At 38.4% G+C, this 57,671-nt stretch carries 54 protein-coding genes (2 of these 54 running past the window's edge); 30 read left to right on the forward strand and 24 right to left on the reverse strand.

Translation table 11 applies throughout. The features are described 5' to 3' along the window. A protein-coding gene (locus BMW39_RS18600) for an ATP-dependent helicase (RefSeq protein ID WP_034979109.1) crosses the window boundary here: on the reverse strand, positions 1-59 show its start. The gene continues 2,269 nt to the left of window position 1, outside the view; 59 of the gene's 2,328 nt are visible here — the first part of the coding sequence; its start codon is at positions 57-59; the stop codon falls past the left edge of the window. A gap of 148 nt (positions 60-207) precedes the next feature. Here BMW39_RS18600 and BMW39_RS18605 point away from each other — a divergent pair, with 148 nt between their 5' ends. Continuing rightward, positions 208-1,293, forward strand: coding sequence for an FUSC family protein (locus BMW39_RS18605; protein WP_034979106.1), 1,086 nt, complete (start codon positions 208-210; stop codon positions 1,291-1,293). A gap of 3 nt (positions 1,294-1,296) precedes the next feature. On the opposite strand, the gene BMW39_RS18610 is transcribed toward BMW39_RS18605, so the two are convergent. From BMW39_RS18610 to BMW39_RS18630, 5 genes are all read right to left on the reverse strand, one after another. Continuing rightward, a complete protein-coding gene (locus BMW39_RS18610; protein ID WP_034979103.1) occupies positions 1,297-1,650 on the reverse strand; it encodes a hypothetical protein in 354 nt (117 codons plus the stop codon). A gap of 1 nt (position 1,651) precedes the next feature. Continuing rightward, a complete protein-coding gene (locus BMW39_RS18615) occupies positions 1,652-1,834 on the reverse strand; it encodes a hypothetical protein (RefSeq protein WP_034979100.1) in 183 nt (60 codons plus the stop codon). Positions 1,835-1,848: 14 nt separating this feature from the next. Further along, positions 1,849-2,892, reverse strand: a complete 1,044-nt coding sequence (locus BMW39_RS18620; RefSeq protein ID WP_034979097.1) for a hypothetical protein — start codon at positions 2,890-2,892, stop codon at positions 1,849-1,851. Further along, positions 2,889-3,800 (reverse strand): glycosyltransferase family 2 protein, encoded by a 912-nt coding sequence (locus tag BMW39_RS18625; protein WP_034979096.1) that lies wholly within the window; start codon positions 3,798-3,800, stop codon positions 2,889-2,891. Before BMW39_RS18625 ends, BMW39_RS18620 begins: the two co-directional genes overlap by 4 nt. A gap of 65 nt (positions 3,801-3,865) precedes the next feature. Further along, positions 3,866-4,666, reverse strand: coding sequence for a class I SAM-dependent methyltransferase (locus BMW39_RS18630; protein ID WP_034979093.1), 801 nt, complete (start codon positions 4,664-4,666; stop codon positions 3,866-3,868). A gap of 180 nt (positions 4,667-4,846) precedes the next feature. Between BMW39_RS18630 and BMW39_RS18635 the strand changes: the two genes are divergently transcribed. The 3 genes from BMW39_RS18635 to BMW39_RS18645 all read left to right on the forward strand — a co-directional run bounded on the left by BMW39_RS18635 (position 4,847) and on the right by BMW39_RS18645 (position 9,811). Further along, positions 4,847-6,031 carry an MFS transporter gene (locus tag BMW39_RS18635; protein ID WP_034979089.1) on the forward strand — a complete coding sequence of 395 codons (1,185 nt, stop codon included), beginning with the start codon at positions 4,847-4,849 and terminating at the stop codon, positions 6,029-6,031. Positions 6,032-6,076: 45 nt separating this feature from the next. After that, positions 6,077-7,603, forward strand: a complete 1,527-nt coding sequence (locus tag BMW39_RS18640) for a SulP family inorganic anion transporter (protein ID WP_034979086.1) — start codon at positions 6,077-6,079, stop codon at positions 7,601-7,603. 612 nt (positions 7,604-8,215) lie between these two features. Beyond that, on the forward strand, positions 8,216-9,811 hold the full coding sequence (locus BMW39_RS18645) for a peptide chain release factor 3 (RefSeq protein WP_034979085.1): 1,596 nt from the start codon (positions 8,216-8,218) through the stop codon (positions 9,809-9,811). A 59-nt stretch (positions 9,812-9,870) separates the two neighbouring features. Here the strand turns inward: BMW39_RS18645 and BMW39_RS18650 are convergent, their stop codons facing one another. From BMW39_RS18650 to BMW39_RS18660, 3 genes are read right to left on the reverse strand one after another with little or no spacing between them, the layout of a single operon-like run. Then, on the reverse strand, positions 9,871-10,677 hold the full coding sequence (locus BMW39_RS18650; RefSeq protein ID WP_034979083.1) for a hypothetical protein: 807 nt from the start codon (positions 10,675-10,677) through the stop codon (positions 9,871-9,873). A gap of 12 nt (positions 10,678-10,689) precedes the next feature. Further along, entirely contained in the window at positions 10,690-12,513 is a 1,824-nt protein-coding gene (locus BMW39_RS18655) for a hypothetical protein (RefSeq protein ID WP_051880082.1), read from the reverse strand. Continuing rightward, a complete protein-coding gene (locus BMW39_RS18660; RefSeq protein ID WP_034979081.1) occupies positions 12,514-13,506 on the reverse strand; it encodes a hypothetical protein in 993 nt (330 codons plus the stop codon). It abuts the gene before it with no gap. Between the two features lie 62 nt (positions 13,507-13,568). Between BMW39_RS18660 and BMW39_RS18665 the strand changes: the two genes are divergently transcribed. Continuing rightward, complete coding sequence (locus tag BMW39_RS18665; RefSeq protein WP_165569374.1) at positions 13,569-14,126, forward strand: DUF4956 domain-containing protein; 558 nt, start codon at positions 13,569-13,571, stop codon at positions 14,124-14,126. On the opposite strand, the gene BMW39_RS18670 is transcribed toward BMW39_RS18665, so the two are convergent. After that, positions 14,123-16,012 (reverse strand): PEP/pyruvate-binding domain-containing protein, encoded by a 1,890-nt coding sequence (locus BMW39_RS18670; RefSeq protein WP_034979079.1) that lies wholly within the window; start codon positions 16,010-16,012, stop codon positions 14,123-14,125. The two genes, BMW39_RS18665 and BMW39_RS18670, sit on opposite strands and share 4 nt — an antisense overlap. 212 nt (positions 16,013-16,224) lie before the next feature. Here BMW39_RS18670 and BMW39_RS18675 point away from each other — a divergent pair, with 212 nt between their 5' ends. After that, a complete protein-coding gene (locus BMW39_RS18675) occupies positions 16,225-17,163 on the forward strand; it encodes a DUF4349 domain-containing protein (protein WP_034979077.1) in 939 nt (312 codons plus the stop codon). Positions 17,164-17,217: 54 nt separating this feature from the next. Here BMW39_RS18675 and BMW39_RS18680 read toward each other — a convergent pair whose 3' ends face one another. Next, entirely contained in the window at positions 17,218-17,760 is a 543-nt protein-coding gene (locus tag BMW39_RS18680) for a hypothetical protein (protein ID WP_051880088.1), read from the reverse strand. A gap of 214 nt (positions 17,761-17,974) precedes the next feature. Here BMW39_RS18680 and BMW39_RS18685 point away from each other — a divergent pair, with 214 nt between their 5' ends. From BMW39_RS18685 to BMW39_RS18715, 7 genes are all read left to right on the forward strand, one after another. Next, a complete protein-coding gene (locus BMW39_RS18685) occupies positions 17,975-18,649 on the forward strand; it encodes a MarR family winged helix-turn-helix transcriptional regulator (protein ID WP_034979075.1) in 675 nt (224 codons plus the stop codon). 3 nt (positions 18,650-18,652) lie between these two features. Next, positions 18,653-20,119 carry a phytoene desaturase family protein gene (locus tag BMW39_RS18690; protein ID WP_034979072.1) on the forward strand — a complete coding sequence of 489 codons (1,467 nt, stop codon included), beginning with the start codon at positions 18,653-18,655 and terminating at the stop codon, positions 20,117-20,119. Between the two features lie 11 nt (positions 20,120-20,130). Then, positions 20,131-20,967, forward strand: coding sequence for a phytoene/squalene synthase family protein (locus BMW39_RS18695; protein ID WP_034979070.1), 837 nt, complete (start codon positions 20,131-20,133; stop codon positions 20,965-20,967). 43 nt (positions 20,968-21,010) lie between these two features. Next, positions 21,011-21,484, forward strand: coding sequence for an SRPBCC family protein (locus BMW39_RS18700; RefSeq protein ID WP_034979069.1), 474 nt, complete (start codon positions 21,011-21,013; stop codon positions 21,482-21,484). Then, positions 21,481-21,939, forward strand: coding sequence for a sterol desaturase family protein (locus BMW39_RS18705; protein WP_034979068.1), 459 nt, complete (start codon positions 21,481-21,483; stop codon positions 21,937-21,939). Before BMW39_RS18700 ends, BMW39_RS18705 begins: the two co-directional genes overlap by 4 nt. Then, positions 21,939-22,646, forward strand: coding sequence for a lycopene cyclase domain-containing protein (locus tag BMW39_RS18710; protein ID WP_034979067.1), 708 nt, complete (start codon positions 21,939-21,941; stop codon positions 22,644-22,646). Before BMW39_RS18705 ends, BMW39_RS18710 begins: the two co-directional genes overlap by 1 nt. 426 nt (positions 22,647-23,072) lie before the next feature. Beyond that, positions 23,073-23,939, forward strand: a complete 867-nt coding sequence (locus BMW39_RS18715; RefSeq protein WP_034979066.1) for a lamin tail domain-containing protein — start codon at positions 23,073-23,075, stop codon at positions 23,937-23,939. 175 nt (positions 23,940-24,114) lie between these two features. Here the strand turns inward: BMW39_RS18715 and BMW39_RS18720 are convergent, their stop codons facing one another. The 3 genes from BMW39_RS18720 to BMW39_RS18730 form a co-directional block, all read right to left on the reverse strand. Continuing rightward, positions 24,115-24,678, reverse strand: a complete 564-nt coding sequence (locus BMW39_RS18720) for a YciE/YciF ferroxidase family protein (protein ID WP_034979065.1) — start codon at positions 24,676-24,678, stop codon at positions 24,115-24,117. A 99-nt stretch (positions 24,679-24,777) separates the two neighbouring features. Next, positions 24,778-25,380, reverse strand: coding sequence for a Crp/Fnr family transcriptional regulator (locus BMW39_RS18725; RefSeq protein ID WP_051880079.1), 603 nt, complete (start codon positions 25,378-25,380; stop codon positions 24,778-24,780). A 408-nt stretch (positions 25,381-25,788) separates the two neighbouring features. Further along, positions 25,789-26,019 (reverse strand): hypothetical protein, encoded by a 231-nt coding sequence (locus BMW39_RS18730; protein ID WP_034979063.1) that lies wholly within the window; start codon positions 26,017-26,019, stop codon positions 25,789-25,791. 219 nt (positions 26,020-26,238) lie between these two features. Between BMW39_RS18730 and BMW39_RS18735 the strand changes: the two genes are divergently transcribed. Then, positions 26,239-26,832: a Crp/Fnr family transcriptional regulator gene (locus BMW39_RS18735; RefSeq protein ID WP_034979061.1), complete on the forward strand. Its 594-nt coding sequence runs from the start codon at positions 26,239-26,241 to the stop codon at positions 26,830-26,832. A gap of 113 nt (positions 26,833-26,945) precedes the next feature. Here BMW39_RS18735 and BMW39_RS19240 read toward each other — a convergent pair whose 3' ends face one another. The 3 genes from BMW39_RS19240 to BMW39_RS18745 are packed head-to-tail and all read right to left on the reverse strand — an operon-like array spanning position 26,946 to position 30,483. Beyond that, complete coding sequence (locus BMW39_RS19240; RefSeq protein WP_034979060.1) at positions 26,946-27,116, reverse strand: lmo0937 family membrane protein; 171 nt, start codon at positions 27,114-27,116, stop codon at positions 26,946-26,948. Positions 27,117-27,144: 28 nt separating this feature from the next. Next, on the reverse strand, positions 27,145-28,311 hold the full coding sequence (locus BMW39_RS18740) for a zinc-dependent alcohol dehydrogenase (RefSeq protein ID WP_034979058.1): 1,167 nt from the start codon (positions 28,309-28,311) through the stop codon (positions 27,145-27,147). A gap of 30 nt (positions 28,312-28,341) precedes the next feature. Then, the gene (locus BMW39_RS18745) at positions 28,342-30,483 is read right to left on the reverse strand and encodes a catalase (RefSeq protein WP_034979056.1); all 2,142 of its coding nucleotides are present in this window, start codon (positions 30,481-30,483) and stop codon (positions 28,342-28,344) included. 343 nt (positions 30,484-30,826) lie between these two features. On the opposite strand from BMW39_RS18745, the gene BMW39_RS18750 reads away from it, so the two are divergent. The 4 genes from BMW39_RS18750 (at position 30,827) to BMW39_RS18765 (ending at position 36,009) form a co-directional block, all read left to right on the forward strand. Continuing rightward, on the forward strand, positions 30,827-31,927 hold the full coding sequence (locus BMW39_RS18750) for a glycosyltransferase family 1 protein (protein ID WP_034979053.1): 1,101 nt from the start codon (positions 30,827-30,829) through the stop codon (positions 31,925-31,927). Continuing rightward, entirely contained in the window at positions 31,920-33,026 is a 1,107-nt protein-coding gene (gene glf / locus BMW39_RS18755; protein ID WP_034979400.1) for a UDP-galactopyranose mutase, read from the forward strand. Before BMW39_RS18750 ends, glf begins: the two co-directional genes overlap by 8 nt. Next, entirely contained in the window at positions 33,010-34,170 is a 1,161-nt protein-coding gene (locus BMW39_RS18760) for a hypothetical protein (RefSeq protein WP_034979051.1), read from the forward strand. The genes glf and BMW39_RS18760 overlap by 17 nt, the downstream gene beginning before the upstream one ends. A gap of 129 nt (positions 34,171-34,299) precedes the next feature. Then, entirely contained in the window at positions 34,300-36,009 is a 1,710-nt protein-coding gene (locus BMW39_RS18765; RefSeq protein ID WP_051880078.1) for an FAD/NAD(P)-binding protein, read from the forward strand. A gap of 98 nt (positions 36,010-36,107) precedes the next feature. On the opposite strand, the gene BMW39_RS18770 is transcribed toward BMW39_RS18765, so the two are convergent. From BMW39_RS18770 to BMW39_RS18795, 6 genes are all read right to left on the reverse strand, one after another. Beyond that, positions 36,108-38,345 (reverse strand): xanthine dehydrogenase family protein molybdopterin-binding subunit, encoded by a 2,238-nt coding sequence (locus BMW39_RS18770; RefSeq protein WP_034979049.1) that lies wholly within the window; start codon positions 38,343-38,345, stop codon positions 36,108-36,110. 28 nt (positions 38,346-38,373) lie between these two features. Further along, on the reverse strand, positions 38,374-39,393 hold the full coding sequence (locus BMW39_RS18775; protein ID WP_034979047.1) for an FAD binding domain-containing protein: 1,020 nt from the start codon (positions 39,391-39,393) through the stop codon (positions 38,374-38,376). Continuing rightward, a complete protein-coding gene (locus BMW39_RS18780; RefSeq protein WP_034979045.1) occupies positions 39,386-39,871 on the reverse strand; it encodes a (2Fe-2S)-binding protein in 486 nt (161 codons plus the stop codon). Before BMW39_RS18780 ends, BMW39_RS18775 begins: the two co-directional genes overlap by 8 nt. A gap of 143 nt (positions 39,872-40,014) precedes the next feature. Then, positions 40,015-42,243, reverse strand: a complete 2,229-nt coding sequence (locus BMW39_RS18785; protein WP_051880077.1) for a xanthine dehydrogenase family protein molybdopterin-binding subunit — start codon at positions 42,241-42,243, stop codon at positions 40,015-40,017. A 30-nt stretch (positions 42,244-42,273) separates the two neighbouring features. Further along, positions 42,274-43,251, reverse strand: coding sequence for an FAD binding domain-containing protein (locus BMW39_RS18790; protein ID WP_034979043.1), 978 nt, complete (start codon positions 43,249-43,251; stop codon positions 42,274-42,276). Beyond that, positions 43,248-43,841: a (2Fe-2S)-binding protein gene (locus BMW39_RS18795; RefSeq protein ID WP_034979041.1), complete on the reverse strand. Its 594-nt coding sequence runs from the start codon at positions 43,839-43,841 to the stop codon at positions 43,248-43,250. Before BMW39_RS18795 ends, BMW39_RS18790 begins: the two co-directional genes overlap by 4 nt. Positions 43,842-44,117: 276 nt before the next feature. Between BMW39_RS18795 and BMW39_RS18800 the strand changes: the two genes are divergently transcribed. Genes BMW39_RS18800 through moaCB form a run of 10 tightly spaced genes read left to right on the forward strand, consistent with a single transcriptional unit; the run spans position 44,118 to position 51,927 of the window. Further along, a complete protein-coding gene (locus BMW39_RS18800; protein WP_034979039.1) occupies positions 44,118-45,236 on the forward strand; it encodes an XdhC family protein in 1,119 nt (372 codons plus the stop codon). An 11-nt stretch (positions 45,237-45,247) separates the two neighbouring features. Then, on the forward strand, positions 45,248-46,228 hold the full coding sequence (gene moaA, locus BMW39_RS18805) for a GTP 3',8-cyclase MoaA (protein WP_034979036.1): 981 nt from the start codon (positions 45,248-45,250) through the stop codon (positions 46,226-46,228). After that, the gene (locus BMW39_RS18810) at positions 46,229-46,825 is read left to right on the forward strand and encodes a nucleotidyltransferase family protein (RefSeq protein ID WP_034979034.1); all 597 of its coding nucleotides are present in this window, start codon (positions 46,229-46,231) and stop codon (positions 46,823-46,825) included. After that, a complete protein-coding gene (locus BMW39_RS18815) occupies positions 46,822-48,000 on the forward strand; it encodes a molybdopterin molybdotransferase MoeA (RefSeq protein ID WP_034979032.1) in 1,179 nt (392 codons plus the stop codon). Before BMW39_RS18810 ends, BMW39_RS18815 begins: the two co-directional genes overlap by 4 nt. A 10-nt stretch (positions 48,001-48,010) precedes the next feature. Then, positions 48,011-48,745, forward strand: a complete 735-nt coding sequence (locus tag BMW39_RS18820; protein WP_034979030.1) for a sulfite exporter TauE/SafE family protein — start codon at positions 48,011-48,013, stop codon at positions 48,743-48,745. Positions 48,746-48,755: 10 nt separating this feature from the next. Continuing rightward, positions 48,756-49,241 (forward strand): hypothetical protein, encoded by a 486-nt coding sequence (locus BMW39_RS18825; protein ID WP_034979028.1) that lies wholly within the window; start codon positions 48,756-48,758, stop codon positions 49,239-49,241. Further along, positions 49,241-49,471, forward strand: a complete 231-nt coding sequence (locus BMW39_RS18830; RefSeq protein WP_051880076.1) for a MoaD/ThiS family protein — start codon at positions 49,241-49,243, stop codon at positions 49,469-49,471. The genes BMW39_RS18825 and BMW39_RS18830 overlap by 1 nt, the downstream gene beginning before the upstream one ends. A gap of 1 nt (position 49,472) precedes the next feature. Further along, positions 49,473-50,585: a HesA/MoeB/ThiF family protein gene (moeB, locus tag BMW39_RS18835; protein ID WP_034979026.1), complete on the forward strand. Its 1,113-nt coding sequence runs from the start codon at positions 49,473-49,475 to the stop codon at positions 50,583-50,585. Then, positions 50,578-51,015, forward strand: coding sequence for a molybdenum cofactor biosynthesis protein MoaE (locus BMW39_RS18840; protein WP_034979025.1), 438 nt, complete (start codon positions 50,578-50,580; stop codon positions 51,013-51,015). The genes moeB and BMW39_RS18840 overlap by 8 nt, the downstream gene beginning before the upstream one ends. A 3-nt stretch (positions 51,016-51,018) precedes the next feature. After that, positions 51,019-51,927, forward strand: coding sequence for a bifunctional molybdenum cofactor biosynthesis protein MoaC/MoaB (gene moaCB / locus BMW39_RS18845; protein ID WP_034979024.1), 909 nt, complete (start codon positions 51,019-51,021; stop codon positions 51,925-51,927). Here the strand turns inward: moaCB and BMW39_RS18850 are convergent. Then, positions 51,924-53,063, reverse strand: coding sequence for a cysteine desulfurase family protein (locus tag BMW39_RS18850; RefSeq protein ID WP_034979023.1), 1,140 nt, complete (start codon positions 53,061-53,063; stop codon positions 51,924-51,926). The genes moaCB and BMW39_RS18850 overlap by 4 nt on opposite strands. A gap of 227 nt (positions 53,064-53,290) precedes the next feature. Between BMW39_RS18850 and BMW39_RS18855 the strand changes: the two genes are divergently transcribed. Further along, entirely contained in the window at positions 53,291-56,440 is a 3,150-nt protein-coding gene (locus tag BMW39_RS18855; protein ID WP_034979021.1) for a T9SS type A sorting domain-containing protein, read from the forward strand. Positions 56,441-56,535: 95 nt separating this feature from the next. Next, positions 56,536-57,671, forward strand: partial view of a tetratricopeptide repeat protein gene (locus BMW39_RS18860; RefSeq protein ID WP_165569373.1) — the 5' portion only. Its footprint extends 334 nt past the window's final position; only the first 1,136 of its 1,470 coding nucleotides appear in the window; the start codon lies at positions 56,536-56,538; its stop codon lies beyond the right edge, outside the window.

A 57,671-nucleotide genomic window follows, 5' to 3' on the forward strand; every position in this document is an offset into this window, starting at 1 on the left:
CCTTGTAATGTGGTAACTGCCTCTAGCTGAGGCTCATTCAATCCTTTCAGATAATCCATTCTATTCTCGAAATTTTAAGATAACAAAAATAGCGTTTTTTATGCAATTTTCCAGTCCATTATCATTTGATTTTGGTCGATTATGGGTAATTTTGCACTTGTAAAAAATGAAATCCCAAACCACCATCAAATCTAATAAAATCAAAACTTGAAATCCGACTATCTAAAAAACGAACTCCTCTCCTTTTTCAAATTAAAACCTTCGCCAAGAAGCTGGCACATTCCTTTTCTGGCGGGACTTGCGGTTGGAATTCCGTTGATGTTTGGTTATTTTTTGGGCGATATCAGGTCTGCGCTCACGGCTAGTCTTGCAGGATTGGTCATCATTTATATTCCCAGCAACAGTGGATTTGTCGAGACGATGATGAAGATGTTTGTCTGCTCGTTTGGGATGATTATTTCGTACAGTTTGGGCTTGGCGTTTAGTTTTAATCTTTGGATTGCGTCTTTGGTTTTCGGGATTTTATCGACGGTTGCTTACTATGTTGCGAGATATTTCAATCTAAAACCGCCGGGAAGTTTTTTCTTTATAATGATGGCCTCAATGGCAATCGGACTTCCACACGCTCCGGAACTGATTCCAAAACGCGTTGGGATTTTCACAATTGGAACTTTGAGCGCTTGTCTTATTTGTTTGATTTACAGTTTGTTGATTTCGAAAAAAGAATTAAATAAGAATGTTACAACTTTTAACATCAATCCTTATGTCAATCTCGTAGAATCCTTTATTATCGGGATTTGTATGCTGGTTTCGGTGTTTGTCGGAAAGTTTTTCAATCTTGATTATCCGTATTGGATTCCGATTTCCAGTTTGGCAGTTTTGCAAGGCGTAAATAGCTATCACATCTGGAAACGCGGTCTGCACAGGATTATCGGGACAACCATCGGACTTGGAATTGCTTGGTTGATTTTCTCTTACGTCACGTCTCCTTTATGGATTTGCATTTGCATTATCACACTTCAAATCATCGTCGAAATCTTAATCACAAGACATTACGCTTTGGCAGTGATGTTTCTTACACCAATGGGAATTCTCCTCGCCGAAACCGGAAGTTCTACTTCACTTGAACCCGATTACTTACTTCAAATGAGGTTTTTAGAAATTTTAATTGGAAGCGCAATTGGTTGCGTTGGCGGTTGGTTTTTGTATAATGAAAGAATCAGATTCAATTCCATCAAACATTTGAGAAGGTCAAAAGTGGTTTTGAGAAAGAGTTTCCAGAGAGCGAAATAAGCTTTAATGCATCGTAGCAATGTAAGCGAAAAGACACAAAACCGTTACTACCGCGAGAACTATTATCATATTATTAGCATCAGCCAAGTCGTTTTTGTTTTGCTTTCTTAAGTTTTTTGCCTCAGCAATCATAATTCCAAACCACGCAATCACAATCGCAAGCGCTAGAATAGCAAAACCAATTTCTCCACCAAGCGCGGCGACAAACAAAATCCCAAGCGTCAGAACCGACGCAATGATTAGAATCACGACTCTTATAATACTGTGAACCAACACGTTTTGCTTTGGAACGGGAAGATTTGAAATCTCTTTTTTATCTTCCTTGATATCGAACAATTCATTAAATTCTTCGTTCATATCACTTCTGTTTTTGATATAATTTGATGAAAAAAGAAGTAAGTCCTGCGTAGGCCAAAATCTGCAAGATACTGGTTACCAGATAGACATTTTCCGAAAAGCCATATCGCTGGAACATATACACCAATTGAATTAGAGTCAAGGTGATAAGGGAAACAACTGCTATTAAAGTGTAATTTTTCATCAATGTTATTTTAATTAAAGATTTTCAATGAGTGAGTTAAGTTTTTTAGAAATTGTTTCTTTTGAATAATCGCTGAAATCAAATGTAAGGTTTTTTACTTCAGAAAATTGCGATTGCAAATCTTTTTTCTCTTCAATAATGAATTCTAAATCAGAAGGATAAGTTGTGGGAAAAATTGCCAGTTTTCCATATTTGATGGCGTCGCCGATATTTCCGCTGATTTTAGTTTTTCTATAAATTTCCTTGACTGAGAAGAATTCAGTTTCAGTTTGAATGGGACAGTATAAAATGTCTGATTTTCTCATCCATTCATCAAATTTTTCTTGTTTTAATTTTTCTTCAAAATATTGAATATTAATATATTGAGGAATATCATTTGAAATTTGATTTAATCTTTCAAATTCTTCTCCAGAAGCTTTTCCAAGAAAAATAATTTCGTAATTTAGATTGACATCTTTGAAGTTTTTCAACTTTTTAAAGAACGAATAATAATCTCTCCTACTTTGTGAAACTGCACCAGGAATGACAATTCTAATTAAATCTTTTTCCGAATTTTCAGAAGTAAATTGATTAAAATAAATCGGCAGAAATTTCAGATGATTTTGTTTAGACATCAATTCATCAATTCCTAAAAGATTTTTTGCTCTTTGATAAACTTTGGATGATTCTAAAAGTCCTTCTTTCAGGAATAATTTTAGTCTGTATTGTTGGTCTTTTTTGAAAATACTTTTGAATAATTCCCATCTCGAAGCTTTTGTAAAGTTCAGATTATGAACTAAAATCGCAGTTTTATATTTGTTGACAATCGCCTTATAAAAATTGAAATGCCGATGAACCGTTCCAATGATTATCAAATCATAGTTTTTCTTTTTCAAGACTTCCAAAAGCTCGGAATAATCTGTCAAAAACACGTTGTCACCTTCTAATTTCAACAATTTGTAAATCTTATCCGAAAAATAAAAATCAACAGAAATCTCACCTGAATCTTTCGTCAATTCAAAGAAATTGTTGGCCAATTCAGCGTGTGTATCGAGTTCTATGTAAGCGATTTTCTTCATAATCCGAAGTTTTTGAAGAACTCTTTCCAACGCAGATTTCGGATAAAAGTAATTTCCTCTTTGTTCAATTCCCGCTTTTCATTTTGTTTCAAAAAAGAATTAATCGTTGTGAAAAACTCTTTCGCAGAACGGTTTTTAAAAGAAGATTTAGCTGAGGAAATCATCGCCAAAGGCAAGCTCAAACCAATATTGTAAAAATACTGTCCAAGTTTTTCCGCTTTCTGGTCTTTGTATTTATAAGCTGTCGGGCGCAAATGTTTGACCCAAATATCTTTGATTGTCGACACTTCCCAACCGTGTTTTTTTGCCAACAAAACATCCAGATTATCCCAACCTAAAACGGACCTAAGTCCATTTATCGCTTCAAAACATTCCTTCCTGTAAGCCTTTATTGGACCTCGAACGTGATTTTTGGACGAAAGATTTTCGAAAACCCAATTGTGATTTTTATTACTGAAATCGAAGAGATTTTCGCTCGGCAATTTCAGATTTTTAATTTGTGGATTTTGCTTGTAATTTCTGATGTAAACCAAGCCGGAAACCAATCCAGCTTTAGGATTTTCCTCAAAAACCTGATTGACTTTTTCAAGGTAATTTCTTGGAAAAACAATGTCTGCATCATACTTACAAATCACATCAAAACCTTTCCAATCCACAGATTCCAAACCTTTGTTGAAAGTCCGCACCACTTTTGCACCAGGCTGATGTTCAGAAGTATGGAGATTTAAAAGTTGGAAATTGGAAGTTGGAAGTTGGAAGTTTTCTGCGATTTCTTGGGTCTTATCGGTAGAACCATCATTCACAACCACACAGGTAAAGTCCTGAAAACTCTGCTTTTGCAAAGATTCCAGACACGAAACAATGCTCTGTTCTTCGTTGTGCGCAGGAATGATGATGAGAAATTTCAAATTAAATGATTATGTTAAATAAATCTTCAAGGTTTCAAAAACCTTGAAGGTTTGAATTATTAATATTAAAACTTATTCGATTTTAATTTCACTTCAAACAAAACTTCCGGCGTCTTTGGACTTTCAAATGTTGAAGTTTTATATTTTTTCTTTGTGAAAATAGCACACATCGTATTTTGTGGATGATAAAGATTATGATGCAATTCTTTTGGCAACGCATCCAAAATCGCCTTGAAAACTTCATATCGGATTTTCTCAGGATTGTAGGCGTAATCGTGCCACACAACCACTGTTTCGTCGTGAACCAAATGCTGAAAAACCTTTTCTGTGTCGTGTTTTACCATTTCGTAAGAATGGTCGCCATCTATGAAAATGAGATCATATTTTTTATTCAATCCAGCAAAATCATAGGTTTTGGTGTTGCCTTCAAGATGCAGGATTTTTGGATTTTTCTTGGATAAAATTCCGTGAAGTTCCGCATATCTTTTGTTCCAACCCATTGCTTCCATTTCTTCTTTGGAAAGGTTGAGTGTTGTACAATCATCAATTTCTTTCGCTACGTTCCATACACTTTCTCCTCGCCAAGTTCCAATTTCGAAATAAGAATTTTTTCCTTTAGATAAGGTCTTTAACAAAGCCAAATCTGTCGGAAGTGAACCGCCGTCCAAAATGCACAAATCAATGTTCGATTCAAAATTTCCGCCCGAAATTTCGTCCAAAGAAACTTCCGGAAGACTTAAAAATTGAGGATATTTTTTTTGAAATTCTTGTTTTCTAATATCATTCAAATCGAGAATAATATTGAGTAAACTTGGTTGTTTGATGATGTACTGAATGGCGTTCTTTAACTTCTGAAGCTTCGTCATTGATGATGGAAATTAGTTTTAAAAAATCTTCTAATTTGATTAGAAGCCGAAAGTTACTGATTTTTGGCAAATCATTAAAATAAATAGTTTTCACAGTCTACGAAAATTATACATTTATTAATATCAGAAAATTTTATAAAAATGATTTCCGTGGTATCTTTGCAGATTAATTTTTGAGTTATGGATGCAACGATTGAACAAAGCAAAAATATTTCTTATTCCCTTATTTCATATGTCTTCTTCACATTTATAGGTTATTTTATCATTGGATTATCATTATCGGTTTTACCTATTTTCATTAGCAAAGGTCTTGGTTTCAGTATGCTGGTTGCGGGAATTGTCATTAGTTTACAATATGTGATGACATTTTTGATGCGCGCCTATTCCGGTAAGATCATCGATAGCAAAGGTCCTAAACCTGCCGTTCTGGTAAGTATGCTGAGTTTCGCTTTTACAGGATTGGTATTGATAATGGCTTATTATTTCAAATTCTCCCCTATTGTAAGTTTGTCATTTTTAATTGTGACAAGGCTTTTTACAGGCTGTGCCGAGGGAATGATCGGTGCAAGTCCTATCAATTGGGCAATAATGGCCTTTGGCGAAAAACATACGGCGAAGATCATTTCTTATAATGGGGTCGCTTGTTACGGTGCTTTGGCTTTGGGTGCATCGTTAGGTGTGACCATTGTGAAGCATTTCAATTTTTATGGTTTAGGAATTCTCATTGTAGTCCTCGGAATTTTGGGATTTTTTCTAGCAAATACCAAAGAAAATAAAACTGGAGAATTATCGGAAGGTGAGCCAACTTCTTTTTGGAAAGTTTTGAGTAAGGTCGCACCTTATGGTCTGGGACTGGCTTTGGGCGGATTAGGGTTTGCTTCTATCTCTACATTTATCACGCTTTATTACGATTATTATCATTGGCAAAACGGAGCAATGTGTCTGTCGGTTTTCGGGATATTGTTTGTAGCAGGTAGATTGGTCTTTAGTAATGCGATCAACCGATTTGGTGGAATCAATGTTGCGATTGTGAGTCTGGCGGTAGAGACGCTTGGTTTAACGATAATCAGCCTGTCCTATCATCCTTATTTTGCATTGATCGGCGCTGGAATCACTGGATTGGGATTTTCATTGATATTTCCGGCTCTGGGCGTTATGGCGATGAAAACTGTTCCATCTTCCAATCAAGGTTCAGCTTTGGCTGGCTATGGATTGTTCATCGATATTTCTTTGGGAATCACTGGTCCGTTGATTGGTGGCGTAGCCGACATTTTTGGACTGAATTATATTTTCCCATTCAGTATTGGAATTGTGATGATAGGATTGGGATTGGTCTTTTATCTAAAAATGAAGTTGTCTGAATAAACTTTCCTGCCACAATTCTCACTAATTTCGCATTTTCAAATTTTTATGAAGAAAGTTCTCAACCTTTTTGATTTCTCTCAAAAAGTAAATTACAGAAACGAAATATTCGCTGGACTCACCGTTGCAATGACAATGATTCCGGAATCTTTATCGTTTGCGATTCTTGCTGGATTTTCGCCGTTGACAGGCTTGTACGCCGCTTTCATCATGGGATTGGTCACTGCAATTTTTGGAGGAAGACCTGGATTGATCTCTGGTGGTGCTGGTGCAACGGTGATTGTTTTGATTCCATTAATGATTTCCCACGGCATCGAATATGTTTTTGCGACCGTGGTTTTGGCCGGAATCATTCAGATCTTTGTGGGGATCTTTAAGTTGGGAAAATTCATTCGGCTTGTTCCGCAACCTGTGATGTACGGTTTTGTGAATGGTTTGGCAATTGTGATTTTTATGTCGCAGATCAATCAGTTCAAAATCCAAGGTTCGGAAAATTGGTTGTTTGGAAGTCCTTTGTATATAATGCTAGGCTTGGTTGCGTTGACGATTTCTGTCATTTTAATATTTCCAAAATTGACAAAAAAGATTCCGGCTTCTTTGGTGGCAATTGCTGTCACTTTTGCTTTAGTAATGATTTTCGGAATTCAGACCAAGAATGTGAATGACATTGCTAATATTGCAGGCGGTTTTCCACCGTTTCACATTCCGGATGTCGAGATGTCTTATGAAGTTCTTAAGGTCATTTTCCCATTTGCCTTAATCATGTCAACCGTTGGATTGACGGAAGGTTTGCTCACATTAAATTTAGTTGATGAAATCACAAACACAAAAGGAAACAGCAACAGAGAATGCGTTGCACAAGGAACTGCCAATATTCTCAATGGATTCTTTACAGGAATGGGCGGATGTCCGATGATTGCGCAGACTTTGGTCAATCTTTCGGCTGGAGCTAGAGCCAGATTATCTGGAATCATCGCTGCTTTGGTTATTCTTTTCATCATCCTTTTCGGAGCTCCTGTGATTGGAAAAATGCCCGTTGCCGCTTTGGTTGGCGTGATGATCATGGTTGCTGTTGGCACGTTTGAATGGGCAAGTTTCAAAGCTATCAAGAGATTTCCGAAATCTGATATTTTTGTGATGGTTGTTGTGACATTGATAACGGTTTTCCTTCACAATTTGGCTTTGGCAGTTTTGATTGGCGTGATTATTTCGGCTTTGGTGTTTGCTTGGGAAAGTGCGAAAAGAATCAGAGCGAAGAAATATATTGATAATCATGGCGTAAAACATTACGAGATTTTTGGACCATTATTTTTTGGTTCGACGACCACTTTTGCTGAAAAATTTGATGTGATGGATGACCCGGAAGAAGTGGTTATTGATTTCAAGGAAAGTCGTGTGGTGGATATGTCTGCCATTGATATTTTGAATAAAATCACGGAACGCTATCAAAGTCAAGGGAAAACTGTTCGTTTGAAACATTTGAGTTCTGATTGTTTGAGATTGATAAAGAATGCGGAAAATGTGGTGGCTATTAATATTATTGAAGATCCGGAGTATCAAGTTTTGAGCGACTGATTTTTTTATAAGGAATTTTAGTTTTTGTTGGTCTTCGAGAGCCTCAGACTGACAGCTTTTTAGTTTTGATATAATTGATGTTTCTAAATCGCTAATTGATTTTTTATAAGGAATTTTTAGTTTTTTTATGTCTTCGAGAGCCTCAGACTGAAAATGTTAAGTTCTTCTGACTTACGTTGTTTAATGTCTCGCAGATTTGCTCATAATTATTTTTTTGACTTAATTTCAAACGACCTTTACAATGGTTAGATCTTCGACTCCGCTCAGACTGACAATGGATTGATGCTGGAAATTTGAGTTGGGTTTGTCACACTGAGCGGAGTCGAAGTGTTTTCATTTGAAAGATAATAGTTTTGATGAAACCATAATCTTGATTTACAGACAAAACCCATAGCCCCGATTGCAGTGGAAATCCTTTTTTGCGTTTGCGAAAAGTTCTATTGAGAGGTAAATCGTTGGGCAAAAAAGATTGCAACGGAAAGCGGGAAATAGCTCCAAATTAAAAATAAAAATATCTGTACGAGGATGCTAAATAGCTCCTAATTAATCTCTCGAAAACTCGATTTTCAGAATTCGATAAAAAACACGATTTTTGCAGTCTCAAATTTTATTATGTCTTTAGAACAAGAAATCAGCAGGAGAAAAACTTTCGGGATCATCTCTCACCCCGATGCGGGAAAAACGACGCTTACAGAGAAACTTCTTCTTTTTGGAGGCGCGATCCAGGAAGCGGGCGCGGTAAAATCCAACAAGATCAAAAAAGGAGCAACCTCCGATTTTATGGAGATAGAGCGCCAGAGAGGGATTTCCGTAGCGACCTCGGTTTTGGCTTTTGAGTATAAAGGCCACAAGATCAATATTTTGGACACGCCAGGACACAAGGATTTTGCTGAAGATACGTATAGAACTTTAACGGCTGTTGACTCCGTGATTGTCGTGATCGACGTTGCAAAAGGGGTTGAGGAACAGACGGAAAAGCTGGTTCAGGTTTGTAGAATGCGAAATATTCCGATGTTGGTTTTCATCAATAAATTGGATCGTGAAGGTAAAGATGCCTTCGATCTTCTGGATGAAGTTGAACAAAAATTGGGTCTTCGTGTGACGCCACTTTCTCTGCCAATCGGCATGGGAGCGGACTTCCAAGGGATCTATAATATTTGGGAAAAGAATATCCAATTGTTTTTGGAAGAGAAAAAACAGAAAGTTGGTGAGGCGATTAAATTTGATGACATCAATGATGCTCAAATCGATGAATTGGTTGGGGCAAAAGCGGCGGCGACGCTTCGTGAGGAATTGGAATTGGTGGAATCCGTGTATCCGGAATTTGACCGAGATGACTATATGAAAGGCGATCTGCAACCGGTTTTCTTCGGTTCAGCTTTGAATAATTTTGGGGTTCGTGAGTTGTTGGATGCTTTCATCGAGATTGCGCCGAAGCCTCAGCCAAAGGAAAGTTCGACAAGAGTGGTGAAACCTGAAGAGAAAAATTTCACTGGATTTGTTTTCAAGATCCACGCGAATATGGATCCGAAGCACAGAGACCGTTTGGCCTTTGTGAAGATCGTTTCCGGAACTTTTAAAAGAAATGAAAACTACCTGCTTGTAAGAGAAGGCAAAAAGATGAAGTTCTCCTCGCCCAACGCTTTCTTTGCGGACAAAAAAGAAGTGGTGGACGAGAGTTTTCCAGGCGATATCGTGGGACTTCACGATACTGGAAATTTCAGGATTGGTGATACTTTGACGGCTGGTGAGAAGATCAGTTTCAAAGGAATTCCGAATTTCTCTCCAGAACATTTCCGTTACATCAACAACGATGATCCGTTGAAAGCGAAACAGTTGGCCAAAGGAATTGACCAGCTGATGGACGAAGGTGTTGCTCAGCTTTTCACTTTGACGATGAACAACAGAAAGATCATTGGAACAGTTGGAGCGCTACAGTACGAGGTTATCCAATACCGTTTGGAGCACGAATATGGCGCAAAATGTAACTACGAACCAATCGGAATCCATAAAGCTTGTTGGGTGGAAGCGGACGAAAGGTCTGAGGAATTCCAGGAATTTGCAAGATTGAAACAAAGGTTCCTAGCGAGAGATAAATATGACCAATTGGTTTTCCTTGCAGATTCATCTTTCACGATCGTGATGACGCAGGAGAAGTTTCCGAATGTGAAGTTGCATTTTATCAGTGAGTTTAATAATGCAAATTAGAATATACATAAGCATCCAACATTTGGGTGCTTTTTTTATAAATCCTTTGCAAATCGAATTTAATTCAAATATGCCTTCACTTCGTCTATATTATTATCATTAAAAATCAAATGTATTATAATTGGCATTTTGCCTTTTCTGTAAAGTAAAGCCAGCACCAGATTTCCATTGATTTTTGATTTTGTATCGATGATAACATTTTCCCGATCGGGGGAATTAATACTCAGATATCTTTTGCTCAAATGCTTTGTCTGAATTCCCAGTTTTCCAAAACCTTCGCTCAATTCGTATGAATAGAAACTCCAGTCGTCCATTGCAGTGAAGTACGCGTCAGCTTCTGGTGAATTTTCATCTTTGAAGGTTTTTGTTTCCGGATCGAAGATGATCAGTCGGGTTTCCGAGATCGTCTCTATTTCTTTTGAATCTAGATTTTTTGGCGATTTGTAAGAAACGATCTGCATTGGATTTTCTATGGAAATACCTTTTATAATGTTCCAGCCTTCATCAATCCTTCCAAATTCATTAAAGAAAAATGTGGTGTCGCCACGTTGTTTTCCTATCACATAATCGTCGTGTTCTATGTAATTTCCGTAGGTTTTGGTCTTCATCAATTCGGTAATAAAATCGCCGTCTGTATCAAATCTGGCCTGACCTTTGATCTCTCCATTTTTGAGATACAAAACAGAACCGCCATTCGCAGAAAACAAATGTTGCACTTGATCTCTAGGACTTTCTGTGACTGGTTTATCTTGAACAACTAATGTATCTTTTTCCACCGATTTTTTAGTCGAAATCTGTTTCTCTTCTTTTTTACAGGAGAGAGAAATGATGGAAATTATAATTAGGAAAGTGCTTTTAAGATTCATGCTCGATTGTTATTAATAATTAATGACATCTTTTAAATTAGGAAATTCGAAGGCATTGTCGCCCACTTGAAATGAATTCATTTTGATAGGCTTGATCTTCTTATTTGTTTTTTGAGAGTCAATGACTTTGATCTCACCAGTGTCACAATTTTCTTTGTTTTTCTTATAAGTCGCATCACCTGTGCTGATGTTGTAATCAAATTTCACATCGTAGTCGCAGGGTGCTCCGTAATGTACTGACGCTCCTATCAGATACCAATCTGCATTTTGAAAACGGTAACGATGTGTGTACGACCATTTGTCGCGGCTGCCACCAAAATGTTTGATGACAATGCTTTTTTTAGAGATTGAGATTCCACTGAAGGGATTTCCCATCATTCCACCACTTCCCGAAGTCAGTAAAGGAGCAGTGGTCTGATTCCAAAGTTTCCATTTTCCATTTTCTCTTTTGAAGATTGCGAGAACTTGCTCCGTGTCGCCGTCACTTATACTTGGCATTTCGTACACGGTCACAGCTTCTTCCGCACCATCATCGTCCAGGTTTCCGTAGGCTGTAGCTTTTAATTTCCAATATTTTGGCGTAAAATCTTTGATGTCCTCAGCGACTTTCTTAGTAATTTCGGTATCATAATTATCACTGTCAATGGCTTGCTTTTTTTCATCGAGTTGAGCTTGGTTTTTGTCAGCAGCGTTCGGGATATCAGCTCTTATTTTATTGATGATCTCTGGAATTTTCGGAAGCGTGAAAGATTGTTCTTTGGTGTCGGAATTATAATAAGTTATTTCGCGGTATTCGACCGTCAGCAATTTTTTCTTTTGGAGAACGCCATTATTAGTATCGCTGTAATAGATCTTTTTTACGACCCAATTATTTTCCTTATCATAGTGATATTCATTTTCAAAGCGTCCGCCAATTGAACCGTCATAAAAAGTAGTTTGATCAAAGGTCAGATTTCCATATTGATCATATTTGGTCAATTTTTTTGAACCCACTTCTGTTCCTTTTTGCTGGTAGATTGTTTCTGTACTCTCGGTATAATCTGAGTTATAATCGAATTCGATCTTATGTTCCAAACCTTCTTCATTGTGCCAGATCTCAGAGATCAAGTGTCCCTTTTTATCGTATTTGAAAAACACTTTTCGTCCGGGGAAAACATAGCCATCAATTTCATCTACTTTGAAAATGCCGTCTTGAAGCGATAACTTTTGAAATTTGGATTGAAAAAGTGGCGAAACCTTTGTTAGATTTTTATCAGTAAAACTGTAGATCTTATCAGGATTTTTATTTGAGTCTTCGTCAATTTCCGAAATGGTAATTTTCTTTTGATCAGCTGAATCTTTTATTTTATAAGTGATGTATTTTTCGAATGTTGTTTTATCTGCATTTTTCTCCAGCCCAATTTCTTCAGAAAGGATTCCATCTTTGTCATAAAAAAGCCAGGCAGAATTCAGGGATTTTCCGTATTCGCCTTTGTTTTGAATTTCTCTCAAGATCAAATGATTAGAATTTTCATCGTAATAATATTTGGTCTCAAAATTTTGAGCTTTGTGAAAACTCCTTCTTCCATCTTTTCGATAGATCGTGTAATCTTGCAAACCGACCGTTTTTCCTTCAACGGTTTTCTTTTCAGATGATTTTTGATAGTTGTCCGACGAATAATTTTTGACCGAATAGACCTGACCAAGAAACTTCCCTTTTTCCTCATATGATTCTCTGATCGGAAAATTGTCCAGATTTTCATTGATCAAAGCGTTGGAAGTATTTTGTGAACAAGCCAACGTACTCAGAAAAATAATTGAAAAGAAAAATAATTTCATCACTTTAATATTTATCATCTAATGTCTATTATCACAGTCTTTGTATAGTTCAGGATAGGAATTGTCCAGAAACGTGATTGCACTGCAACCAAAAGACTGCGACAAAAAACCAAAAACAACAGGCGGTTTTCCTTTGAAGAGATTCCCAGTCCATTGATTTTCATTAGTAACATCATCTTCGACGTAATTGAGCGGATAAAATTCTGCGCCTTCTCCTTTTGTGATGGTTTTATCCAATATCACTTTTCCTCCTTTAGTGGCGACTAGCTTTCGTTCTCTGATTTCATTTTCTGACGTCAGATCCTGAAGATAGCAATCCAGATTTCCAACCTTATATTGATAGGTTTTTCCATGCTTAAGCTTCGAAACTATCTTGACGGGAAAATCTTTTTCATTCACTTTTTTCCATCTTACAGGTTCTAATTTCTGCTCAGCAAAAGGATTTTCTTTCCCAAAATAAGCTAATGAATATTCGGTTGTATCCATAGATCTTTCACGGTCCACTTTCTCATACAACTGAAAACCGATCATGTAATCATCATTATATATCTCTTCACCTTCGCTACTGTAGAAATTCAGGTTTGCAACAGCCTTCAGACTTTTGATTGGAAATTTATTCAAATGATTTTCCTTATAATTGTAGAGGTAAAGCGTATCATTTTCCGATAGTTTGGTTCCTTTGAGAAATTTTTCTCTGTAGAATGGCGGCAGCTCAAAATGTTTCAATTTTGCGAAAGGGATATTCTTTTGATTTTTTATGATGTCAGGAGGAACCGTGATAGAATCCATATAAACATCAGACAATGAAACGAATATATCACTTCCCTCTCCATTTTCCATCGTATATAGATCATAAATATGAAAATCGTCAAAACTGATTTTTTTCTCAGAAATTGTGTCTTTTTTTACTTCAATTTTCTGAGGGATTTCTTTCTTGGCTTGCTTGCTCTCAACTTTTTTACAAGAAAAAAACAGCATTGAGATTGATAGGTAAAGAAGTGCTTTTGTCATGATGTACCTTGCGTTTTTCCAAATTTATCAATAAATATTTTATCTTTAAAGAAATTTTTAACTTGGAAACACAAGAGATCATCGAGCGTTTTGCCATTCTGTGCATTTCGATCGTCGCAATTTATTATTTCACGAACAAAAATAGGAGGTTCAGATTGCATCCACTTTTTAGCTTGGTCAGCATTTGTACATTTTTTATGTGTTTGATCTTCAAACAAGTTGAGATGACCGTGGGAATCGGATTTGGACTGTTTGCTGTTTTCTCGATTTTGCGATTTCGAACCGAGAGTTTTTCAATCCAGACCGTTATCTTTTTATTTGTTTCCATCACGCTTTCTATGTTGGATATCCTTTTGCCAATCGACCATTTAGAGTTTTTGTTGGGGATCAATCTGGTGATCGTACTATGTTATGTTTACCTTAATTTCCTCGAGAAAAAAACACCTTCTTCTTCTGAAAAGAATGTCATCGAGATCATCGTTTCTACAGATTTTATGAGCCTGGATGAAACTGAAAAGAGAGTATTCCTGTCCGAAAGGATCCAGTTCAAAACCTTCAGTTATCAGATCAAAACCATCAATCTGATCGAGAATGTTGTCATCATCAAAGTTTCCTATTAATCCATATAAGCTCTTGCTTGCTTGATGTAAAGCGTTCTGTTTGCTCCAACGATTTTAAATTCGATATCCAAAGGCATCTGTTTATCAGCGATTTTATATTTCTTCCAAAGCGAGTACATTCTGCTTTCGATTTTCGGCGAAATTTTGAACAAGGTCTCTATTTCCGAAGTTTTAAGAATTGGTTTTTTATCATTAAGGCTCGATGTTGAGCGGTAATCCACACTCAACTTATTGTCCAGATAATTGAAGTTGTGAACATAGAACTCGTCGCAAGTGACACCAATTTCTGGCTTCACAACAGATTCTTCCCCTTTTTGAACATTGACTGTAATGCCTTTGTACTCTTTGCGATAAATATTTTTCGTGATCAGAACGCCATTTGCCAACTCATCCGGAAACGAACGGTGAACCAGAATTCCCATCGCGCAAGACAAGTGATCGATATTGAAGATCTCCCGCTCGTGATAAGCTCTCTCATTCCAAAAACTTGCCCATACATCCAAGATCGCCTTCTCAACCGTTTTCAATGAATCGCCTAATTTTGCTGATTTGGAATCGTACAAACCGGCACCATTGAAACCAGCAAGATCTTCCGCATTGGTGGAGGAACGGAATTTGAAATTCTTGAATTCACTCTGCTGATTTAAAGTATTCGTTACCAAATTGATAAGTTCAGGGTCAACTTTCGATTTCTTGATGGTTTTTCTTAAGGCCTTTAATTTTTCATCAATAAGTCTAATTGAATCTTTTGGAAGCGCAAGGATCTCGCTAATTTCCTTATCAAAATGATTGTTCTTGATGTGCTCATCATAGTAATAGAAAGGAATCGCGTAAGCATACTCAGGCGTTTTGAAGTTTTTCAATTCCTTTTCCACGATTTTCAAAAGTCCAAGATTCGTGGCTTTGGAACCAATGATATTTTGTGGACTTTGCGGCAAAGTTTTATTGAGATCGATGAGTTCTTTAACTTCAAGATTCTTTGTAAGCGTAATTCTGGGTTTTGCTTTTGTGATTTTGATCGGCTTTGTTGTTAGATTCAATTTATAGTTGTCATCGTTCACGACCAGTTCTACTTTTTTATCAATTAGATTATTAATCTTGCTTTTCTCAAAAGCTTCTGTATCCACGTACAAAGGAATATTTCTATTTTTCGCCAAGAGAACTAAATGACTCAACGGTGTTTGAAATTCCGTAACGATGATTGCTTTTACATTTGGAATGATCTCCGGCGTCGAGTTGATAATGATGATCTCATTCTCATTCGGATAGAATTTTGGATTTGATTTCAAGTCATATTTCTTCAAAATCCCAATCGCACTACCCTTTTCCACAGATTGCTCTGTAAGATTTTGGAAAATAAAATCAGAATAAACAGTTGGGATCTTCAAAGTCTGTTTTTGATTGAGCGCGATCAATCTTGGTGTGCTCAGGTAGAATTTGACCTTTGAACCAAAGAACACATTCTTTTTGACTTCATTAAAGAAAAACTGAATGAGTTGCGCATTCATCTGGTCGGAAGCTGCCAATTCCAAAACCCAATCGTCGGATTTTTCTATGTAATTGAGATTTCCCAAAAGATACCTTCTATAGCCAGTTCCATTGTAACTGACGTCATTAAAAGATTCCAAACCAGCCGGAAATCCAAGCACTTCTTCACAGAAATTATGATGGTATTTGTACTTCACGCTATTGAAAAAGTAAATCTTTTTTGAAGGATGATCATAAACGACTTTTACAGATTTGATGTTGGTAAATTTGTCCGTCAACGGTTTTCCAGCCAAATTGATGAACTGCTGTTTTTGCGTGATTGAATGAACAAAATCCTTTTGAGCAAAGAAAAATACGGAAGTCAGAAAATAAAATAGGATCAATAACTTTTTCATCATTATCATGGATTGTGAAATGCAATTTAAAATTTAATTCCTGAATATCGGGATTTTTTTGTCTCAAAAATTGAAATTAATTCTTGTAAATCATTTGTAAAATAAATTCAAATATTTGATTATCAATTAATTAAAATATTACAAGAATAATCCATTTCATTTACAAATCAATCGTTGAAAGCCTCGGTAGTTTTACATCAACAAAATTATCCAACATGAAAAAATTAATATTGACCATTCTGGTTATGAGTACTTTGACGATGTGTAAAAAATCAGATATACAGGAAGCTAATAACACGATTGCCAATGCAGATTCATTGGTTCAAAATACGGCAGAAAGTGTTGAGAAATTTGATGCGGCTGCCAATACGATTGTAGATTCTGTCAATCTAAAAGCGAAAGATCTCATCAAAAATAAAGAAGAAATCGAGAAAGCATTTGAAAATAGCAAAAACAAGATCGATTCTATATCTGAGAATGTTGAAAAATTCAAGAAAGATATTGAAGAAAAAAAGCTGAGTTCCAATATAGATTCCATCAAGAATTCGATTAAAAAAGAAATTCCGAAACCTGTTACCAAAACGGTTAATAAAATCGTCTACAGGGACAAACCAAAACAGGATTCAACACCTAAACCCGCTTCGATGATGAAGAAAGGTTACATCGAAATCAATGTGGATGACATCGCCACAGGAAAAGCGCTGGTGCAAGATCAGATCAGAAAATACGATGGAATCATCAAAACTGAAAATTTAATTAGCAATGATGAATTTCAAACTTACTATATCACAGCAAAAGTTCCGCTTCAAAAATTTGATTATCTGGTAGAAGAATTATCAGATCTTGGAAGTGTGAAAAATAAGAATGTAGAAATTGTTGGAAATGATTACAACCAAAACAAAATGTGTGACATAGAGATCACAATGTACGGCAACAAACTCTATCCAACGGAAGCTGAAAAAGATCAGAGTTTCGGTTCGAAATCCCTAGATGCAGTTTCATCTGGCTGGGACGTCATCGGAAGTATTTTACTTTTCCTCCTACCCTTTTGGCCGGTCTTCCTGATTGCTGGAATTGCCTATTATTTCTACAAAAAGAAAAATAATAAAAATCAAGATCCGCCTGAAAATAAAGATTCCAACGAGAATTCTTAAACCAAAAAAGACGCTTAAATTAAGCGTCTTTTCTGTAATTAAATAGTGTGTTGATTAGTTCATCAAGCTTTTGCTCAAGTTGAGCGCATCTTGGTTTGAACCGTCATATTGCAAAGATTTTGCGATATATTGTTTTGCTTTTTCTTTATCGGTATCCTTGTCCTGGAATGCGATGAAGAAATATGCGTAAGCTAAATTTTGTTTGGAAGCATCTACTTCAGCCGGTTTTACTTTAGCGATATACTGTTCGTAAGCGGCTTTTGCACCTTCATTGTTTTTTGCTGACTGATTGGCGTATCCGATGCTGTAATAAGCTGGCGCCCAGTCTGGAATAATCGTTGTTATCTTGTTCCAAGTTGCAATGGCCGAGTTCCAATCTCCTACGTCCTGATAAGCTGTTGCTAATGTAACTAACGTCTGTGTATCATCCGGTTTTGCGGCGACTTGTTTCACCAATGCATCAATTGTCGGATTGGTTACGGCTGCAGTTTGTGTTGTTTCTGCAGATGCAGTAGTGGTAGTTTGTGCGCTGATAAAACCTGTCGTCATTAATGTTAATCCAAAAAACAAGCTTTTAATTTTCATTTCCGTTTTCATAATTTTTTGTTTTAATGTTGTTACGATAATCACAACAACGATTCCATAAAGCTCTAAAATTTTCAAACTTTAATATTTTTAAGAGTTCATTAACATAACTGGAATGATAATTAAGAAATTTTAAAACAATTGTTTAAAATGCTCCAATTTTAGTTTATAAATGTACTAATGTTATAATAATTAGTATATTTACAAACTAATAAAATAACGCACAATGAGCCTTGGACTGATAAAAGACGTGATACAATTGGTAGAAGAATTTGTATCACAAAACAATAAACAGCAATATTCTTCTGATATAGAAGGGTTTAAGAATTGGATATGCGATGGCAGAATCAATAATGCGAATAATGTTATTAACGAACCCATCTGGGAAGGGAAAGAAAATGGACGATCGCCGGAAAGTGTCATTAGTACATTGATTGTCCATCTTAATAGATATGCGAAGACCTACTCCAAATCGGCCATTGCAGATTCGGATTTCAATACGCAGGAAGAATTTATCTATTTGATCAATTTGAAAGCATTTGGAACGATGACCAAGACGGAACTTATCAAAAAGAATCTTCAGGATAAATCTACAGGGATATTGATCATCAAGCGATTGATAAAGCAAGGATGGATAGAACAGACCAATTCTGAAACAGATAAAAGGTCAAAAGTTTTAATGATTACAGACGAAGGAAAATTGGCCCTTGAAAACCAAATGGAAAAAATCCGAAACGCTACCAATATCGTAACTGGAGATCTAAACCATTCTGAGAAGATGGAACTCATCAGGATCCTTGATAAACTGGACAAATTCCATCGGCCGATCTTCTCCAAAAATATTGAAGGTTCAAAATTATTAGAAACTGTTTATCAGGAATATGCTTTCGGGAAAAATTAAAATATGAAAAAGAAAATTGCCATCATCGGTTCCGGATTTTCAGGTCTTTCTGCGGCAGCTTACGCTTCAAAGCTTGGTCATGATGTACAAGTTTTTGAGAAGAACAGCAGTATTGGCGGCCGTGCAAGAAGTTTTAAAACTGAGAATGGTTACACTTTTGATATGGGGCCAAGTTGGTATTGGATGCCAGATATCATCGAGAATTTCTTTAATGATTTCAATAGAAAAGCTGCCGATTTTTATCAGTTGGTTCCACTCGACCCGCAATTTGAAATGGTCTTTTCTGATGGCTTGATGGGAATTCCACAAGATTACCAGGCGATGAAAATGTTGTTCGAGGAAACTGAAAAAGGCGCAGGACAAAGATTGGACGATTTTATGAAAGATGCGCAGTTCAAATATGAAGTTGGGATGAAGGATTTTGTGAACAAACCTTGTAATTCCTGGCTCGAATTTGTTTCGCTGAAGATTTTGAAAAGTGCCTTCAGTCTTGACCTTTTGACGGACTTCAGTAAGTTTGTAAGAAAATATTTTTCGAATCCGAAGCTGATCACATTAATGGAATTTCCAGTGATCTTCCTCGGTGCAGCACCAAAAGATATTCCTGCGTTGTATAGTTTGATGAATTATGGCGGTTATAAATTAGGAACTTGGTATCCTATTGGTGGTTTTATAAAAGTGATCGAGGCGATGCAACAAATTGGAATTGACCAAGGTGTAAAATTTCATTTGAATTCAAGTGTCGAGCAGATCATTATTAATGATAAAAATGCAAGCGCTTTAGTAACAAATGGTGAAACGATAGAATTTGATTCTATCATTGCGTCATCAGATTATGAACATACGGAAAGTCAGCTGTTGCCAGAAGAATATCGAAATTATGATAAGGATTATTGGGAAAAGAAAACTTTTGCACCTTCCTGTCTGATATTTTACCTCGGGATCAAAGAAAAAATACCGAATCTGAAGCATCACACGTTGTTCTTTGAAAATGATCTGGATCTGCACACGACTGAGATCTATGAAGACAAAAAATGGCCATCAAAACCGTTGTTTTACGTTTGTTGTCCATCAAAAACAGATCAGAATGTAGCACCAGACAATTGTGAGAACGTATTTTTATTAATGCCAATAGCTACTGGAATTGTAGATTCTGAATTAGAAAGAGAGAAATATTTTAAAGAAATGATCAGCCGACTGGAGAAACATACGAGCTCCAAAGATCTCATTTCGAAGATCGAATACAAAAGAAGTTTTTGCATAGATGATTTTAAGCAAGATTACAACGCTTACGCTGGAAATGCTTACGGATTGGCAAATACGCTGTCTCAAACTGCAGTTCTGAAGCCATCATTGAGAAACAAGAAAGTGAAAAACCTTTTTTATACAGGACAATTGACCGTTCCCGGGCCAGGCGTTCCTCCAAGTATTATTTCCGGGAAAATAGCCGCATCACAAGCCAATAAATAAGTACATAAGCTATGAAACAATTATTTGACGACCTTTCTTTCAAGATCAGCAAAGAGACCACCAAACAATACAGCACGAGTTTTTCGATGGGCATTCTGGCTTTGTCCTCCAAGATAAGAAATCCAATTTACGCCATTTACGGCTATGTACGGTTGGCGGATGAGATCGTGGACAGTTTTCACGGTTTCGACAAAAAGAAACTGCTGTCTCGCTTTCGAGATGAAACATTTTTGGCTTTGGAAGAAAAGATCTCTTTGAATCCAATTCTGCAGTCATTCCAGGAAACGGTCAGTAAATATAAGATCGACCATGAGCTCATCAAACAATTTTTGAAAAGTATGGAAATGGATCTTCACAAGATCGATTACAACTCAGAACTTTACAAGGAATACATTCTTGGATCGGCAGAAGTGGTTGGGCTGATGTGTCTTCATATTTTTGTAAACGGAGACAAAGAAGAGTTCGAAAGATTAAAACCTTCTGCGATGATCCTAGGTTCAGCTTTTCAAAAAGTGAATTTCCTGCGGGATATGAAAGATGATTATGAAGTTTTGGGCCGAACTTATTTTCCAAATGTCGATATTGCCGCATTTGATAACAATGTAAAAGCTGAGATCGAAGAAGAGATCGCTTTTGAATTCCATGAGGCTTTGGAAGGGATCAAAAAACTACCGGCGTCCTCAAGATTTGGTGTTTATCTGGCTTATCGGTATTATCTTTCGTTATTCAAAAAGATCAAAAAAACTTCAGCTAATCAGATGATCAACCAGAGGATCAGAATTTCGAACAGTAAAAAAATATCTCTGATGATGGGTTGCTACGTAGAATACAAGATGTTATCCATTTAAAATATTTTTAATGATAATGAACTACTAATGAAAAAGATTGAAAATGAAACACAGACTTTATAAGGAACAACAGCTGAACTGCGATATAGAAACAGCATGGAACTTCTTCTCAGCCGCGAATAATCTATCGGTGATCACGCCTCCAGATATGAAATTCACGGTTCTCACAAAACTTAAAAATGATGAGATCTTCGAAGGCATGATCATAGATTACACGGTTTCACCACTTCTTAATATTCCATTGGGTTGGCAAACGGAAATCACACAGGTTGATTTTCAGACGAGTTTTACAGATTTCCAACAAAAAGGGCCTTACAAATTATGGAATCACTTCCACGAGTTTATACAAAATGAAGACGGTGTTTTGATAAAAGATACGGTAGATTACGAATTGCCTTTAGGTTTTTTAGGTGAGATCGCTCACAAACTTTTTGTGAAAAAGAAACTGGAGAATATCTTTGATTTCCGTCATGAGGTTTTGGAGGTCATGTTCAACAACAAGAAAAAAGCATCATGAATTTTCTAATTGTCTTTATTACTTTTTTTCTGATGGAAGGCTTTACATGGACTGTTCACAAGTATGTGATGCACGGTTTTCTGTGGTCGCTTCATCGAGATCATCACGACCACAGCAGCGATCCGCCATTAGAAAAAAATGATTACTTCTTTGTTATTTTTGCGATTCCAGCAATTGCCCTCATGTACTTTGGAACCATCAATGATTTTAATATTCTCTTTTATATTGGAATAGGGATCACGCTGTATGGAATGTCGTATTTTTTTGTCCACGACATCTTCATCCATCAGAGAGTGAAGTTTTTAAAGGACACAAAAAATCCTTATCTATTGGCGATAAGACGAGCTCATAAACAACATCACAAACACATCAACAAAGAAGATGGCGAATGTTTCGGATTCTTGTGGGTGCCTATCAAATACTTCAAAATGTACTTTAACAAAGACAAAGCCTGATGTTACCCTACACTTATTTGCTGATCAATTTTTTCACCGTTATTATCTGTTTTATTTTTTCTTTTCATCCAAAAATCAAATTCAACAGGCATTTTGGCGCTTTTATCAAGGCTTCTGTCTTGGTAGGTCTTGTTTTTATTCTTTGGGATATTTGGTTTACGAAAAATGGCGTTTGGTGGTTCAATTATCGATATTTGACAGGATTTAAGATTTCAGAATTACCATTTGAAGAAGTATTATTTTTTATTTGTATTCCGTTCTCATGTGTCTTTACTTATTTCTGTTTGGACAAGTTTTTCAAACTCGATTGGAAGCCTAATTCTGAAAAGATTTTTGTTACCCTCACATCGATTATATTTTTGGGTGTCGCGCTTTATTATCAAGATAAGATTTACACATTTGTTACTTTTCTTTCGGCGTCAATCAGTTTGCTAATACTCTTTTTTCTATTAAAGGTCAGTTGGATCGGGAAAGCCTCTGTAATCTATTTGATTTTGACGCCGGGATTTCTTTTGGTCAACGGTATTCTGACAGGAACCGGACTGGACTATCCTATTGTGAACTATAATCCACAGAATTTCATTGGTTTTAGAATTCTTACCATTCCGATTGAGGATTTCTTTTATGGCTACGAGATGATCCTCTGGAATCTGTTTTTCTTTTATAAATTCAAAAAAAATCATGATCAAGCTGATCTGACCGTTTAAAATATTCAAGACACATTATATATTCTGAATTCTCAGATTTATATTAAATTCGAATTCCAATCTTAAAATAACTTCATTGAAAGTTATTTTTTTTGTTATAAATCTTTCCTTTTTTCATTTAAATGATATTAAGAAAAACAGCTAATTCATATTAGTTTAAAATATTCTCATAATCAGTCAGTTAAAATCTGGCGTGCTAAACCAACATATTGTAAAAAATTAGCACATTTTTTATCTTGTGATGTAATTTATAGTGATTCTAAATAATTATAAAGAATACTTTAAACAGGACGCTTTTTCATTTATTTTTATGATATTATTATCAATAGTTAATTATAAATGAATTATCAAAAGAAATAATATTAATTGTTTGTTAATATTTGGTATCGGTATTGTTTGTTATTAAGTAACACTAATACAAACATTATGAAAAAGATTTTTACCTTAGCGGGACTAGTTTCCACGTTCGCATTTTCTAATGCACAGATTGTTATCAATGAAATTTATACAGGCGGTGGACTCGTCGGAGCGGTAATTGCCAGTGATTTCATCGAATTGAAAAATGTAGGATCTTCTACAGCTACCCTTACCGGAGCAACACTTCAGTATGGCCCTTCATCTGGCCAATTTACCCAATATCACACTTTACCAAGCATTAGTCTTGGTCCAGGACAGACGTATTTGATCCAGCAAGCATCTGAGGGTCAAAATGGAATCAATCTATTAAATCCAAATCTCGTTGTGGATCTTGTACTCAATCTAGATGGCTCTGGTCCAGTGGCAACTCTTGGTGTGCAAATCGGATTGACCTCTGGCAAAATTGCCTTAGCGACCAATAATACCCGAGTAACCGGACCAACAGCTTCCAACGTGATAGACTTTGTAGGTTATGGTATTGTAGATCAACATGAGGGAGCAGCTGCGGCACCTTCTCCAACTGTTCTCAATTCCATTACGAGACTGAACAATGCTGCAGATACCAATAACAACAATGTGGATTTTGTGATCCCATTGTTTCCAACACCGCAATCCACGGGTAGTACACTCGCAGTTGGCGATGTCAATGGTTCCAGATCTGTTTTTATCAAAAATACATTGGTAAAAAACAATGAGATCATCTTTGGTTCGGATGTGCAAGATGTAAAGATCTACACCATGACAGGGCAACTCCTAAAAAACACGACTGTGAAAGCAAACGCAGCCTTGAACATTGCCGATCTGCCTGCAGGGAATTACATTGTCACAGGAACTGTGAATAATAAAAAAGTAAGTGAGAGAATCCTTAAAAATTAAGTTTAAATCATAAGAAAAAAAGAGAGTTATCAATGATAGCTCTCTTTTTTTGTTTTATCAAATGAATTACATCAGCAATACTTTCATTATGGGAAATTCAAGTTATGATTTGATTGTGATCGATGATAAAAAAGAGAGCAATTAAAACTCTCTATTGTACAATATTTTAATAATTTTATTTCGCTTTAGAATTAAGATTCGTGTCAGCAAGCTGTGTCAAAAGTTGATCACAATTCTTCTCTTCTTCCAAAGTTTCAAGAAGATTGGACAAAGCTTCCTTCTCGCCTAGGACTTTTGCAAATGCGGCTAAAGTACCATAAGTTGCGATCTCGTAATGTTCCACTTTTTGCGAAGCTGCAATGATCCCTGCATCACGCACTGTTCCTGGTTCCGTCTCCTCGATGATACTGTCCGCTTCGTCCAACAGACCTTGCATCGCATCGCATTTTTTCGCCTGTGCTTTCACGCCAATAGATTCGAAGGTCTCTTCCAGGCGACTTACCTGAACTTTTGTTTCCTCGAGATGCTGCCCTATGGCTTGCTTCAAAGTCTCATCGGTTGCGTTTTTCTGCATTTTGGGAAGTGCCTTTACCAGAGCTTTTTCTGCCCAATAGATATCTTTCAGACTATCTTCGAAGAGGTCTTTCAGTTCTTTGGCCGCATCACTTTTTGCAGGTGTTTTTTTCTCTGCACTAGTTGCAGCAGAAGTTGTTGTTTTAGGTTTTGAATTTGTTGCCATAATAATATTTTTGGTTAGTTGATGATCTGGTTTAAAGTTTAAATTTAGGAAGATGCAAGTCCGTAAATTATGACTCGTATCATGATCATCTAAATATTATCAGTAAAGGATTTTTCGATTTCTGATTCTCAAAATATTATTTCTTTCCATTCCTTTTATGGTTCTGATGGTTGTTTCCACGCACAATCCTGTAAGATTGGCAAGTTCCTGACGTGTGTAAGGCACTTGGAAGGCAAATGGTTCCTTTTCCTGTTGGCTGCTTTTCAGATAATCCAATAGAGAACGTATTTTGAAAGTCGGGCTGTTGGTACAAAGGATCGGTCCCATTTTTTGTTTGAAATAAAGGATCTGGGAAAGATGCCTGTTCATCATCAAACTGATCTCTGGATTTCGGTCCAGCATCGTCAAGAAAGCAGATTTTCTTAGCTTGAAGATCTTGCAGACCGTGATGGCGACTGCATTCACAGGATACGTCACATCATCTACAAAAAGCAGAGATTCGCCGATGCTTTGGCCAGTTTCCAAAATAGTTTGGAGTACTTCTCTGCCTTCATGGTTGTAATTGTTGAGTTTTACTTTACCGCTAATGATCTGGTAATAGTATTTGGGAACCTCATCTTCGGCAAAGATAGATTCACCCGCATGGTATTGCTCGGTGGTTGCGCCCAGCGATTCCAAAATGAGTTCATTGATGATCATCATAATTTAATAATTGTAGATTTCTAATGATCAGATTTCGTAAATAAAAAACCAGAAGAAAGTAAGGTTATTTTTTGAATTTTCTTAATAATCAATTTTAAACCTACTATAGTTACAAAATTCATTATTTCAGCATCTATTTTTAGCTTGATATGCTTCAATGCCTACCTTTCAAATATTATGCCCAATATTTATCAATTTGATATTGATAAAATTATAAACATAAATTATTCTAACAAATAATTGCTAAAATTGATATATCCTTAATAAAACAAAAAAAAAGCTTCCTCCTGAATATATGATCACAAATAGAGTTGACAGAATGATATTTGTTTGAGAAAATCATCATCTAATCCCTAACGTGACCAATATTAGTTCAGAACGAAAGCTAATAATCTAAAAGACAAAAGTTTACCTTGCAGAATCCTTCTTAGTGCTAGGCGAAGTTGCTGTACTGTCTGCAGTAGCATTAGAACCTGACATTGATCCTGTTGCGCTGTCGGTTTGTGGTGCAGGATTTGGAATGGCAGCCGCACTATCGGAAGCCAAAGAATCGCTGGTCATAGAACTGTTTTGCGCTGTGTCTTTTTTTGAACAACTGATAATGAATAACACAGTCGCCGCTAATAATACTTTTTTCATAATGATTTTGTTTGATATCTATCAAAGCTATAACACTTCTAGAGCAACGCTTTATGACTTGAATCATATCAAAAAAATAGTTTGTTGGTTAAATTCGCACATATAATATTTTAATTGATGAAAAATGGCATACATTTGAGTATAATCAATTAGTTACTAAATACTTATTACGTAACCAATCATTCAATAAATTAACCTTCATATATCTTAAAAATCAAAATGATCGCTGAAGAAATACTACTATCTTACGGTGCAGAATACGAAAAATTCAAACGTGGCGACACTATTTTCAGTGAAGGCGACATTCCAAAGTGCTATTATCAAATTGTAAAGGGAAGAATCAAACTCAATCATTACAACGAGGCTGGTAAAGAATTGATATTGGCTATTCTGCAACCAGGATTGAGTGTTTGTGAACTGCTGCTTTTCATCGATAAAAAATATCCTGTGAACGCAGTCGTCTTTGAGGAAAGCGTTGTGCTGAAATTATCAAAGGCCAAATTCATACAGATGCTGGATGACAATCCGAAATTATCTAGAGATGTCAACAAATTTCTGTCGGAGCGTTTGTACTACAAATTTGTAATGTTGGAAAACAATTCGTCTTTACAGGCAGATGTTCGGATCAAAGGTGTTTTGGATTATCATAAAAGTTTCAGTCCGGACCAAAGCGACTATTCCTACGAAGTTCCGCTGACAAGACAACAATTGGCTTCCATCACGGGATTGCGCGTTGAAACTGTCATTAGAACCATCAAAAATCTTGAAAAACAAGAGGTTCTGAAGATTATCAATCGAAACATTCATTATTGATGATCCGTACTTAAAAATAAAAACCCACTAATGATAGTGGGTTTCTTTTTTTGCAACTTCAAAACTTAAAAATTTGAGTAAGCTGTTTTGAAGTTACATGCAATTTCAATTAATTAATCAAGCGGTCTTCTGCCCGAAATAATGTTGTAAAGAACAACAATAACGGCAATGACCAATAGGACATGAACAAGATATCCGGTGCTGAGACCTTCTATCACGCCCAGCATGCCCAAGAGCCAGACGAAGATGCAAATAGCTGCTACGAGCCACAATAGGTTTTTCATAATATTTTAATTTTAGTGTTTATACTTTTTATATCCACGGATCCAAAACGACTTTTACACAGCCGTCTTCCTTTTTATGGAAGATCTCGTAACCTTTAGCGACATCATTTAGGCTAAGTTTATGCGTGATGATATCATCCAGTTTTACCTGACCAGTTTCTACGTAATTCAGTAGTTTATCAATGATCGTATGGACTGGACATTGTCCGCCTTTGATAGTGATGCCTTTATCGAATAATTGCCCAACTCGGAAGTTGTCATAATTTACAGGATAAACGCCCAAGACAGAGACAATTCCACCTCTTTTCACGCCACTCATGCAAGCTTCCAAAACCTTGATCGAACCTTTTTCGAAATTCAGAACGGCTTTGGCCTTATCCAAGAAATCTCTTTCTGGCTCGAATCCAACCGCGTCGATACAAAGGTCCGCGCCACGACCATCTGTCATATTCCTGATCTCTTCCACAGTCTGTTCTGCACTTTCCCAAAGGATGGTTTCGCAACCGGTCAGTTTTTTGATCTGGTCCAATCTGTATTGCAAAGTATCAATCACGATCACTTTTTTGGCATTGTGTAGAATGGCACTTTTCGCAGACATCGAACCAACCGGCCCAGCTCCGAAGATCGCCACTGTTTCGCCACCTTTCAAATCGCCCCACATCACGCCAACATAACCAGTCGGGAAAATATCTGTAAGGAAAAGGACTTGTTCATCTGTCAGATTTTCCGACACTTTTCTGGGACCGAAGTTAGCGTATGGAACCCGCACGTATTGCGCTTGTCCACCGCTGTAACCACCGTACAGATCTGTGTAGCCAAACATTCCGGCACCTTTCTCTGTCAAGATTCCACCTTCTGGACCATAGTGATCCGGATTGCTGTTTTCGCAGGCTGTCGGAAGACCGTGTTCGCAAAAGTAACAGCCGCCACAAGCAATTGGAAAAGGTACAACTACTCTGTCTCCAACTTTGAGATGCGTGATGCCCTTTCCAACCTCTTCTATGATTCCCATGAACTCGTGGCCCATGACCATTGGTCTTGCCTGAGGCATTCCGCCGCTGTACATGTGAAGGTCACTGCCGCAAATGGCTGTTGAAGTTACTTTCAGGATGATATCATTTTGATTCTCAATGATCGGATCTTCTACCGTGTCGCAAGTAATTTTACCTGGTGCGTGAAAAACTGCTGCTTTCATATTTTAATATTTTGTGGTGATTTGATGTTACTAAGCTGGATTGTTCCTTTCCGTTTCCAATTCCCAAACGCGGTGGTTGGCAATCGCTTTGATAAAAGATCCGTTCGCGTTTTGACTTTCTGCAGTGACGATTGCAGAATCCTTATGTTTCTTGCTTGCCACCTGACTCGCTTTGAAGATCTCATCTGTGTCTGTTCCGAAATAGATCGCTTTGCAATGTTTGTAAGCTTCATTCACAAAATGAATAGTTCCCGGTTTGTTATCCTCATTCAAAAGATTGTCTGAAGATGTTTTTCCGCTACAGATATATAAAGCATCAAAACAAACGCTGGCTGTACTTGTCAAAGAATGTTTTGGGGTGAAACTGCTTCCATCATCTGCTTTCACTGGTGAAAGACTTCCGGCGATGATTTGAACTTCTGCACCTTCTTCTTCAAGTTTTGATTTTAAAGAATTGACATCGGAAGCATTTACGCCATCTTCCATAATGAAACCGATCACTCGACTTTCTATGGAATCCTTCGCTGTATTTTTCATACTAAGCGCGTCTGAACTTTTAGTTGCTGGTTCTCTTTCCTCGCTTTGAAGTGTTTTCGGATCGGCATCTGCAGGAATACTTTGGTTGGGTTGCTCAAGTTTCGTCACATCAACGCCAACTTTCTTCGCTACATTTTTTGCTAGATCTTGATTAATGAAATTAAGTTGACCGACCATTCTTTCACGGATTGCCGGGATTTTCACTTTCGAAAGTTCAAAGATCAAGGCATCCTGAAGGTGTTTCTTTTCTGGCGCACTTTGGCTGTTGACAAACAATTTGGCCTGAGAATAATGATCCACGAAACTCTGGCTTCTGGCTCTCACTTTATGACCATCTACCCTTTCACCGTGGGATACAAATCCGCCATCTTTCATCATCGATTGGAATGGACATCCACCACCCATGGAATTTGGCTCGTAACTCACTTTTCCTTTCGAGATCTGTTGACGCATATGGCCGTCGCGATTGTTGTTATGAACGGTATTTAGTGAACGATTGATCGGGATCTCGTGGAAGTTTGGAGAACCTAATCTTGATAATTGTGTGTCGGTGTAAGAAAACAATCTGCCTTGCAACAATGGATCATTACTGAAATCAATTCCTGGAACCAAATGTCCCGGATGGAAAGCGATTTGCTCCGTTTCTGCAAAGAAATTGTCTGGATTTCTGTTCAATGTCAAAGTTCCGAAGATCTGAACCGGAACTTCTTCTTCTGGAACTAATTTGGTGGGATCCAAAAGATCAAAATCAAATTTATGTTCATCTGCTTCCGGAATCAGTTGTACGCCAAAATCCCATTCTGGAAATGCACCGCTATCAATCGCTTCCCAAAGGTCTCGTCTGTGAAAATCCGGGTCTTTTCCTGAAATTTTCGTTGCTTCATCCCAAGCTACGGAATGGACACCCAATTTCGGTTTGAAATGGAATTTAACAAAATGAACATCGCCGGCATCATTGATGAATTTAAATGAATGAACGCCGAAACCTTCCATCATTCGGTAACTTCTTGGAATTGCGCGATCGCTCATCAACCACATGATCATGTGCATACTTTCCGGCATCAATGAAATAAAATCCCAAAATGTATCGTGCGCGGAAGAAGCTTGCGGAATTTCGTTATCCGGCTCAGGTTTTACAGCGTGAACAAGGTCTGGAAACTTCATCGCATCCTGAATGAAAAAGACAGGCATATTGTTCGCCACGAGATCATAATTACCTTCTTCCGTGTAGAATTTCACTGAAAAGCCTCTCACGTCTCTCGCTAGATCTGTACTGCCGCGACTTCCGCCAACGGTAGAAAATCTGGTGAAGACTGGGACTTCTGTTCCAACTTCTGTGAGGAATTTTGCTTTGGTGAATTCCTTCAAACTCTTCGTCAGTTTGAAAACGCCGTGAGCTCCGGAACCTCTTGCGTGTACGATCCTTTCCGGAATTCTCTCGTGGTCAAAATGCGTGATCTTTTCTCTTAGGATAAAATCTTCCAAAAGACTTGGTCCTCTTTCGCCAGATTTCAAAGAATCTTGGTTGTTGTTTATCTTTAGACCTTGGTTGGTTGTCAACGCTTCGCCCGAGTTGTCGGTGGTGTGATCCTGAAGCTGATCTACTTTTTCATTTTTACTGTTGTCATTTTCCATAAAAGTTTACTTTGATTTTGTTCTTTATTAATTACAATAAATTTTTTTATTTGGTAATACGTAAAGATAGATGGGAAGCCAAGCGGGAGTTTATGATTTGAGTCACATCAGCAATCTAAATCCAAATAAAAACAAGTAAAATATCTTGCGGCAAATTCCAGTACACTATAAAATGCACTTTATAATTTATTTCCATTATGATTAGAGTCATATATTAAAAATTATTTAAGATATAGATTTACAACTCGCAATTGCTCTTCAATGTCGATTAATCTTATTCTATTCTGATGTAGGGCGCTGGAAATACTTTCCATTTCAATATTGTGATAATACATTTTTATCTATGCAAAATATTTTATGCTTCAGCCATCTACATTGGGATTTCGTTTATCAGCGACCACAGCACCTGCTGACCCGATTTGCCCAATTGAACAATGTCTATTATTTCGAAGAACCACGAGGCGCCGTTTCTGATTTCTATGAGATCGACTTGCAGAATGGCGTTTCCATTATTAAAATTTTCATTTATGATGACCAAGACAACCGAAATCAAAGGTTGGAAAAGCTCATCAACAAAATTCTGGAAGATCAAAATATAAAAACCTATTCCTGTTGGTACTACACGCCAATGGCTTTGGAGTACACATCGCATCTGAAACCAGAAGTCACGATCTATGACTCTATGGACGAGCTGTCAGCATTCCGTTTTGCACCGCCACAATTGTTGGAATTGGAGAATGAATTGTTCAAAAAAGCCGATGTGGTCTTCACAGGCGGACATACACTTTACCAGGCAAAGAAAAATAGACATCACAACATCCATCCGTTCCCGAGCAGCATAGACAAATACCATTTCAAAGCTGCGCGCTACAACACTTCGGACGCAGAAGATCAAAAACACATTCCCAATCCTAGGTTTGGATTTTACGGCGTCATTGATGAGCGATTCGATATTGAATTGTTGAGAGAAGTCTCTGCAAAACGGCCAGATTGGCATTTTGTCATCATCGGTCCGGTTGTGAAGATCGATGTCAATGAACTTCCGAGAGCTGAAAACATTCATTATCTCGGCTCGAAAAAATATGCAGAACTTCCAAATTATATCAGTCATTGGGACATTGCAATGGTAATGTTTGCCATCAATGAATCGACAGAATTCATCAGCCCGACCAAAACGCCAGAATATCTTGCCGCTGGGCTTCCTGTGATCTCCACGCCGATCAAAGACGTTGTGAAGCCATATGGAGAAGCCAACTTGGTATATATCGCAGACAGTGCTGAAACTTTCATCGCTTATGCTGAGGAAGAATTTAATAAAGATTCCAAGAAAGAATGGCTGGCAAAAGTAGATGAATATCTAGCCGATGAATCTTGGGACAACACTTTTGAAAAAATGAATTTGCTAATCACTAATGCCAAAAAAACCAGTAAGATCCATGTATGATTTTTTAATTATCGGTTGCGGTTTTGCCGGATCGGTTTTGGCAGAGAGATTGGCCAAAGAAGGAAAAAAGATCTTGATCGTGGACAAGCGAAATCACATCGCTGGAAACGCCTATGATTTTTATAATAAGGAAGGTATATTGATCCACAAATACGGACCGCACATTTTCCATACAAACTCGGAAGATGTCTTCAAATATCTAAGCAAATTCACAGAATGGCGACCTTACGAACATCGCGTTTTGGGAAGTGTGGATGGACAATTGGTTCCTATTCCCATCAATCTGACAACCATCAACAAACTTTACGGAAAGAATTTGAATTCGGATGAAGTTGTAGGTTTTTTAGCTTCAAAAGCTGAACTTCGCAAACCTGTTTTGACGTCCGAAGATGTGGTGCTAAATGTTGTCGGCAAAGAGCTTTATGAAAAATTCTTTCGTGGCTACACCAGAAAACAATGGGACCTTGATCCGTCAGAATTGGACGCTTCGGTGACTGCAAGAGTTCCGACGAGAACCAATGCTGATGACCGATATTTCACAGATTCTCTGCAAGCAATGCCGAAAAATGGCTATACAGAAATGTTTCAAAAGATGCTTTCCCACGAGAATATCCACGTAATGTTGAACACGAACTACAAAGATATTGTCGATATCATTCCGCATAGACAATTGATCTACACAGGTCCAATCGACGGCTATTTTGATTATCAATTTGGGAAATTGCCTTACAGATCAATCGATTTCAAATTTGAAACTTTGGATCAGGAAAATTATCAGGAAACGGGAACTATCAATTATCCCACTTCAAATCTTTATACAAGGATCACGGAATTCAAACATCTAACGGGACAAAAGCATCACAAAACAACCATCGTTTACGAATATCCGACGGCTGAAGGTGATCCCTATTATCCAATTCCAAGAAAGGAAAATCAAGACGTTTACAATCAATACAAAAGATTGGCAGACGAAACACCAAATGTCTTTTTCACAGGGCGATTGGGAACTTATAAATATTACAATATGGATCAGGTGGTAGCGCAGTCTTTGGCGCTTTTCCGAAAGATCATCAAAGAAGAGAATGCAGTACAACAGTAATCCAAACAATTTCAAAAATCCTTTTCAATCCTTTCTGATGGCTGGTTTCGAATGTGCAGACCAGCAAAATGCCTTCGGGGAAAGAGTTGATCTCATCAAATTAACTGGACACGATCGTTTCATTAATGAAGATTATAAACGATTAACAGAAATTGGAATCACAACTATTCGCGAAGGCATCCGTTGGAGTTTTGTTGAGAAATCGCCTTTTGTTTACGACTGGTCGCAGGTCGAAGAGATCATTATCAATTCAAAAAACAACGGCATCCAGGTCATCTGGGACATTTGTCATTTTGGATTTCCTGATGATTTGACGCCTTTGCATCCTATGTTTGCGCGAAGATTTTCACATTTGTGCAGCGCTTTCGTTTCGAAATACAGAAGTTTGGTTCCAGATGGCGAATTGATTGTCACACCGATCAACGAGGTCAGTTTTCTGTCTTGGCTCGGCGGCGATGCTAAAGGCACGAGTCCATACTGCGTGAATCAAGGTTGGGAAGTGAAATATATGCTGATGAAAGCTTACATCGAAGGCATTGAAATGATGAAGGAAGTTGATTCATCAATCAAAATAATGACGACGGAACCTTTGGTCAATATCATTTCGTCCAATTCATCAGATTCGATCTCAATTCTAGAAGCCAACGAAAAACACCAGGAGCAGTTTCAGGTTTTGGAAATCCTGACAGGGAAATTATGTCCTGAACTCCGAGGCAAACCGGAATATCTGGATTTTATTGGAGTTAACTTTTACAATGATAATCAATGGACATTTCCGGAACATCAGTTCATTCCTTGGAATGAAACGCCACCAAGTCCACACTGGAGAAGTTTAAGTTCTCTGATAGAGGACGTTTTCACAAAGTATGGGCGTCCGATCGTACTTTCAGAAACCAGCATTCCCGAAGACGACAGAGTTGACTGGATCAAGATGATCACGAAGGAATGTCTTTCCATTCTTGATAGTGGTCTTCCGTTCTACGGCTGTTGCATCTATCCGATCATTGACCGGCCAGATTGGGATTTTCCAACTGTTTGGCACCACAGCGGGCTTTGGGATATTAATGATTCTCAAACCTTGGAGAGGGAAATTCATGGTGGAAGTCTCAACGAATTGCAGAAATTAATTGCTATTAAAATTTAAGCTAACTAATTTTTTTTGGAGCTTCAGCTACTTTTATGATTTGAAACATATGTTAATTTCTTTTTTGTGCGTATGAATATTCAAAAAAGGTATGTCATTTGAGTTGCACTTCTAAAGTTAAAGCAAAAAATGGAACATATCGATTATCAAACTGTAGCGCTCATTGGTGGTGGACCTGCCGCACTTCTTATTCTGAAAAATATGTGGGAGAGCAGATCTGAACCGCAGACAATTTTAATTTTCGAAAAGAATGAAAGGTTGGGCGTTGGAATGCCATATGGAAGTTTAGGTGCTTGCAAAGAGCACGTCGCGAATGTTTCAGCTAATGAATTGCCAAACTTCGAAGTCGGGTTTGAAGAATACCTGCGACAAAATCCTACCAAGGAATTCCCAGATTTTTCTGTGGATGGAAGTTGCAATGCGCTACAGGTCATTCCAAGGTTGCTTTTGGGTGATTATTTGGAATATCAATTCAAATGGTACATTAAGTCTTTAAAAACTAAAAACATCAAGGTCATTGCCAGAACCAAAAGTTTAGTTCGCGACATTACCAAAAAAGATGAAAGCGGTCACTTTAAAATCCTTGTCAATGAGGATCAAGAATTTATAGCCAGCAGGATCGTCCTTTGTACAGGACACTATTGGCCTAAAAAGAATGAAGAATCAGTGAAAGGTTGGTACGATTCGCCCTATCCGCCTTCCAAATTCACCTCAGCGTCCAATCATCCGGTAGCGATCCGAGGCACTTCTCTTACGGCTGTGGATGCTATCAAAACGCACTCCAGACTCAATGGCCAATATGAAACATTAGCCAATGGCCAATTAAAATATTCGTTGAACGAGGGCAGTGAAAATTTCCGAATCGATCTCTTTTCCACAGGTGGATTTTTGCCTGCTTTAAGATTCCATTCTGAAGATGATGCGTACTCAACAGACTGGACGATGTCTCTGCAGGAGATCTATGATTATAAGAAGGAACATAATGGTTTTGTAGATCTAGATCACGTTTTTGAAATTAATTTTAAAAGTCAACTTCAAAAGAAAGACCCAGATTTTTACAACAAAATCAAAGATCTAAAGATTGAGGATTTTGTTGAAGAAATGATGAGCATTAGAAAAGAACTGGATAGTTTTCAGCTTTTCAAGGCAGAATATACGGAAGCGGAAAAGTCTATCAGGCGGCATCAATCGATCAGTTGGAAAGAAGCCTTGACTGCTTTCAGTTTTGCGATGAATTATCCGGCCAAACATTTTTCTGCTGAGGATATGCTTCGTTTGAGAAAAACACTTCTACCACTTATTTCCATTATCATTGCAGCACTTCCGCAATCTTCTTACAAGGAAATCATAGCGTTGTATGATGCGGGGATTATCGATTTGATCCAAGTTGATAAGCAAAGTTTTGTAGAGCCGCATCCTGAAACAGGTGGAACCTACCATTATCAATCGGTAGAAAATGACAGGCAACAAAAGTATTATCAGCTTTATATTGACGCGGTCGGTCAACAGCCATTAGAAGTTGCTGATCTGCCTTTTGAGGGTTTGAGGTCAGACCAACTGATCAGTACAGCGTATCTTAACTTCAAAGATAAAGATCAGGCTATTGAATTGCTCCAAAATGATGACTCATCCATCGTGAAAGAGACTAATGGCAACTACTATCTGCAGGTTCATGGGTTGGAGATCAATGATCACTTTCAATCTCTGAATGTCTATGGGCAAACGGTTGACAATATTTTCGTAATGGCTGTTCCATTTATTGGTGGACTAAATCCCGATTATTCAGGTCTGGATTTTTGTGATACGGCAGCCAAGAGAATTGTGAGTGCTCTTATTTAAGATTTAATGGGATTTTGATTGATTAGAACTAATAAACAATTAAAACTTTTTCAAATAAAAAAATCCTGCTGTTTAACGGCAGGATTTAGCTTTATATATTACAAGAGTTTATCAAAGTGGATAGGAAGGTCATAAATCCTTTTTCCCGTCGCATGAAAAATAGCATTCGTGATAGCCGGTGGCATTCCTACTCCACCAATTTCTCCTACGCCTTTTACGCCGAGATCATTGACGAATTTGTCATTTTCCTCAACAAAGATTACTTGCAAATCGTGGATATCAGCGTGCACAGGAATGTGATATTCACCTAGATTGGCATTCATATATCTTCCTAAATTATGGTCCAAGATGGTTTCCTCGTGCAGAGCCTTACTGATTCCCCAGATCATGCCTCCAAGAATTTGGCTTTCCGCAGTTTTTGGATTGATGATCTTTCCAGCGGCAACTGCAGTTACAGCACGCGTCAATTCTATAGTTCCGAGTTCCTCATCTACTTCCACCTCCACAAAAACGGCGCTGTGAACAGCTCTTGCTTTTTTCCCATACGTCAAAGGATTTGGCATTGCGGAATTTGTCGTGCGGATATCTTTTCCATCATTTGCTTTGACAATCTCTTTAATATCTAATTTTTTATCTGACTGACCTTTAAGAATGATAAAACCATTTTTAAATTCCACTTCATTGAATTTGACATCTTTCAAAAATGAATTATCTAAATCTTTAGCTTTTTTGAATAATTTTTTATTCAATGCCTGGCAAGCATTTTGAACCGCTGGACCGACCGTTGCAGTGGTGAAAGATCCACCTTGTATTGGTGCGAATGGCATTTTGCTATCAGCATAAGAAAATGTAATATCTTCAATCGGAAGACCCAACTCATCTGCTGCAATCTGCGTCATGATGGTCAAAGTTCCAGTTCCGATATCTGTGACCGCGCTTTTGATCTCTACTTTGCCATCGGCTGTCATGATTGCTTCTGCCCTACCAAAGATCCTGTTGGCATCCCAAATTCCCGTGGCCATTCCGTAGCCAACCAATTTGTTTCCGCGCTTCATACTTCTTGGTTCGGGATTTCGCTGACTCCAGCCAAATTTTTCAGCACCTTGCAGATAGCAGTTTCTAAGTTCCTTGCTGGAGTATTCCTTATCACTACTTTTATCGATCTCTGAATAATTGATCAATCTCAATTCTACTGGGTCGATATTTAATTTGTAGGCAATTTCGTCCATTGTCACTTCGATAGCGTGCATTCCGGTGCTTCCGCCTGGCGCTCTCATGTCCAGCGGACTGTAAACATCCAGCGGCACAATCTCGTGTTCCAATAAAGTGTTTTCTGCGGGATAAAGCATGTTTGCCCAGTTGACAACGATCTCTACATAATCTTCAAATCGTGAGGTTTCACCTGTTGCTTTGTGATAAATGGCATTGACCTTTCCATTCTTATCAGCTCCGAATTTTGTATGCTGCAAAGTTGGTGGTCTATGGCCGATCATGTACATCTGCGCCCGATCCAAGGTCACGCGGACATTTCGCTTTAAAGCTAAAGATGCCATCACAGCCATGAAAAGTTGGTGCTGTGGCCGAAGACCTGAACCAAAACCGCCGCCGACAAATGGTGCGATCACCTGAACGTTTTTCATTTTCAAGCCGAAAACATTCGCCACGTACATTTGGGAATTGATCGTTCCTTGCGTTTTGTCGTATATTTTTAATTTATCTTTTCCTTCGTAGATCACGGTCGAGGCGTACATTTCCATAGGATTGTGATGCTCCGTGCCGTGAGAAAATTCACTGTCAATTTTAACGAAAGAGTTTTCATATTCCTTTTCAAAGTCACCAGTTGGTTTTGGTGGCGGTGGTTTTAGCATTGATGCCAGACCTTTTTTCGGGTCACGTGATTGATCTAAGTTCGATTTCAAATCGGTTTCAAACGTTTCTTCTTCGTAAACTATATTGATCTTTTTCGCTGCATAACGGGCCATTTCAAATGTTTCAGCAACAACTAAAGCGATTGGTTGTCCATTGTACTTGATCTCATTGTCTTTCATTGGTTTGAAAACAGTTCCAGGTGGCGCATCCATGTCAGCATATTGGAAATCAAACCACGCTGTAGAAGGTCTGTTATCGTGCGTGAAAACCTCGATGATACCTTCCATTTTTTTAACTTCCGATGTATCGATTGATTTTATTTTACCTTTCGTAATAGTACTATTCACCACATAGCCATAGAGTAGATCTTCTGCTTCGTATTCTCCTGCATATTTTGCACTTCCTGTGACTTTGAGGTGACCTTCCAAGCGACTAACAGGTTTTCCAATTGACGGTGTATTTTCCATGGATTTGATTTTCAATTAATAATAAAATTTATAAAGAAGGTTTTGCGCCCGGACGTTGAGAAGTTGGGTCAAGTGCCATCATACAATTTCTGACGATTGCTTTTTTAGCCAGATCAATTTTGAAATTGTTATCTTTAAAGCCTTGCGCTCCTTTCAAAATGATTTCAGCGGCCTGAGCAAAGTTATCAGCGTTTGGTGTTTTTTCAATTAAAAAATCTTCTGCTTCCTTAACGCGCCACGGTTTGTGGGAAACACCGCCAAGTGCAATTCTGGCTTCTTTAATTTTTCCTTTTTCAAGTTCCAGGCCTGTTGCCACCGACACCAGCGCAAATGAATAGGAACTTCTGTCTCTTAATTTTAAATAAGAATAATTTTCGGAGAATCCTTTTTCTGGCAATTCAATTCCGGTAATGATCTCACCAAGTTTCAAATTATTATCAATTTGCGGTGTGTCGCCTGGAAGTCTGTGAAAATCTGAAAATTCAACGGTTCTATTTCCATCTGGACCGGAGATACGGACGACTGCATCCAATGCTGCAAGTGCTACACACATATCTGAAGGAAAAACAGCGATGCAATTTTCACTATGACCTAAAATCGCATGAATCCGATTATAACCATTAATTGCAGAACAACCAGAACCTGGCTCACGTTTGTTGCATGGTGTATGAATGTCATAGAAATAATAGCATCTTGTTCTTTGCAAAAGATTGCCGCCGTTGGTTGCCATATTCCTAATTTGGGCAGATGCTCCAGCCAAAATAGCTTTCGACAGTAATGGATATCTTTCTTCGATCATTGGATGATAAGCTGTATCTGCATTGGTCATCAATGCGCCCAGACGAACGCCTCCATTTGGAAGTTCGAGAAGCTCATTTATATCAGAAATTTTGTTGATGTCAACCAATGTTTCGGCTTCAGTAACGAAGTATTTCATCAGATCGATAAGATTTGTTCCACCTGCAATGATTTTGTTTTCCGCATTTTCATTAATGATAGAAATTGCATGATTGACATCTGTGGCTTTTTGATAGGAAAAATTATTCATGAGATATACCTTGTTTCACGGCCATCACCGCATTAATAATTCCTCTATTCGCACCGCATCGGCAAAGATTTCCGCTCATCATATCCTGAACTTCTTCACGCGTTTCTGCTTTATTTTCATTGATTAAACCTATCGCACTGCAGATTTGCCCTGGTGTGCAGTAACCGCATTGGAATGCATCATGCTCAATAAAAGCCTTTTGAATCGGATGAAGTTCTCCATCAGCAGCAATTCCCTCAATCGTAGTGATCTGGGTATCTTCCTGCATCACGGCTAGCGTAAGACAGCTTAATTTTCGTTTTCCATCTATCAGGACGGTGCAGGCGCCGCATTGCCCGTGGTCACAACCTTTTTTGGTTCCCGTGAGATGTATCCTGTCACGGAGTGCATCCAGAAGTGAGACCCAGGGTAATATTTCCAAATGATGGTCTTCACCATTCACTTTAAGTGTAACTGACTGTTTTCCGTGATTTCCCATACGATATAATTTGGTATAGCGAACGTATTACAAAAAAAGAACCGTTATGCGAACATAACGGTTAATTGGAATCATTATCAATTGTAGCAATTTTGAAAATTTGCTTTTAGTTGATAGATTTTCTTTTAATTATCAATTCATAATTATTGTTTTGATAATGCCATCAATATTTTGTCTGGTGTGATCGGCAAGTCTCTCATTCGCAAACCGATGGCGTTGTAGATCGCATTTGCAATGGCTGGAGCCGTTCCGATAATTCCCACTTCTCCCAAACCTTTCGCGCCTGATGGATTGATATTTGGATCAGGCTTGTTTATGAAATCGACTTCGATGATCGGCGCATCTGCATTCACGGCAAAGTGATATCCAGCAAGGTCGTTGGCAATCAATGATCCTAGTTTGGCATCGATTTGATTTTCTTCCATCAAGGCCATTCCAATTCCGCCCACTGCTGCTCCGGACATTTGATTGGCTGCCGCCTGAGAATTGATGATCTTGCCACCATCACCTACTACCGCCAACTTATCTACTTTAACTTTTCCTGTTCTCTTATTAACGCGAACTTTGCAGAAATGTGCTGAGGACGAACAGAATGCAAATTTCTTTTGCTCATCACCTGGTTTGGATGACACCTCAACTCTCACCTCATCAAGACTATTCTTTTCAAACAATTCGTTGTATGAAACAGAAACGGTAGCATTGTTTTTTAAGGCAATTTTTGATTCGGTCAGGATAATTTGATCTGCAGGAATACTTTTAAAACCAGGATCAATAGCCGAAGCGTATTCAGCTAATTTTAACTTTAATTGATTGCTCACTTCGAACACAGCACCACTCACGGATGATAATCCCGTACTTCCACCCTGACTTGGCGCCGGCGGAAGGGCTGAGTTTCCAAGTTCAATGCTGATCTTGTCTTTTGAGATTCCTGTGATCTCGTGCGCGATATTCTGCATTCCGGTTCCAGTTCCGGTTCCGATATCGGTCATCGCTGTCTGAACTTTCATACTGCCATCTTTATGGAAAATAATTGCTGCCTTTGCTTCACGTCGTCCAGCGTTCCACATCCCAACAGCCATTCCGTAGCCAATGTACCAATCGCCTTCAATGGTACTTGCCGGTTTAGGTTTTCTGGCGTCCCATCCTATCATTTTAGCACCTCTTTTGAGGCCTTCATCTAGGAAATGAGTGGACCAAGGCAAGCCAGAATCTGGATGTTTTTGTAAGGAGATATTTTTTAATCTTAATTCTACCGGATCCATCTTCAATTTATAACTTAACTCATCCACGGCAGATTCCAATGCAAAAACGCCGGTACAATCGCCTGGTCCTCGCATCCAGGTTGGTGTACTTAGATTCAAAGGGACAATGGCGGCTTCCGTTTTCAAATTGGGAAGTTTATAGATCAATCTGGTAACTCGGGTGATGCCGTCATTAAAATTTTCATACAGCGAAGTGCCGTTCTTTGCCTGATGAAGTACGCCCAAAAGATTGCCTTCTTTGTCTGAGCCTATCTTCAGTCGTTGCCAAGAAGCTGGTCTGTATCCTGTACCTGCGAACATTTGAGGTCTTGTCAACATCAATTTGACTGGTCGGTTCACTTGTTTCGCAGCCATTATTGAGGCTAGAACGTGTGGCCAAACGCGCAATCCGGAGCCAAAGCCACCACCTACAAACTCGCTGAAAACTTCTATATTTTTTTCTGGAAGGCCGAACAGTTTACCGATTATTTTCTGAACATTGTTCACACCTTGGTTCTTGTCGTACAGCCTTAAAGTGTCATTTCCTGTCCAATGGGCAATCGTGGCGTGCATTTCCATCGGATTGTGAATGTCAGCTTTGATATTGTACTGTTCATCGATAATGAATGGTAAATTCTGCCACGCATCCTCACTTCCTCTCTCTTTTCCTTCCGGTTTCAAAGGAATTGATTCTTTCGCAGATTCAAATTCGATAATGAAACTGTCCTTCTGATATTCTGCTTCTACCAACGATGCTGCAAATGTGGCATCTTCCAAGGTTTCCGCAATGACCATCGCGATCGGCTGACCTTTGAAGAAGATCTTATCTGTATGGAAAACAGGCAAACCGAATTTTGACTCTTTGATCTTATCTTCAGTTGCCATCCCAGGAACCATAGGTTTGTGTAGATGTGTGATTATATCAATCACGCCTTCTACCTCTTTGGCTTTATCAACCAAAATTGATTTGATCTTGCCAGATGGAACCGTACTGTTGACCAAAACGGAATAGCAAACATTCTTCACCTGATATTCTGCGGCAAATTTTCCATTACCGGTTACTTTTTCTACGCCTTCTACCCGACCTTCAGGTTTCTTAAATTTATTTGTAATGATATCAATAAATCCCATAATTTCTTAATTTTTAATATAATATAAAACTTATTGATTCAAACAATCTTTTAGAGCTGTGACAATCGCCCCTTGAAGCATTGGTATTTTGTAGGCGTTTTCTGACAGCGGCTTTAAATCCTTTGTGGCCAGTTTTGCAGCTTCTAAAAAATTATCTTCCGTTGCACGTTTACCTTTCAGGAATTCCTCCGCAGCGTACCAGCGCCACGGCTTGTGTGCAACTCCTCCAGAAGCCAGACGAATATCATTGATCCTCTTTCCATCCAGATCCAATGCTGCAGCCACGGAAACCAAAGCAAACGCGTATGAAGAACGATCCCTAACTTTCAGATAACTGAAATTTTTATTGAATTTATTTTCTGCAACCTCTATTTTTGTGATGATCGCATTCGCAGGTAGATTATTGTCCAGCCAAGGCGTGGAATCGGGCAATTTGTGAAAGTCTTTGAAAGGAATTGTGATCTCTTTTTGCTCGGCCGTAACTGCCGTAACAGTAGCATCCAAAGCAGTTAAAGAAATACAAAAATCAGATGGATGGACAGCGACGCACTGGTCATTATAGCCTGCAATGGCACTCATTCGGTTTCCGCCCTCTATGGCACTGCAACCGGTGTTTGGTGTTCTCTTGTTGCAAGGTGTTGTGATATCATAAAAGTAAGGACATCTTGTGCGCTGCAGCAGGTTTCCCGCAGAACTTGCCATATTTCTGATCTGAGGAGAAGCGCCGGCCAAAATAGATTTGGAGATCAGAGGAAACTTATTGATGATGGTTTTGTCTGTTGCCACCTTATTATTGCTGGCCATTGCGCCGATGGTGACCACAGTATTTTTATTCTCGACAGTGTTGGAAATTGCTGTCGTGACATCAATCAATGTTTCGGGCTGGGCAATATTTTTCTTCATCAGATCCACCAGGTTTGTTCCACCAGCGATGTAGTTGCTTTTTGCCGATTTCAGCGCGAGTGCCTCAGGAGCTGAATTTACTTTTTCAAAATTAAATGGTCTCATTGTGCTGCTACTTTTTGGATGGATTGTACAATACCGTTGTATGCGCCACATCTGCAAAGATTGCCGCTCATATATTCTTTGATCTCTTCTACCGAACCTGTGTGACCTTCATTGACGCAGGCGACCGCGGACATGATCTGTCCAGGAGTACAATAGCCACATTGAAAACCATCACATTCAACGAAGGCTTTCTGCATCGGATGAAGTTCTTTGCCATTGGCCAAGCCTTCGATAGTTGTAATTTCTTTTCCCTGAGCCATCGAAGCAAGTGTGAGGCAACTTAGCGCTCTTTCACCATTGATGTGAACGGTGCAAGCGCCACATTGTCCGTGGTCACAGCCTTTCTTTGATCCTGTGAGATTGAGTTGTTCACGGACAAGATCTAGTAATGTTGTGCGCGTATCAACGTATAAGGTGTGGCTGGTTTTATTTATATTCAATGTCAGTCTCGATACATTTTTCTTTGGGATAAGATATTGTTTGACATCCTGGTAGAATGCTTTCACAGATGTTGGGACTGCGGCAAATGCTGCCAACAATCCTGAAATCTTGAGGAAACTCCTCCTGCTGTATTGTTCTTTATGTGCCATACTTCGTTGTAACTAATTAAATTCTCTACCAATCTTTTGCATCAAACTTTAAGCCTTGAAGTTAATTTTGATGATTCTTACAAATATCTAGTAATTAAATTCTAACAAGCTTATACAGATCACTGTTTCGCCTACCATTATTACTGATTTTTAAAACTTAGACCTATAAAATGTATTATTTATGTAAATTTGAATAGAAAGAAATAAATTTAGGCATATTTTTCCATAGAACATTTCTAAATTAGGTTTGAAAGTAATTAACATCAATGTCCAATAATGAAAGAGATCAATGATATTGTAAAAGCTTACCGAGAAGCAAAGGGCAATGGTCTAAAGACTGCCTTGGCAACGGTCGTGAAGGTTGATGGTTCCTCCTACCGTCAGCCCGGCGCAAGAATGCTGGTGACAGAAGATGGACAACTTACGGGCGCGATCAGCGGTGGATGTCTGGAAGGTGATGCCTTGAAAAAAGCGGTATTGGCTATTCATCAAAAAAATAACAAGCTAATTACTTACGACACCAGCAATCCTGATGATGTAGAATTTGGTGTTCAGTTAGGTTGCAATGGAATTGTCCATATCTTGTTTGAATATATTGATGAAAACGCGGCTCAAAATCCAATTTCTCTTTTGGAAAAGACAACGGAAGGCCGGAATGAAGCCGTTGTTACAACGATATTTTCATTAGAGAAAAAAAATACTCAGATCGGAACTATTGCATCGATTATCAATCAAGAAGTCACATTATTGAATCCAAATACAATTTCAGAAACTGAACTATTAAACTTTTCTTCACAAGTTTTCGAAGCGAAAAAAAATGTGATCAGAAAAGCTTCATCCAATGAGATCTTATTGCAATATATTCCGCCGAAAACCACATTGATCATCGCAGGAGCAGGAAATGACGTTAAACCTTTGGTAGAGACAGCGTCAATCCTTGGTTGGAAAATAATTCTTGCCGATGGAAGAGCTACCCACGCACAAAAAAAGCGGTTCCCAAAAGCGGACGATGTTCTTCTTGCCACGCCCGAGGAGATCATTAACAAGATCGAAATCGACGAGTCAAACATTTTTGTTTTGATGACGCACAATTACAATTATGATCTGGCATTGCTAAAACTGATCATTCATAGGCCTTTAAAATATATCGGTCTTTTGGGTCCGAAGACAAAACTTGACAGAATGATCGAAGATATGACCAGTTCTGGTATGGTGATTGGTAATGAAGAGCTAAATAAACTTTTCGGACCAGTCGGTTTGGATATTGGCGCAGAGACTTCGGAAGAGATTGCCATTTCAGTAGTAGCGGAAATACAGGCAGTTTTGAATCAACGAAAAGGTCTATCTCTAAGAGATAAAAAAGAAAAAATTCATACTGATATTGTCAGTAATTAAATAAAAAAGTAATGCTGACCGATCAATTTGGACGAACCCATAATTACCTGCGGATATCTTTGACCGATAATTGCAACCTGCGCTGCTTCTACTGTATGCCAGAAGAAAATTATGATTTCACACCAAATTCAAAGCTGATGCAGGTAGATGAGATCGATACCATTGCCAAATTATTTGTGCAACACGGTGTCAATAAGATCAGACTCACTGGTGGAGAACCTTTCGTGAGAAAAGATGCTTCAAAGATCATCAGCAATCTTGGAAAATTACCGGTTCAATTGACCTGCACCACAAACGGAATTCGCATAGACGATATGCTTCCTGAAATTATCAAAGCCAACTTCCACAGCATCAATATCAGCCTTGACACTTTAAAGAAAGATAAATTTCTGAAGATCACACGTCGGGATTATTTTGACAGAGTGTTTAGAAATATCGATCTATTACTAAAGAATAACATCAAGACCAAGATCAATGTGGTAGCGATGAAAGGTGTCAACGGTGATGAGATCTCGGATTTTATTTCATTTACAAAAAATAATCCTGTGGATATTCGGTTTATCGAATTTATGCCGTTCAGCGGGAACCAATGGAGCAGCAACCAAGTGATGACGCAGATGGAAATTCTGGATATCATTGATGAAAACTATGACTTCACTCCCTTGCCGATTGGTCCGAATGATACCGCAAAAAGCTACAGCATCAAAGGTCACCAGGGAAGTTTTTCCATCATCAGTACTATGAGCGAGCCGTTTTGTAGTGGCTGCAACAGAATAAGACTAACGGCTGACGGAAAATTGAAAAATTGCCTATTCTCAAAACAAGAAACTGATCTGCTAACACCTTTGCGAAGTGGTCAGGATATTTTACCGATCATCGAAAGTACAATCTGGTCTAAGGCAAAAATACAAGGCGGACAATTGAATGAGCAATTTGAAAAGATCAATGCTTCGATCATCGAGAACAGAAGTATGATCACAATCGGTGGATAAATGAAAAATACTGGAATCATATTATTGGCAGCAGGAAATTCCTCGAGGATGGGAACTGCAAAACAGCTTCTCTCCTACCAAGGAAAAACGTTTCTAGACAGAACCATTGATACAGCGCTGGAAGTTTTCAACCAAAATCACATCACCCTGGTGTTAGGTGCCGACCACAATGAGATAGCTTCGAAAATCGAGAATAAAAACGTAAAGATTTCCATTAATGATGATTGGCAATCTGGAATGGCTTCCTCAATAAAAGTGGGACTCAAAACCTTAATAAAGCAGTTTCCGGATATAGAGCATTGTTTTATTTCGGTCTGTGATCAGCCTTATTTGACCAGCGAAATTTTTACGGAGATGTTCCAACTTAAAGAAAATTCAAACAAGGAGATCATCGCGGCTCGGTATTCCGATACAATAGGTGTTCCGGCTTTATTTTCTAAAAAATATTTTGAGGTTTTGATGGAACTTTCAGGTGAGCAAGGTGCGAAGAAAATCATTCAGCGAAATATGGAAGATGTAGAAACCTTCGAATTTGAAAATGGCGCAATTGATATTGATACGAAAGTGGATTATGAAAATTTAAAATCAAAAGAATGATCAGCGTACAAGAAGCTCAGAACATCATCAATCAAAATATTCCGAAAGAAAAACATCAGATTCTCCCTTTAAAAGAAGCATTTGGTTACACGACTTCGGAAGATATCTATTCAAAATATAATATTCCAAATTTTTCCCAATCATCGATGGATGGTTACGCGATCCGTTTTGAAGATAAAGATTTAAAACTAAAAATTGTAGGCGAAATGTCTGCTGGAACTACAGAACCGTTTCAGCTTGAAAATGGAACAGCTTGCAGGATTTTCACTGGTGCGCCACTTCCGATTGGTGCAGATACAGTGGTGATGCAAGAGAAAATTAAAATCGAAAATAATGATTATCTGATTATTGAAGATTATGACCTTGAAAAAAAATTAAATATAAGAGATGCCGGAAGTGATGCAAAGAAAGATACTATTGCAATTAGCAAAGACAGCTATCTTTCAGCTGCTGCCATCGGTTATCTGGCTGGGATTGGATGTACGGAAGTTCCAGTTTATGCACAGCCTTCAGTTTCGTTGATCTTAACTGGTAATGAATTGGTGCAACCAGGGAACAATTTGGAATTCGGTCAGGTTTTCGAATCCAATTCCTATCAGCTTGAAAGTGTTCTGAAGCAATGCGGCATTAATTCGATAGAAACATTTTGGGTAAAAGATGATCCTCTGGAAGTTGAAAAAACCCTGAACTTGGCGATTTCAAAAACAGACATTGTGATCTTGGTTGGCGGCGTAAGCGTCGGCGACTACGATTACGTCATTGATGCTACAAAAAAATGTGGAATTGAACAGCAGTTTCATAAGATCAGACAAAAACCAGGCAAACCGTTTTATTTTGGAACCAAAGATGAAAAACTGGTCTTTGGATTACCGGGAAATCCATCTTCGGCGTTGACTTGTTTCTATTTGTACATCGTGCCTGTGCTTTCTAAAATCATGAAACGTCCAACAATCACCGAAAAGACCAAAGCAACTACAACATCTTCCTACAAGAAAAAAGCTGGCCTGACGCATTTTCTCAAAGCAACATACGCTGACGGAAAAGTCACGCCACTTCACGCGCAGGAATCTTACCGTCTGCAATCCTTTGCAGAAGCCAATTGTTTGATGATCTTGCCGGAAAATTCAGAAGGTTGTGAAAAAGATGAGGTTGTAGAAATCATATTATTAAAATAAAGATCGAGGAATGAATGTAGAAATATTTTATTTGATTTTATTTGTCATCGCAGCTTTGTATGCGGCAGTCGGACACGGCGGTGCAAGCGGCTATTTGGCTTTGATGGCTTTGTACGGCGTCGCTCCAAAAGAGATGAAACCGACCGCTCTCGTCTTGAATTTGTTCGTATCATTGACCGCTTTCATACAATATTACAGAGGCGGACATTTCAAACTCAGAACCTTTATTCCAATTGCAATTGCGTCTATTCCACTGGCTTTTGTTGGCGGCATGATCCATATCGAAGACCATTTGTACAAACGGATATTAGGTGTCTTGTTACTTTTTCCTGTCATCAGATTTTTCTTTTTCAAAAGTCCGGAAGACAGCGAACTCAAGGATCCTCAAATCTATCTTTCATTGATATTCGGAGGAATTATTGGATTGCTTTCTGGGATGATAGGCATTGGTGGCGGAATCTTACTTTCTCCGGTTCTGATTCTATTGAAATGGACCAATCAAAAACAAACGGCAGCCATCAGCGCAGCTTTTATCTTTGTCAACTCTGTCGCAGGATTAGGCGGAATGTTCACCAAAGAGATTTCATTTACAAATGATATGTGGATGTATATTGTTTGTGCATTTGCCGGTGGATTGTTAGGTTCTTACTTGGCATCCAAAAAACTAAATCAAAATGGATTGAAATATGTCCTCGCGGTCGTACTTTTGATGGCTTCCTACAAATTAATTTCAAGCACCATTTAAAAATTTAAAAATGAAAAATTTTATATTATTAATATCTTTTCTTCTCACTACTCTAAGCTTTGCCCAATCGAAAAGCTTTGAGATCATTGATCCTGACAATCAAAAAACAATAGTCACAGCTGCAGATCTATCAAAATATTCAAAACATACAGTCGATAGTATTCAAATCACCAATCATTTGAAGGAATATCGCTCGACGATTAAGAATGTGAAAGGTGTTTTGCTTCGAGACGTTCTTTCCAAAGTTTCATTTAAGGAGAAATCGCCAAAGGTTTTAAGCGAATATTACATTGTTTGCGTTGCAGAAGACGGCTACAAAGTGGTTTTTTCCTGGAACGAGATTTTCAATACTTCTGTTGGTGACAGTGTTCTCATCATTCCGGAAATTGAAGGCAGACCAAAAGATGGCATATCAACCCTGTCGCCAACCGACTTTGCGACAGGAAGACGCTATGTCAAAATGCTGAAAACAATCCAACTTAAAAAAATAGATTAATGGCCAATATTAAGATCATAAGCTTTGGCAGATTGAAAGAAATTATAGGTTCAGATCTTGAATGGGAAGCTGAAAACTCTGATGAATTGTTGAATCAGCTTAATGAGAAATTTCCTGAGCTTGAAGATTTAAAGCTTAGAATCGCGGTCAATCAATCGATCATTTCAGAAAATACAGAATTAAAAAATAACGACGTGGTAGCTTTGATGCCACCCTATTCAGGCGGATAATATGATGTTGAATTTGGAACGATACGACAGACAGATCAAACTCCAGGGTTTCGGTATCGAAGCTCAGGAAAAATTGGCATCAGCAAAGGTTCTTGTAATCGGTGCTGGTGGTTTGGGCTGTCCTGTTCTTCAATATCTGACCGCGGCAGGCGTTGGAAATATTGGCATTTTAGATCATGATCGAGTTTCGCTCAGCAATTTGCATAGACAGATCCTCTACACAACGAGTGACATCGGGAAGCTAAAGACCAAAGCTGCATTTGAGAGGCTTAGTTCAATGAATCCTGAGATTCAAATCAATGTCATTTCTGAGAGAATTAGTACAAAAAATGCCATTCAGATTTTATCTCATTATGATCATATCATTGATTGCACGGATAATTTTCCAACACGATATTTGCTAGATGATGCCTGCAGGATCTTGAAAAAGCCTTTGATATTCGGGGCAATCTATCAGTATGAAGGTCAAATCGCTGTTTTCAATGTTGAAGATAAGAAAGGATCGTCAACGAATTATAGAGATCTTTTTCCTCAACCGCCAAAACCCGGAGAAGTTCCGGATTGTAATGATGCTGGTGTTATTGGCGTTTTACCCGGAATTATTGGAACGTTGCAGGCGACAGAAGCGATCAAGCTGATCACAGGAATCGGAGAACCACTGATCAATAGATTAATGACCATCAATGTTCTGGATTATCAAACTGCCATTTTCGAAATGCCTGCAGAGAATCTGACAGACAAATATATTCCTTCTACGATAATGGAATTTGAGATGATGGATTATAAAGTTCAGTGCGGAATAAAGCAGATTGGAATTAAAAATATTTCTCCTGCAGAATTTTATTCAATTTCAAAACTTCCAGAAACCACCATCATTGATGTACGAGAGATCGATGAATATCCCAAGCTTGAGATTCCCTATTTATCGATACCTTTATCTCAATTAAAAGAAAATTCAACACAAATAAAACACAAGAATGTCATTGTAGTTTGTCAGTCAGGTAAGAGAAGTCTTGCAGGTGCGCAAGTTTTACAGGAAATTCTTGGTTCTGATTACAACATCAGCCATTTGGAAGGTGGCATCAATCAATTAAATCAAAAGATCAATGAGTAAGATCAAAAACATATTTCAGCATTCACCCATATCGCCGTTGTTTATCGCAGAAAGTATCACAAAACATTCTTCGAAGACGGAAATTGGGGCACATCAGATCTTCTTGGGACAGATCCGTGCTGATAAAATTGACGACAAAACGGTAAAAGCCATTGAGTACACAGCTTATGAAGATTTGGCATTGAATCAAATGACCGAAATTCGAGAAGAGATATTTGCGAAATATGACATCACTTGTATGCATATCCATCACAGTCTTGGTATTGTGAATGCTGGCGAAATTTGTTTGTTTGTCTTCACTTCTTCCAAGCACAGAAAAGAGGCAACTTTGGCCTGTAATGAAGTGGTGGAACGCATTAAGAAGGAACTTCCGATCTGGGGAAAAGAGATATTTGAGGACGAAACACATCAATGGAAAATAAACCAATAAGCCATGGTAGATATTACTTTTAAAACTTTCACACTTAGAAAAGCGATCGCTGCGGCGACAATTAAAACTTCAAATATCTCGACCGTAGAAGCTGTGAAAAATGGAACAGTTCCAAAAGGCAACGTCCTGGAATTTGCTAGAGCTTCCGCATTGTTGGCCATCAAGAAAACGAGCGATGTAATTCCCGATTGTCATCCTTTGCCGGTTGAATTTGCTTCTATCAATTATGAAATGAATGACCTGAATATCAATATCACTGTTGAAGTTCACACGATTTACAAGACCGGTGTTGAAGTTGAGGCTATGCACGGCGCATCTGTAGCCGCTTTGGTGATCTATGATATGTTGAAACCTATCGATAAAAATGTTGAGATCTCCAACATCAAACTGCTGGAAAAGCAGGGTGGAAAAAGCAATCAGAAAAATATTGATGCAGAAAATTTGAAAGCTGCGGTCGTGGTTTGCAGTGATTCTGTTTCGCAAGGCATTAAAGAAGATACTTCAGGTAAATTCTTGGTCGATTCTCTTAACAATCAAGGAATCAATAACATTGACTACTATATTGTTCCCGATGATATGCTAGCCATACGCAAACAAATCGAATTATATAAAAGCAAAGGCTGTGATCTGCTCCTATTTACAGGCGGCACAGGTTTGTCAGAACGTGATGTAACGCCAGAAGCCGTGAAGCCATTCATCACAAAGGAAATTCCAGGTGTTATGGAAACTGCCAGAAATTATGGACAAGACCGTGTGAAAACCTCAATGCTTTCCAGAGGAATTGCTGGTTTTTCTGATGATATGCTGATTTTAACTTTGCCTGGTTCCGCAGGCGCTGTGAAGGAATATGTACAAGCCTTGTTCCCGCAGATTTTGCATGTTTTTTCAGTGAAGAACGGAGATGGTCATTAACTTTCTTTGCGTAGTTGAAGTACTATTTTCTCGATTTTTTCCACTGCAGTTTTAATCTCTGATATGGTAGTGAACTTACCTAAACTCAATCTAATTGAAGAAAGCGCGTCCAGATCACTTATTCCCATTGCCTTCAAAACGTGAGATGGTTTGGATGTTGTCGCATTGCAAGCCGAACCGCTTGATACACAGATATTGCCGAGCGACAAGATCATCTGTTCAGAATTGACATTCGAAAAGCAAATATTAGAAGTGTTATAAATCCGATTGTCTTTGTCTCCGTTGATGAATGTGTTGGAAATTTTCAATAAATAATTTTCGAGTTCATCTCTTAGTTTTTTAATTTTTCGTGAATCCGAAGCCATTTCTTGCAATGCTATTTCCGCCGCTTTTCCCATTCCGATGATTCCGGGAACATTCAAAGTGCCGCTTCGCAAGTTAAACTGCTGAGCTCCGCCGTGAATCTGCGCAACTATATTTTTCTTAAGATGTGATGATACGTACAAAGCACCAATTCCCTTTGGTCCATAAAATTTGTGAGCCGAAAAAGCCATTATATCAATTCCAAGATCTTTGACATTCACCGGAATTTTCCCCACGGTCTGCGTCGCGTCACAGAAAACAAGACAATTTTTGTCGTGAGCGATTTTGGTAATTTCTTTGATTGGCTGGATGACGCCTGTTTCATTGTTGACAAACATCACACAAACCATTAGTGTTTTATCAGTGATCGCATTTTTTAAATCATCCAAGTTGATCAGTCCATCTTTTCCTACATCGAGATAAGTGACAGAAAATCCCTGCTGTTCAAGATTTTGACAAGTATCCAAAACAGCCTTGTGTTCGGTTTTGACTGTGATGATGTGATTTTTGCCATTCACTTTCTCAATCCCTTTCAACGCTAAATTGACAGCTTCCGTTGCGCCAGATGTATAAATGATCTCTTTTGGATTTGCCGATATCAATTCCGCGATCTGTTCTCCAGCTTCATCAATCGCCTCTTTCATAGTAAGTCCGAACAAATGAGAACTTCCCGAATTGGCATATAAAGAATTAAAATAAGGAAGCATTGCATCGACAACTCGCTGGTCAACAGGCGTTGTAGCATTGTAGTCCAAATAAACGAAATCTGTCATATTATTAAAAAATAGAATAATTACAAGTTAGATAAATTTTATAAAATTATCACCAAGTTGATCAATTAAAACGATTCAAATACAAAGCCTGTAAGTCCATCAAAAACCATATCAACAAGTGTGGAATCTAGTGATGATACGCATTTGTCTACACTAATGTCAACACGATAAGTACGATAAACAGTGATTTTTAGAATAAATTTACTTAAACAATTAAATAGTATTAGATGAAAATCACTACCAGATCTATTGTCGTTTTGGTGACCGCACTTAACATTAGTGTTGCAGCACAAAGCGATAATCTCAAAAAACAAAATGGCTACCTCGCTTCAAAATCGAATGGAAGCATTTCTTTACTATCGCGCTGGAATTCCTTCAAATCGAATCATAAAAACGTAGCCTTTCTCGACCCTCAACAGAAAATGATTTCTCAAATGGGTCTTCCTACAGCTGATTCCAAAGTATTATCCAAAACCAATCAGTTTTATGGTGGCGAAGCGTACAAAGGGAATAATGTGCCTTACGCTTCTATAACGGATGCACTTGGGAACACTTACATCACAGGTGGCAGTTCAAATGAAGACCAAGCTTCCGGAGATTTTTTCACGATTAAGGTTGGGCCTAATGGACAGATATTGTGGGAAAAACGTGAGCAGGCAGCGCCTTTTGCTGTGGAATATGGAATGAATATCACATTTGATAATTCTGGAAATATCATTACATCCGGTCTCAAATGGAATGGAAATGATATGGACATCCGCGTGATCAAATATGACACTTCCGGTTCCAAACTTTGGGATTCGACATTTGATAATGGAAAGCAAGGTCTTGAGGTTCCAAACAGTATGACCACAGATGCCGATGGGAACGTTTACATCACTGGAATTGCCTGGTCTGGTAGTTCGATAGATTATCTGACCATCAAATATAATAGCAATGGTACGGAGCAATGGCATCATACCGAAAATCCTGCAGGTGGAGAAAGTTGGAATGAGGCAACCGCTGTAGCTGTGGATGCGAATAGTAATGTTTTGGTCACAGGCTACAGTCCGAATGCTGATGGCTGGCTAAACTATCACACCATTAAATACAATTCCGAAGGCTCAAAACAATGGGAACAAGGCTATAATTACGAGAGTACAGACCCCGAGAATCTTGCTGCAGTGACTAATTCTGTAGCCAGAGCAATTACTACTGATAGCGATGGCAATATCTATGTCACCGGAACTTTTGATACATTCCTAAACCGAATTGGAACCATCAAATATAATTCTGAAGGGCAGCAAGAATGGATTCAAACTTACCGAAGTGAGAATGAAGGCACAATGGGTTGGAAAATTGGACTAAGAAATAATAAGTTGTATGTCGCAGGAAGCCACTCAGGTAGCTTTTCAGATGACGGAACCGTGTTACTTTCTTATAATCAAACTGGTGAAGTCAATTGGACCAAAGAGACCAGCGACCTCATCGACATTAACAATGCGACATTAGTGTTTGATTTTGAAGGCAATATCATCACTTCAGCCAATGGTATGACGCCCGGCGCCGAAGAATGGGAGCAGGATGTTGCGGCACGTGCCTACAAATATTCGGAAGATGGAAGCTTATTAGGTCAATCTGCTTTTGTCATTTCCACTGCCACAGGAATGGCAAGTATGGGACAAATGGCTGGAGTTGGAACAGATAATGAAGGGAATATTTATTTTTCAGTCAATTCATATTATACCGAAAAAGGTGCTGTCTATGAAACTGTAAAATCCACGTTTGCTACCAGCAGTCCAACCACCGAATGGAACACCGTTTATTCCAATCTGGGTACAAAGGATGCTGCGATGCTCAATTCTTTTAATGATGCCAATGGCAATACATTTTCAACAGGTTCGTACTACACTTACGCCAATGGAATGTTGAATAGCAACTATTTCCTTGTGAAGCACAATGCAGAAGGCAACTTGGCTTGGGATGCGGTCTATAACTCAGAAAATGGTAATACTGCAGAAGGTATCATCGCCAGAGCTGATGCTAACGGAAATACTTATGTCTGTCTACTGCCTAGTTTTGAACAAAATCCTCCAGCTTTGAAGGTCATAAAACTTTCGCCAGAAGGCAGTCAACTTTGGACAAAGGCCATCGAGCTGTACAATCCACAAGTTTTTGTAATGGAACCTCAGGCTGATGGTTCTCTCTACCTTGGTGGTACTGCGAAAGAAACTGAAGCTAGTAGCAACAGTTCATTTTTAGGAATCAAATTGGCTGCAGATGGTTCTCAGGAATGGAAAACATACATACCAGGAACAAGCGGCAACAACATTTACCGAGTAAGTGCCGGAAAAGTGGATTCCGACAAACGTTTGATACTTACAGGTGCGCACGGCAGCGGCAGCTTCATCTCGGAGAATGTAAATTTGACTACCGTTCAGTTTAATGCTGATGGCTCTGCTGGATGGATTGCTCCTATTTCTATCAGTGGAGGAAACTCTTATGGAACAGACCTTTACATTGCAGCTGACAACAGTATTTATATCAACGGCTACACAAAAAATAATGATACCTATGCTGATGACATTATCACAGCAAAATTAAGTGCAACTGGAAATGTACTTTGGAGTAAAACCTTTGGTGATGCTGCTAGAGATGAACGCTCTTACACGATCAAGCCATTTACTAACGGCGATATCGGCGTAGTTGGATACAGTCTCGCATTGGACGGAGACATCCACAATACATTGGTTAAGTACAGCGCAAGTGGTGAGCAGCTTTGGGATTTTGCATCAGAAAGTATGCGTTATTACAACGATTTTCACATTGATGCTTCAGACGTCTGCTACATCATGGACCAAGTCCTCATCGACCCATTTCCACACAAGATATTCAATCAGCCATTCCCTATTGCATCTTTGATCAAGGTTGATAAAAACGGACAAAACAGCAATGAGACCTTGTTCACAGGTCCGGCCTATGCCGAGTTCTTCGGGCAAAAGCTGATTCCACATTCCGATGGTAGACTTTTGTTAGCCGGCAGCGTGGGCAATCAATCTTTCTTCAAAGGACTTTACTTTTTCGAGACAGAGCACGATGCTACGCTAGGCCTGTCGGATGAACTTGACGCTTCGACTACAAAAGACGTATTGGGACAAAACTATCCTAATCCTGTTTCAAATATTACAACAATTCCTTTTACACTCGCAAAAAGTGGTCAGGTTGTTTTAAGATTATTCAATATGCAAGGCAGTCTGATCAAAGAAATAACGAATGCTAATTATGCCAAAGGTCGTGGTAAAGTCACATTTGACACCAACGGTTTGCCGACAGGAGTCTACCTTTACCAATTAGAATCGTCTGGCATCAAACAAACCAAAAAGATGATCATCAAATAGTTTAGATAAGCTAAAAAAAGAGACTCTGGGTAAATATCCAGGGTCTTTTTTTGTTTATGAAGTATAAAAATTTAAATTTGATTATTATACTGAAGATGAGCAAACTAAAATCGATAATAAATCTATGTTTAATTTTACTGTTCGCGCTTTCCTGCAGCGATAATGCAGAACCCTCTCTTAAAGATAAAAACTCTCCGAAGAGTACATCGGCTGACCTCAGGAGCTTGGGCGATGAGCAGTGGCATCTCGGAAACTATCAGGAAGCGCTCCTCTATTTTACCAAGGCTTATCAAAAAGTAAAAGCATCTGGTGATGTTGCTGAAACAGCAACCTTGCTCAACAATCTCGGACTGGTGCATTGGCGTCTCGAAAATAACACTGCCGCTATGGAATGCTACACCGAAGCCGCTGCATTGGCAGAAAAAACGGGAATGAAAAGACTATTGGGACTCACGCATACCAACCGTGCGATCATCTTAAAAGAGCAACGAAATTTCAATGAAGCATTTTTTCAAAATAATGAAGCTATCAGGCTTTTCAAAGACATTGATAAACCTCGCGATCTGGCTATTGCATACAACAATCAAGGACAGATCTACCGCTACTCGAAGGATTATGTTCAGGCCTTGAAATTCTACCTTTTATCATTAGAAGAATGTGAAAAAATAAACTACACAGAAGGTATGGCGACGGCCTATCAAAATCTAAGCACCATCTATGCTAAGCAAGGTCATCAAGCGGAAGCACTGGATGCAGCTCGCAAATGTCTGAAAATGAGTTATGCCATCAAAAGTAAAGTGCGTTTGAGTGAGGGATTGTATGAGCTTTCCCACACTTTTGACCTTTTTAAGGTTAAAGATTCTGCGTTGTACTATTACAAGAAACATTATGAGGTAGAAAAAAGTCTGATGAAAGCGAATCAAAGTAAAATATTGTCGCAGTTTCAGGCCAATCTCGGCATCGAGGTCAAAAATCTTCGAATCAAAAATCTACAAAATGAACAGAGGATTGCCAATGACCGATTTATTTTCGTCGGTGCTTGCGTTCTGATTGCTTTGCTGATCTCTGCATTTTTTGTCTACCGCTATCTTTCGGTCATCAAATTCAGAAAAAAACAATTGGAATTGGAACTTGAAAGTTCTAAACAACTGATCCAAAGCAAGGAGGAAGATCTTAAAACCTACATCATCGACCTTACGGACAAAAACAATATCATAAGCAAATTGAAAGA

Source organism: Epilithonimonas lactis, assembly GCF_900110605.1.
Lineage (GTDB): Bacteria > Bacteroidota > Bacteroidia > Flavobacteriales > Weeksellaceae > Epilithonimonas > Epilithonimonas lactis.

Excerpts from the sequence above, each read along its gene's own strand:
- BMW39_RS18715 (WP_034979066.1), top strand. The coding sequence starts at position 23,073 with ATGAAAAAGATTTTTACCTTAGCGGGACTAGTTTCCACGTTCGCATTT.
- BMW39_RS18645 (WP_034979085.1), top strand. The coding sequence starts at position 8,216 with ATGTCTTTAGAACAAGAAATCAGCAGGAGAAAAACTTTCGGGATCATC.
- BMW39_RS18670 (WP_034979079.1), bottom strand. The coding sequence starts at position 16,012 with ATGATGAAAAAGTTATTGATCCTATTTTATTTTCTGACTTCCGTATTT.
- BMW39_RS18785 (WP_051880077.1), bottom strand. The coding sequence starts at position 42,243 with ATGGGATTTATTGATATCATTACAAATAAATTTAAGAAACCTGAAGGT.
- BMW39_RS18630 (WP_034979093.1), bottom strand. The coding sequence starts at position 4,666 with ATGACGAAGCTTCAGAAGTTAAAGAACGCCATTCAGTACATCATCAAA.
- BMW39_RS18690 (WP_034979072.1), top strand. The coding sequence starts at position 18,653 with ATGAAAAAGAAAATTGCCATCATCGGTTCCGGATTTTCAGGTCTTTCT.
- moaA (WP_034979036.1), top strand. The coding sequence starts at position 45,248 with ATGCTGACCGATCAATTTGGACGAACCCATAATTACCTGCGGATATCT.
- BMW39_RS18705 (WP_034979068.1), top strand. The coding sequence starts at position 21,481 with ATGAATTTTCTAATTGTCTTTATTACTTTTTTTCTGATGGAAGGCTTT.
- BMW39_RS18620 (WP_034979097.1), bottom strand. The coding sequence starts at position 2,892 with ATGAAGAAAATCGCTTACATAGAACTCGATACACACGCTGAATTGGCC.
- BMW39_RS18740 (WP_034979058.1), bottom strand. The coding sequence starts at position 28,311 with ATGAAAGCAGCAGTTTTTCACGCACCAGGTAAAATTACTTGCGACACG.
- BMW39_RS18800 (WP_034979039.1), top strand. The coding sequence starts at position 44,118 with ATGAAAGAGATCAATGATATTGTAAAAGCTTACCGAGAAGCAAAGGGC.
- BMW39_RS18790 (WP_034979043.1), bottom strand. The coding sequence starts at position 43,251 with ATGAGACCATTTAATTTTGAAAAAGTAAATTCAGCTCCTGAGGCACTC.
- BMW39_RS18795 (WP_034979041.1), bottom strand. The coding sequence starts at position 43,841 with ATGGCACATAAAGAACAATACAGCAGGAGGAGTTTCCTCAAGATTTCA.
- BMW39_RS18635 (WP_034979089.1), top strand. The coding sequence starts at position 4,847 with ATGGATGCAACGATTGAACAAAGCAAAAATATTTCTTATTCCCTTATT.
- moaCB (WP_034979024.1), top strand. The coding sequence starts at position 51,019 with ATGGTAGATATTACTTTTAAAACTTTCACACTTAGAAAAGCGATCGCT.
- BMW39_RS18840 (WP_034979025.1), top strand. The coding sequence starts at position 50,578 with ATGAGTAAGATCAAAAACATATTTCAGCATTCACCCATATCGCCGTTG.
- BMW39_RS18730 (WP_034979063.1), bottom strand. The coding sequence starts at position 26,019 with ATGAAAAAAGTATTATTAGCGGCGACTGTGTTATTCATTATCAGTTGT.
- BMW39_RS18765 (WP_051880078.1), top strand. The coding sequence starts at position 34,300 with ATGGAACATATCGATTATCAAACTGTAGCGCTCATTGGTGGTGGACCT.
- BMW39_RS18825 (WP_034979028.1), top strand. The coding sequence starts at position 48,756 with ATGAAAAATTTTATATTATTAATATCTTTTCTTCTCACTACTCTAAGC.
- BMW39_RS18650 (WP_034979083.1), bottom strand. The coding sequence starts at position 10,677 with ATGAATCTTAAAAGCACTTTCCTAATTATAATTTCCATCATTTCTCTC.
- BMW39_RS18695 (WP_034979070.1), top strand. The coding sequence starts at position 20,131 with ATGAAACAATTATTTGACGACCTTTCTTTCAAGATCAGCAAAGAGACC.
- BMW39_RS18725 (WP_051880079.1), bottom strand. The coding sequence starts at position 25,380 with ATGATGATCATCAATGAACTCATTTTGGAATCGCTGGGCGCAACCACC.
- BMW39_RS18660 (WP_034979081.1), bottom strand. The coding sequence starts at position 13,506 with ATGACAAAAGCACTTCTTTACCTATCAATCTCAATGCTGTTTTTTTCT.
- BMW39_RS18760 (WP_034979051.1), top strand. The coding sequence starts at position 33,010 with ATGCAGTACAACAGTAATCCAAACAATTTCAAAAATCCTTTTCAATCC.
- BMW39_RS18750 (WP_034979053.1), top strand. The coding sequence starts at position 30,827 with ATGCAAAATATTTTATGCTTCAGCCATCTACATTGGGATTTCGTTTAT.
- BMW39_RS18720 (WP_034979065.1), bottom strand. The coding sequence starts at position 24,678 with ATGGCAACAAATTCAAAACCTAAAACAACAACTTCTGCTGCAACTAGT.
- BMW39_RS19240 (WP_034979060.1), bottom strand. The coding sequence starts at position 27,116 with ATGAAAAACCTATTGTGGCTCGTAGCAGCTATTTGCATCTTCGTCTGG.
- glf (WP_034979400.1), top strand. The coding sequence starts at position 31,920 with ATGTATGATTTTTTAATTATCGGTTGCGGTTTTGCCGGATCGGTTTTG.
- BMW39_RS18850 (WP_034979023.1), bottom strand. The coding sequence starts at position 53,063 with ATGACAGATTTCGTTTATTTGGACTACAATGCTACAACGCCTGTTGAC.
- BMW39_RS18830 (WP_051880076.1), top strand. The coding sequence starts at position 49,241 with ATGGCCAATATTAAGATCATAAGCTTTGGCAGATTGAAAGAAATTATA.
- BMW39_RS18700 (WP_034979069.1), top strand. The coding sequence starts at position 21,011 with ATGAAACACAGACTTTATAAGGAACAACAGCTGAACTGCGATATAGAA.
- BMW39_RS18770 (WP_034979049.1), bottom strand. The coding sequence starts at position 38,345 with ATGGAAAATACACCGTCAATTGGAAAACCTGTTAGTCGCTTGGAAGGT.
- moeB (WP_034979026.1), top strand. The coding sequence starts at position 49,473 with ATGATGTTGAATTTGGAACGATACGACAGACAGATCAAACTCCAGGGT.
- BMW39_RS18680 (WP_051880088.1), bottom strand. The coding sequence starts at position 17,760 with ATGAAAACGGAAATGAAAATTAAAAGCTTGTTTTTTGGATTAACATTA.
- BMW39_RS18820 (WP_034979030.1), top strand. The coding sequence starts at position 48,011 with ATGAATGTAGAAATATTTTATTTGATTTTATTTGTCATCGCAGCTTTG.
- BMW39_RS18815 (WP_034979032.1), top strand. The coding sequence starts at position 46,822 with ATGATCAGCGTACAAGAAGCTCAGAACATCATCAATCAAAATATTCCG.
- BMW39_RS18775 (WP_034979047.1), bottom strand. The coding sequence starts at position 39,393 with ATGAATAATTTTTCCTATCAAAAAGCCACAGATGTCAATCATGCAATT.
- BMW39_RS18855 (WP_034979021.1), top strand. The coding sequence starts at position 53,291 with ATGAAAATCACTACCAGATCTATTGTCGTTTTGGTGACCGCACTTAAC.
- BMW39_RS18710 (WP_034979067.1), top strand. The coding sequence starts at position 21,939 with ATGTTACCCTACACTTATTTGCTGATCAATTTTTTCACCGTTATTATC.
- BMW39_RS18655 (WP_051880082.1), bottom strand. The coding sequence starts at position 12,513 with ATGATAAATATTAAAGTGATGAAATTATTTTTCTTTTCAATTATTTTT.
- BMW39_RS18810 (WP_034979034.1), top strand. The coding sequence starts at position 46,229 with ATGAAAAATACTGGAATCATATTATTGGCAGCAGGAAATTCCTCGAGG.
- BMW39_RS18780 (WP_034979045.1), bottom strand. The coding sequence starts at position 39,871 with ATGGGAAATCACGGAAAACAGTCAGTTACACTTAAAGTGAATGGTGAA.
- BMW39_RS18675 (WP_034979077.1), top strand. The coding sequence starts at position 16,225 with ATGAAAAAATTAATATTGACCATTCTGGTTATGAGTACTTTGACGATG.
- BMW39_RS18685 (WP_034979075.1), top strand. The coding sequence starts at position 17,975 with ATGAGCCTTGGACTGATAAAAGACGTGATACAATTGGTAGAAGAATTT.
- BMW39_RS18745 (WP_034979056.1), bottom strand. The coding sequence starts at position 30,483 with ATGGAAAATGACAACAGTAAAAATGAAAAAGTAGATCAGCTTCAGGAT.
- BMW39_RS18640 (WP_034979086.1), top strand. The coding sequence starts at position 6,077 with ATGAAGAAAGTTCTCAACCTTTTTGATTTCTCTCAAAAAGTAAATTAC.
- BMW39_RS18735 (WP_034979061.1), top strand. The coding sequence starts at position 26,239 with ATGATCGCTGAAGAAATACTACTATCTTACGGTGCAGAATACGAAAAA.
- BMW39_RS18610 (WP_034979103.1), bottom strand. The coding sequence starts at position 1,650 with ATGAACGAAGAATTTAATGAATTGTTCGATATCAAGGAAGATAAAAAA.
- BMW39_RS18615 (WP_034979100.1), bottom strand. The coding sequence starts at position 1,834 with ATGAAAAATTACACTTTAATAGCAGTTGTTTCCCTTATCACCTTGACT.